Origin of the sequence: Metasolibacillus sp., assembly GCF_025291715.1 — a bacterium.
Classification (GTDB): domain Bacteria; phylum Bacillota; class Bacilli; order Bacillales_A; family Planococcaceae; genus Metasolibacillus; species Metasolibacillus louembei.
The window spans coordinates 1-57,671 of sequence record NZ_JAMBIZ010000007.1; the positions used below are offsets into that span (position 1 = coordinate 1).

Annotated in this window: 44 protein-coding genes (1 of these 44 running past the window's edge); 16 read left to right on the forward strand and 28 right to left on the reverse strand. The window is 37.5% G+C overall.

Annotated features, from left to right (window positions below):
* Positions 1-366, forward strand: a 366-nt coding sequence (locus tag M3Z76_RS06650) for a transposase (RefSeq protein WP_295655769.1), incomplete at its 5' end; no start/stop codon positions are given.
* Between the two features lie 245 nt (positions 367-611).
* Here the strand turns inward: M3Z76_RS06650 and M3Z76_RS06655 are convergent.
* Positions 612-4,616, reverse strand: a complete 4,005-nt coding sequence (locus M3Z76_RS06655) for a leucine-rich repeat protein (protein WP_293929613.1) — start codon at positions 4,614-4,616, stop codon at positions 612-614.
* A 174-nt stretch (positions 4,617-4,790) separates the two neighbouring features.
* On the opposite strand from M3Z76_RS06655, the gene M3Z76_RS06660 reads away from it, so the two are divergent.
* Both M3Z76_RS06660 and M3Z76_RS06665 read left to right on the forward strand, forming a co-directional pair.
* Positions 4,791-7,781 carry a sensor histidine kinase gene (locus tag M3Z76_RS06660; RefSeq protein ID WP_293929614.1) on the forward strand — a complete coding sequence of 997 codons (2,991 nt, stop codon included), beginning with the start codon at positions 4,791-4,793 and terminating at the stop codon, positions 7,779-7,781.
* 6 nt (positions 7,782-7,787) lie between these two features.
* A complete protein-coding gene (locus M3Z76_RS06665) occupies positions 7,788-8,495 on the forward strand; it encodes a LytR/AlgR family response regulator transcription factor (protein ID WP_293929615.1) in 708 nt (235 codons plus the stop codon).
* Between the two features lie 62 nt (positions 8,496-8,557).
* Here M3Z76_RS06665 and M3Z76_RS06670 read toward each other — a convergent pair whose 3' ends face one another.
* The 4 genes from M3Z76_RS06670 to motA form a co-directional block, all read right to left on the reverse strand.
* Complete coding sequence (locus M3Z76_RS06670; RefSeq protein WP_293929616.1) at positions 8,558-9,481, reverse strand: pseudouridine-5'-phosphate glycosidase; 924 nt, start codon at positions 9,479-9,481, stop codon at positions 8,558-8,560.
* Positions 9,481-10,566, reverse strand: coding sequence for a PfkB family carbohydrate kinase (locus M3Z76_RS06675; protein WP_293929617.1), 1,086 nt, complete (start codon positions 10,564-10,566; stop codon positions 9,481-9,483). Before M3Z76_RS06675 ends, M3Z76_RS06670 begins: the two co-directional genes overlap by 1 nt.
* A gap of 723 nt (positions 10,567-11,289) precedes the next feature.
* Complete coding sequence (locus tag M3Z76_RS06680) at positions 11,290-12,060, reverse strand: flagellar motor protein MotB (protein WP_293929618.1); 771 nt, start codon at positions 12,058-12,060, stop codon at positions 11,290-11,292.
* Positions 12,044-12,844: a flagellar motor stator protein MotA gene (gene motA / locus M3Z76_RS06685; protein WP_293929619.1), complete on the reverse strand. Its 801-nt coding sequence runs from the start codon at positions 12,842-12,844 to the stop codon at positions 12,044-12,046. Before motA ends, M3Z76_RS06680 begins: the two co-directional genes overlap by 17 nt.
* Before the next feature lie 174 nt (positions 12,845-13,018).
* Between motA and M3Z76_RS06690 the strand changes: the two genes are divergently transcribed.
* The 3 genes from M3Z76_RS06690 (at position 13,019) to M3Z76_RS06700 (ending at position 15,266) form a co-directional block, all read left to right on the forward strand.
* Complete coding sequence (locus M3Z76_RS06690; RefSeq protein WP_293929620.1) at positions 13,019-14,254, forward strand: aminopeptidase; 1,236 nt, start codon at positions 13,019-13,021, stop codon at positions 14,252-14,254.
* 129 nt (positions 14,255-14,383) lie between these two features.
* A complete protein-coding gene (locus M3Z76_RS06695) occupies positions 14,384-14,542 on the forward strand; it encodes a hypothetical protein (RefSeq protein ID WP_293929621.1) in 159 nt (52 codons plus the stop codon).
* 157 nt (positions 14,543-14,699) lie between these two features.
* Positions 14,700-15,266, forward strand: coding sequence for a beta-class carbonic anhydrase (locus tag M3Z76_RS06700; RefSeq protein ID WP_293929622.1), 567 nt, complete (start codon positions 14,700-14,702; stop codon positions 15,264-15,266).
* Positions 15,267-15,332: 66 nt separating this feature from the next.
* Here the strand turns inward: M3Z76_RS06700 and M3Z76_RS06705 are convergent, their stop codons facing one another.
* From M3Z76_RS06705 to map, 3 genes are all read right to left on the reverse strand, one after another.
* Positions 15,333-15,920, reverse strand: a complete 588-nt coding sequence (locus M3Z76_RS06705; protein WP_293929627.1) for a GNAT family N-acetyltransferase — start codon at positions 15,918-15,920, stop codon at positions 15,333-15,335.
* A gap of 50 nt (positions 15,921-15,970) precedes the next feature.
* Positions 15,971-16,813 (reverse strand): polyphosphate kinase 2 family protein, encoded by an 843-nt coding sequence (locus tag M3Z76_RS06710; protein WP_293929623.1) that lies wholly within the window; start codon positions 16,811-16,813, stop codon positions 15,971-15,973.
* 147 nt (positions 16,814-16,960) lie between these two features.
* Entirely contained in the window at positions 16,961-17,713 is a 753-nt protein-coding gene (gene map / locus M3Z76_RS06715; RefSeq protein ID WP_293929624.1) for a type I methionyl aminopeptidase, read from the reverse strand.
* Between the two features lie 162 nt (positions 17,714-17,875).
* On the opposite strand from map, the gene M3Z76_RS06720 reads away from it, so the two are divergent.
* Together M3Z76_RS06720 and M3Z76_RS06725 are read left to right on the forward strand one after the other, a co-directional pair.
* Positions 17,876-19,429, forward strand: a complete 1,554-nt coding sequence (locus M3Z76_RS06720) for a GGDEF domain-containing protein (RefSeq protein ID WP_293929625.1) — start codon at positions 17,876-17,878, stop codon at positions 19,427-19,429.
* 23 nt (positions 19,430-19,452) lie between these two features.
* Positions 19,453-21,018: a sensor domain-containing diguanylate cyclase gene (locus M3Z76_RS06725; RefSeq protein ID WP_293929626.1), complete on the forward strand. Its 1,566-nt coding sequence runs from the start codon at positions 19,453-19,455 to the stop codon at positions 21,016-21,018.
* 476 nt (positions 21,019-21,494) lie between these two features.
* On the opposite strand, the gene M3Z76_RS06730 is transcribed toward M3Z76_RS06725, so the two are convergent.
* The 3 genes from M3Z76_RS06730 to M3Z76_RS06740 are packed head-to-tail and all read right to left on the reverse strand — an operon-like array spanning position 21,495 to position 25,040.
* A complete protein-coding gene (locus M3Z76_RS06730; RefSeq protein ID WP_293923724.1) occupies positions 21,495-23,366 on the reverse strand; it encodes a PTS fructose transporter subunit IIABC in 1,872 nt (623 codons plus the stop codon).
* A gap of 13 nt (positions 23,367-23,379) precedes the next feature.
* Positions 23,380-24,291, reverse strand: a complete 912-nt coding sequence (gene pfkB / locus M3Z76_RS06735; RefSeq protein WP_293923725.1) for a 1-phosphofructokinase — start codon at positions 24,289-24,291, stop codon at positions 23,380-23,382.
* Positions 24,288-25,040, reverse strand: coding sequence for a DeoR/GlpR family DNA-binding transcription regulator (locus M3Z76_RS06740; RefSeq protein WP_293923727.1), 753 nt, complete (start codon positions 25,038-25,040; stop codon positions 24,288-24,290). The genes pfkB and M3Z76_RS06740 overlap by 4 nt, the downstream gene beginning before the upstream one ends.
* Positions 25,041-25,234: 194 nt before the next feature.
* On the opposite strand from M3Z76_RS06740, the gene M3Z76_RS06745 reads away from it, so the two are divergent.
* A complete protein-coding gene (locus tag M3Z76_RS06745; protein ID WP_293923729.1) occupies positions 25,235-25,561 on the forward strand; it encodes a magnetosome magnetite crystal formation protein family in 327 nt (108 codons plus the stop codon).
* A gap of 281 nt (positions 25,562-25,842) precedes the next feature.
* Here M3Z76_RS06745 and M3Z76_RS06755 read toward each other — a convergent pair whose 3' ends face one another.
* A complete protein-coding gene (locus M3Z76_RS06755; protein ID WP_293923733.1) occupies positions 25,843-28,935 on the reverse strand; it encodes an AAA family ATPase in 3,093 nt (1,030 codons plus the stop codon).
* Positions 28,932-30,092, reverse strand: a complete 1,161-nt coding sequence (locus tag M3Z76_RS06760) for an exonuclease SbcCD subunit D (RefSeq protein ID WP_293923736.1) — start codon at positions 30,090-30,092, stop codon at positions 28,932-28,934. The genes M3Z76_RS06755 and M3Z76_RS06760 overlap by 4 nt, the downstream gene beginning before the upstream one ends.
* Before the next feature lie 509 nt (positions 30,093-30,601).
* Between M3Z76_RS06760 and M3Z76_RS06765 the strand changes: the two genes are divergently transcribed.
* The gene (locus M3Z76_RS06765) at positions 30,602-30,739 is read left to right on the forward strand and encodes a hypothetical protein (protein ID WP_293923738.1); all 138 of its coding nucleotides are present in this window, start codon (positions 30,602-30,604) and stop codon (positions 30,737-30,739) included.
* Positions 30,740-30,887: 148 nt separating this feature from the next.
* Here M3Z76_RS06765 and M3Z76_RS06770 read toward each other — a convergent pair whose 3' ends face one another.
* From M3Z76_RS06770 to nikC, 4 genes are read right to left on the reverse strand one after another with little or no spacing between them, the layout of a single operon-like run.
* On the reverse strand, positions 30,888-31,901 hold the full coding sequence (locus M3Z76_RS06770) for an ABC transporter ATP-binding protein (RefSeq protein ID WP_293923739.1): 1,014 nt from the start codon (positions 31,899-31,901) through the stop codon (positions 30,888-30,890).
* Entirely contained in the window at positions 31,873-32,907 is a 1,035-nt protein-coding gene (locus tag M3Z76_RS06775) for an ABC transporter ATP-binding protein (protein ID WP_293923742.1), read from the reverse strand. Before M3Z76_RS06775 ends, M3Z76_RS06770 begins: the two co-directional genes overlap by 29 nt.
* A gap of 26 nt (positions 32,908-32,933) precedes the next feature.
* On the reverse strand, positions 32,934-33,899 hold the full coding sequence (locus M3Z76_RS06780) for an ABC transporter permease (RefSeq protein ID WP_293923745.1): 966 nt from the start codon (positions 33,897-33,899) through the stop codon (positions 32,934-32,936).
* A gap of 13 nt (positions 33,900-33,912) precedes the next feature.
* Positions 33,913-34,803 carry a nickel transporter permease gene (nikC, locus tag M3Z76_RS06785; protein WP_293923748.1) on the reverse strand — a complete coding sequence of 297 codons (891 nt, stop codon included), beginning with the start codon at positions 34,801-34,803 and terminating at the stop codon, positions 33,913-33,915.
* Between the two features lie 606 nt (positions 34,804-35,409).
* Here nikC and M3Z76_RS06790 point away from each other — a divergent pair.
* The gene (locus M3Z76_RS06790; protein WP_293923750.1) at positions 35,410-37,038 is read left to right on the forward strand and encodes a glutathione ABC transporter substrate-binding protein; all 1,629 of its coding nucleotides are present in this window, start codon (positions 35,410-35,412) and stop codon (positions 37,036-37,038) included.
* Between the two features lie 122 nt (positions 37,039-37,160).
* On the opposite strand, the gene M3Z76_RS06795 is transcribed toward M3Z76_RS06790, so the two are convergent.
* The 5 genes from M3Z76_RS06795 to M3Z76_RS06815 form a co-directional block, all read right to left on the reverse strand.
* Positions 37,161-37,964 carry an SGNH/GDSL hydrolase family protein gene (locus M3Z76_RS06795; RefSeq protein ID WP_293923753.1) on the reverse strand — a complete coding sequence of 268 codons (804 nt, stop codon included), beginning with the start codon at positions 37,962-37,964 and terminating at the stop codon, positions 37,161-37,163.
* A gap of 2 nt (positions 37,965-37,966) precedes the next feature.
* Positions 37,967-39,196, reverse strand: coding sequence for an aminopeptidase (locus M3Z76_RS06800; RefSeq protein ID WP_293923938.1), 1,230 nt, complete (start codon positions 39,194-39,196; stop codon positions 37,967-37,969).
* A gap of 14 nt (positions 39,197-39,210) precedes the next feature.
* Positions 39,211-40,386 carry a DEAD/DEAH box helicase gene (locus tag M3Z76_RS06805; RefSeq protein WP_293923754.1) on the reverse strand — a complete coding sequence of 392 codons (1,176 nt, stop codon included), beginning with the start codon at positions 40,384-40,386 and terminating at the stop codon, positions 39,211-39,213.
* Between the two features lie 138 nt (positions 40,387-40,524).
* The gene (gene cuyB, locus M3Z76_RS06810; RefSeq protein ID WP_293923757.1) at positions 40,525-41,223 is read right to left on the reverse strand and encodes a cysteate racemase; all 699 of its coding nucleotides are present in this window, start codon (positions 41,221-41,223) and stop codon (positions 40,525-40,527) included.
* A complete protein-coding gene (locus M3Z76_RS06815) occupies positions 41,224-42,444 on the reverse strand; it encodes a carboxylate--amine ligase (RefSeq protein ID WP_293923760.1) in 1,221 nt (406 codons plus the stop codon).
* Between the two features lie 137 nt (positions 42,445-42,581).
* Between M3Z76_RS06815 and M3Z76_RS06820 the strand changes: the two genes are divergently transcribed.
* Positions 42,582-42,926, forward strand: a complete 345-nt coding sequence (locus M3Z76_RS06820) for a hypothetical protein (RefSeq protein ID WP_293923763.1) — start codon at positions 42,582-42,584, stop codon at positions 42,924-42,926.
* A 44-nt stretch (positions 42,927-42,970) separates the two neighbouring features.
* Here M3Z76_RS06820 and M3Z76_RS06825 read toward each other — a convergent pair whose 3' ends face one another.
* Complete coding sequence (locus M3Z76_RS06825) at positions 42,971-44,119, reverse strand: response regulator (RefSeq protein WP_293923765.1); 1,149 nt, start codon at positions 44,117-44,119, stop codon at positions 42,971-42,973.
* Between the two features lie 258 nt (positions 44,120-44,377).
* Here M3Z76_RS06825 and M3Z76_RS06830 point away from each other — a divergent pair, with 258 nt between their 5' ends.
* Positions 44,378-47,434, forward strand: a complete 3,057-nt coding sequence (locus tag M3Z76_RS06830) for a sensor histidine kinase (protein WP_293923767.1) — start codon at positions 44,378-44,380, stop codon at positions 47,432-47,434.
* Positions 47,435-47,491: 57 nt separating this feature from the next.
* On the opposite strand, the gene M3Z76_RS06835 is transcribed toward M3Z76_RS06830, so the two are convergent.
* Positions 47,492-48,634 (reverse strand): response regulator, encoded by a 1,143-nt coding sequence (locus tag M3Z76_RS06835; RefSeq protein ID WP_293923770.1) that lies wholly within the window; start codon positions 48,632-48,634, stop codon positions 47,492-47,494.
* 212 nt (positions 48,635-48,846) lie between these two features.
* Here M3Z76_RS06835 and M3Z76_RS06840 point away from each other — a divergent pair, with 212 nt between their 5' ends.
* Both M3Z76_RS06840 and M3Z76_RS06845 read left to right on the forward strand, forming a co-directional pair.
* Positions 48,847-51,912 (forward strand): hybrid sensor histidine kinase/response regulator, encoded by a 3,066-nt coding sequence (locus M3Z76_RS06840; RefSeq protein WP_293923772.1) that lies wholly within the window; start codon positions 48,847-48,849, stop codon positions 51,910-51,912.
* 20 nt (positions 51,913-51,932) lie between these two features.
* Positions 51,933-52,541, forward strand: coding sequence for a metallophosphoesterase family protein (locus M3Z76_RS06845; RefSeq protein WP_293923773.1), 609 nt, complete (start codon positions 51,933-51,935; stop codon positions 52,539-52,541).
* A 273-nt stretch (positions 52,542-52,814) separates the two neighbouring features.
* Here the strand turns inward: M3Z76_RS06845 and M3Z76_RS06850 are convergent, their stop codons facing one another.
* Positions 52,815-53,687: a radical SAM/SPASM domain-containing protein gene (locus tag M3Z76_RS06850; protein WP_293923775.1), complete on the reverse strand. Its 873-nt coding sequence runs from the start codon at positions 53,685-53,687 to the stop codon at positions 52,815-52,817.
* A gap of 130 nt (positions 53,688-53,817) precedes the next feature.
* Here M3Z76_RS06850 and M3Z76_RS06855 point away from each other — a divergent pair, with 130 nt between their 5' ends.
* Positions 53,818-55,473, forward strand: a complete 1,656-nt coding sequence (locus tag M3Z76_RS06855; protein WP_293923777.1) for a ribonuclease J — start codon at positions 53,818-53,820, stop codon at positions 55,471-55,473.
* A gap of 150 nt (positions 55,474-55,623) precedes the next feature.
* On the opposite strand, the gene M3Z76_RS06860 is transcribed toward M3Z76_RS06855, so the two are convergent.
* The 3 genes from M3Z76_RS06860 to yhbH all read right to left on the reverse strand — a co-directional run.
* A complete protein-coding gene (locus M3Z76_RS06860) occupies positions 55,624-55,926 on the reverse strand; it encodes a YunC family protein (protein ID WP_293923941.1) in 303 nt (100 codons plus the stop codon).
* A gap of 90 nt (positions 55,927-56,016) precedes the next feature.
* Entirely contained in the window at positions 56,017-57,369 is a 1,353-nt protein-coding gene (locus tag M3Z76_RS06865) for a SpoVR family protein (RefSeq protein ID WP_293923779.1), read from the reverse strand.
* Positions 57,369-57,671, reverse strand: partial view of a sporulation protein YhbH gene (gene yhbH, locus M3Z76_RS06870; RefSeq protein WP_483310148.1) — the 3' portion only. The gene runs 861 nt beyond the window's last position; only the last 303 of its 1,164 coding nucleotides appear in the window; the start codon falls outside the window, past its right edge; it ends in the stop codon at positions 57,369-57,371. The genes M3Z76_RS06865 and yhbH overlap by 1 nt, the downstream gene beginning before the upstream one ends.

Sequence of the window (57,671 nt, forward strand, 5' to 3'; positions counted from 1 at the left end):
TACGACAGCTTTGACGGAAAATATCAGACGCTTAAGTTTACGCGTCCAACAGAATGTGCAACCTGTCCACTACGTGATGATTCGCTCTGTCAAAAGGTATTTAAAATTAAATGTGAAACAGATCTCCGCAAATACACGTATCCAGCACGTGGCTCCGTATTATGGAAAGCAATTTATAAAGAACGCACAGCTGTCGAACGAGTAAATGCCTATTTAAAGCAATATTTTCAGTTAAACAACGTCCGTCACAGAACCGGTAGAAAAGCCAAACTACACTTCAATCTCGTGACGTTTATTTATAATGCCTGCAAATTAGCAGTCGATCGTATGAATGTATTTTTACAGCTTCAAAACAACGCAGCGTAATTTTAAAAAATTAAAAATCAGGCACAGGAGCAGTCTAAGCTCTTAAAAAAATCGAATTATGAAATTGATTCAATTACAGATAATTCTTTTTATATTATATGTACACTTACAGCTTTGAATTGAATATATTTTCTTACATAAATAAAACTATAGTTCGTTACTCATCAAGAAATTTTTAAAATAGGCTTCATAGAATATGAAAAGAGAGGCTATTTGCAAAATAAATAGCCTCTCCTTTCAATTTTCTATTGTGCTGCCGCTTGAATATCATCAAACGCCCAATGTGCTGATGTGACATCTTTAAATAATGGCGCTCGCTCACTTGCTTGTACTTCAAGCTCAAACAATTGATTTAATACTTTTACTGCCTGTGCCCTTGTTAATGCACCTTCTGGGTTGAAGGTTGTTTGACTTGTACCTGTCATAATGCCAAGTGCATGCACCTTAGCGATAGCTTCAGCTGCCCAGTGATTTGCTTTAACATCTGTAAATGTTGATTTTGTATCAAATGTTAATTCTGCACCCTGCTGTTCCATCCACCGTACGACCACCGCTGCCATTTGTGCACGTGTAATTGTGCCATTTGGTTGGAATGTTGTTGCTGTTGTGCCTTGGAACAAGCCCTGTGCTTTGACATATTCAATTGCGTCCTTTGCTCCATGCTTTGCTGTGTCTTTGAAGCTAGGTGGCGCTGTTGGAATTTCGTTGTTTGTTAAGTGTCTTGCTAACATACTTGCCATCTGGGCTCTTGTCACAGAGGCATTGGGACGGAATGTACCGTCTGCATAGCCTTGGATGTATGGAATCGAAACAGGGTTCTCCACAACTGTTTCCTCTTTTTCTACTGGTGTATATAAAATTGTAAATGTTGAGAACTTTGTTACACTAAATTGAATACCCTTTGTTGCTTCTTTAAAGTCTACAATTTGACCATGTATTACCTCTTTTGTGCCATCGCTATGCTCGATATATACCGCTAAATTATCTAACTGCTCCTGCGTCACATTATTTGGTAATGGCAATGTTAATGTTACAGGGCGGTTTTGCATATTTGTTTCGATTGTCATCGGTTGTCCAAGCACCGTTACTGTTGTACTTGTTAGTTGTTTGACTATCTCTTCTGTTTTTGCACGTTGTTCTAGCTGTTGTTTTGTCGCTTGTGCTTTGACTGGTACTACTCGGAAATAAATATCGCTGTTGATATTTGCGAAAGAAGTTGCTGGAATATCAAACTTCACTGTCTCCATATCAATGCCTAAGCCTGTTCCAGCTGTTGTTAGTAATTCAGCCGCTTCTCTGCCAATACTAATATTTGTTTCACTTACCTGTTGTTGCTCGTCTGGAATAACCATACGTGATTGCTTGTTTTGTTGATTTGCTAGTTTTTCAATTGCTTCTCTTGCGTTTGCAGAAGTAAAGTTAACTGTATCTTTGACGATACCATTGTTCGTTTCACGTGTAATGACTGTTTGGACAAGCACTGCATCGGGATTGCTTGCATCTACGACATCCACTCTAATTTCAGTTGTTGTAGATGGTGTTGAATTTGACCCGGATGGCGATGTGACCACTGGTGGATTTGTCGTTGGCACCGCAGTCCATTTCGCATAAAGTGTTGTATTTCTCGTTACTTTATCTGTTGCAAAATTCCAAACTGTTTGTAATGTGCTATCCTTATACCAGCCTGCAAATGTGTAGCCTGATCTTGTTGGAGCTGATGGAGCTGTAATGCTCTCTCCTTGTGTTACAAATTTCGGTGCTATATCACTGCCACCATTTGTATTGAATGTCACCATATATCCCAAAATGCCTGTTGAATAAATTGTCATCGCTTGTGGGATAGTTCCATTCCATAGTGTAGATGGCTGCATCGAGCGATCTGTGTACCAGCCTGTAAATTCTGGTGTGACATCTTGCGAGACAAAGGCTGAACCATCTATCGTGCTGACAGCTCCTTTAAATTCCACTGTCTCTAGCTTATTACCTTTAAAGGCCGTGCTCCCAATCTCCTCCATTGTAGAAGGAATTACTACATTCGTTAACAAGTTCCCTGAAAAAGCGGATGTGTCAATTTTTTTAATCCCTTCTGGAATGACAACGCTCGTTATATTTTTGAACATAAAGGCCGTACTCCCGATGATTGAAACGGGCTTGCCATTAATTTCAGCAGGTATGACTAATTGTGCTGGTACAGTACCGTTGTAGCCTGTGATTTTTACTGTATCATCGCCATTGCTAGTAGTAATAAATCCATCTGCACCTGGTGTCACCGCATTAGATTCTAATGACTCTGCACTATCTCCTATACTGTTCGTTGCTACTACTTTAAAGGTATAAGTTGTGTTATTTGTTAAACCCGTCACTGTGATTGGGCTCATCACACCTGTTGCTTGTAATGTTGGCTTCTCTACTCCGTCCACATAAACCTTCACTTTATAACCTGTAACCGGACTTCCTCCATTGTACATAGGTGCCATAAAATTTACAGTTGCTTGTTCATCCCCTGCTAATGCTGTTACACCTGTTGGTGCAAATGGCACTGTCGTTATTGGGGGCGGGATTATTGGCATTGTTGGTATAATAGGAGGATTAGACATCGCTGACTCCTCACTATCTCCTATACCATTTATTGCTACCACTTTAAATGTATAAGGTAGACCATTTGTCAAGTTGGGTACTGTTACGATCAAAATATTCCCTATATTTGGCGTAGTCTCTGTTGATATTTTTTCTAGAGACGGCTTCTCTATGCCATTTTCATACACCTTCACTTTGTATCCTGTGATGGCACTTCCTCCGTCACTTGCTGGTAGAGAGAAGGTTACTGTTGCCGCCCCGAATAATGCTGTTGCACTAAGCATTGTTGGTGCTCCTGGCTTTGTTGCTGGAGCTATTAATGTGACTGAGTTAGATTCATCTGAATCCTCACTCTCTACTATCCCCTGCATTGCAACTACCCTAAAAGTATACGTTGTGCCATTTGTTAAACCTGTCACTGTAATTGGACTTTGTGTACCTGTTGCTTGTAAGCCTACTTGTTCATGTCCTCCTACATAAACTTTTACTTTATGCATAATCACACCTGCACTATCACCTGTAACCACACTTGCACTGTCTCCAGTTGTGAAGCTCACTGTTGCCTCGCCATTCCCTGCTACTGCCGTGATATTTGTTGGCTTTGGTGGTAGTGCTTGCGGTTCAGAATAAGCTTTAAAGGCTGTTGTAACCGTTGCTTGATCCCATGGTGTCGATTCATTACCGTTCAGATACCAAGGTGTTTCTTGGACATTATTTTGGAATTTAAATGCATTTGCACCGACTGTTATCGGTGGATTTGCTGGCTCTTTAAACTCGATTTTCTCCAAATTGTTTTTTTCAAATGCAGAGGATTCTATCGTTTTTATACTAGATGGAAATATAATACTTTCTAACTGATTCGATGCAAAAGCATTATTTCCTATACTTTCTAGATGACTTCCTTGTTCGAATATAACTGTTTTTAGTTTATTCCCGAAAAAAGCAAAGCTTCCTATATTCATGACACTGGCTGGAATTGTAATAACTTCTATATGATTATCATTCTCATCCTGTCCAAAAGATACAAAAGCATTAGGCCCTATTTCTTCTAATTTAGATTCATCTTCAAAAGTTACAGATGCTAATCGGTTACTTATAAAAGCTTCTTGGCCTATCTTTTGGACAGAAGCAGGAATCTTAATAATAGGTAACATATTTCTTTTGAATGCAGACATCTCTATTTTTTCCAATTTAGATTCAGACTCAAAAGTTACAGATGTTAATTGATTGTTTTCAAAAGCATTTGTACCTATCTTTTGAACAGAAGCAGGAATCTTAATAGTAGTTAGCATATTAGTGTGAAATGCCGATGAGGCTATTTCTTTTAACTCTGATTCATCTTCAAAAGTTACTGTTGTTAATTGATTTTCCGCAAAAGCTAGTAGCCCTATCTGCTTAACTGTGTGAGGGATGGTTACATTCGTTATTCCTTTATTCCAAAATGCCCAATCTTTGATTACAGTTACCTTTTTATCAACGCCCCCATACGGTAGCGTACTCGGAATATCTAAATCTCCTATTGGCAACCCTCCACTCCATCCTGTAATTGTTAATGTATCATCTGCATTCAATATTGTTGTGAATCCATCACTAGCCGCTTTAGTAGATATCAATCCCAATTGCGACCAAATTAACATTGCAATGATGAACATGCTACCCCATTTCTTTATCATCTAACATTCGCCTCTTTTCGACATATTTTCTATAGTATAAAAGAATCATGCTATATCATGGTGTTAAGATTTCTTAACGTTTAAACTCCATCTATTCATCTAGTAAAATATCTTGTATAATCCAACTAAAATAGGGTGAAGTGAAGGTGACTCAAAATCAAAAAATTATTACTATTGCTCACTATTTTAATTAGTACATTACTAATAGCAGGTGCTACTTATTTCTTAACACAGCCTCGCTCATCTGCGCTTCAAGCAGTTAATGGGGTGATGGATTTACGGCACTATACATTTTCGAATAATGCTCCTGTGCAATTAGACGGAGAATGGGCATTCATCCCAAATCAATTAGTTGATAGTTCGTCATTTGATACATATCAAAGCTATATAGTGGACGTTCCTTCTCCTTGGGTGAAATATACTGTAGATGAAAAGCCGTTACCTGCCTTTGCAAGTGGTACATATCGATTGAAAATTTTAATAGATGACTATGAAGAAATTTTAGGCATTAAAACGAATACAATTCGCATGTCAAACGCCTTGTATATCAATGGTAAACGTATTGGCAATAGCGGTGAGCCCGTGGATGGGCGTAGCTATGTACCGCATAATACGCCCTACGTTGCTTATTTTTCTCCTGATACACAGGAGCTTGATTTAATTGTTCATGTGGCGAATTTTGATTATGCTCCAGGTGGCGGTATTATTAGTTCGATTTTCCTTGGAGATCAGTCTAGTATTACTAAGCTGCGTGAGGGAGCACTTTTTTATGATTTAATTACACTGGCAGCATTTTTAACGATGTTTATCTACTTTTTTGGCTCTTATCTTTATTCAAAATTAGGGATTGAGCAGCTTTACTTTGCACTATTTTGTTTTTCTAGTGCACTTTATACGCTTACACATGGTGAGAAGCTTTTACTGACCTTTATTGATATGCCCTATGCGCCATTTCAGAAAATACAGATGATTTCAAGCGTCTCTGTAGGTCTCTTTATATTGTTATATTTCTATCGTGCGTTACTGCCATATATGAATCGCCAAATTGTGAAGGGCTTATGCATCATAGGTATTCTTTTCATTTTTATAGGGATGTTACCTACAGCTATTAATTCACAATTGCAAAATATCAATTCCATTTATGTATTTGCCAATATCGTTTATATTTTCTATGTACAAATTATCGCAATATATCGTCGGGCTACAGGCATTATGTACTTATTATTAAGCTCGCTAGCCATTTTACTTTACTTTATCGTGGCTACTTTAAACACAAACATTAATCTTGAGCTGAGTGCCTTACCACCATTGCTACCATTTATTTGTTTAACAATGCTTTCCTTATATATTTCACATCGCTTTGCGGATTCTTATTTAGAAAAAGGCAAGCTGACTGAGGCACTGCTTCAGGTTGATCAATTGAAGGATGAATTTTTAGCAAAAACATCGCATGAGTTTCGAACACCTTTGCATGGTATTATGGGGATTTCACAATCAATGCTTGATAAACAAAGCACATCTGAGCAAGAAGAAAAAATAACGCTTATTTTTAATATTGCGAATCGCCTGTCCTATTTAGTCAACGATATCCTTGATTTTTCAAAGCTTAAGGACAATGAATTAGCTTTACGCATCACCTCTGTTGATTTATTTGCGGTGACGCATATGACAGTTGAAGTACTCTCTTATACGGTCACGAAAAATATTAAAATCAACAATCATATTACAAGGGGCACCTTTGTTCAAGCAGACGAGGATAGACTTCGCCAAATTTTATATAACTTAATTCATAATGCAATAAAGTATACGGATGAAGGGCAAATCGAGATTACTTGCTATGAGGATGATGCCTTTTTAGTAATAGGCATTCAAGATACAGGCTGTGGTATGCCACAGGAGGAGTTAAAAAACGTTTTCAATGCCTTTCAGCAGTCCGAGCATTCAATTGGTGGGACAGGCTTAGGTTTATATATTACAAAGGAGCTTGTGGAGCGACAAGGAGGGCAAATTGCTGTTACTTCTGTTCTTAAGCAAGGAACGACTTTCTCTGTAAAACTTTTAAAGGCACAGGCAATTAATGAAGTACCATCAATCATGTTGAAATCGACTCACCAAAAACCTTTTTTATCTTTCCCATATATCGTAGAAAAGGCTAATGCTAAAAAAATTATGATTGTAGATGATGATGCAGTGAATTTGAAGGTGTTAATTGATATTTTAGAACCGGAAAACTATTCTATTATCGCAATTAATAGTGGTCTACAAGTTTTCGAGCAATTAGAGCAGCATCCTAATATTGATTTATTAATTTTAGATATTATGATGCCAAATATTTCAGGCTATGAGATTTGCCAGCAAGTACGTCAAAGTTACACTGCTGCAGAATTACCTATTTTAATGTTAACAACTGCTATTCGTCCAGAGGATATGGTGGCAGCCTTCCAGTCAGGAGCAAACGATTTCTTGCATAAGCCACTTGATATCATCGAGCTCAAAACACGTGTACGCAATTTAATTTTATTAAAGGATTCTGCGGAAGCAGCAATTACAATGGAAACAGCATTTTTACAAGCACAAATTAAACCGCATTTTGTTTATAATGTGCTCAATTCGATTTTATCGCTGAGCTATTTAGATTTGGAGCAGGCACGAGCGATGATTACAAATTTTGCAATATTTTTACGCAGTAGCTTTTCTTTTGAAAATACAAATAGTCTTGTGCCACTCACTAAAGAATTAGACCTTGTTCAAGCATATGTAAATATTCATCAAACAAGGTTCCCATCACAGCTGCAATTTGATATACAAGTGAATGAAACAGCAGCAAATTGTGTGACTCCTCCGCTTTTGCTACAGCCTTTAGTTGAAAATGCATTAATTCATGGGCTTAAAACAAAGAAGGAAGGTGCTAAGCTCTCTATCGTAATTGAAAAACAACAGCAACTAATTATTTTTAAAATTAGTGATAATGGCATTGGTATTGAGCAAAAGCAATTACAGCAAATTCTTGCAGACGGTATGAAGCATAGCCAAAGTGTGGGTCTCCGCAATATTGCTAAGCGTTTAAAGAAGTATGAGCGTGCCTCTATGACAATTAATAGCATAGTAAATCAAGGCACCACTGTCGAAATTCAATTTCCATTTCACTTTAACCGAAAGGAGTGATATCCCTTGTTAAATGCTTTTATAGTAGATGACGAAATATTAGCGATAAATTTATTGGAGGCATTATTACGGGAAAGTAAGCTAGTTCATATTACCGGGAAATTTCTAAACCCTTTAGAAGCATTAGAAAATATCCCCATTCTACAGCCTGATATTCTATTTTTAGATATTGATATGGCAGAAATGACTGGAATTGAGCTTGCTCGTACACTTGAACAAACGGTACACCCAGTTGATATTGTTTTCGTAACAGCCTATGAGCATTATGCGCTTGAGGCATTTAACGTGCAGGCAACAGATTATATTTTAAAACCAATTGATAAAAGTAGGTTATTAAAAACGATTGATAGAATTCAGCAACGCAGAAAAGGAAATAATGCCATAGTAGAGCATTCTATGGAGCCTACAATCATTCAATCTCTTCAATTTCATATACATTCAGGCAAAGTGTCGATTAACAATATCACATTATCGCTCTCAACAAAGGAGTTTCAAATTTTATTCTTTTTAGCGCAGCATGCTGGACAAACCTTTCCAGCCTCTGAGCTTTATCAGCTTATTTGGGAGGAGGATAGCATCGGACAAACACAATCTTTAAGGGTACACATTAGCAATTTAAGAAAGAAGCTTGAAGCCATTCCTAATTATAGTACTAAAATTGTCATGGTGCGAGGACAAGGTTACCGCTTAATTTTTGAAAATACAGTCGTCTAATCAATTAAGGGCCATCCGGAATCGGATAGCCCTATCAAAAAATCACTATTTACAGTTGAACTTTAAGCACTGTGTTCATTTGCTTTTAAAGATACGGCAATACCCGCACCAATTTTCGCATTATGTTTAACTAATGCAATGTTGGCATCAAGTGATTTACCTTCTGTTAATTCCTTCACTTTACCTAATAAAAATGGCGTTACATCTTTCCCTGCAATACCTTGTTGTACAGCTTCCTCTAAAGCCGATGCAATAATTCCATCAATAAAGCTTGCTTCCATTGAATGCTCGACAGGAATTGGGTTTGCAATGATTGCACCACCACGTAAACCTAAATCCCACTTCGCACGCATCATTGCGGCTACTTCTTCAGCTGAGTCCGCACGGAAGTTTACAGCAAATTCGCTTTCTCTCGTAAAGAATGCTGGTAATACATCTGTTTCATAACCGATAACAGGTACACCTTTTGTTTCTAAGTATTCCAATGTTAAACCGATATCTAAAATGGATTTTGCACCTGCACAGACAACTGCTACGTTTGTCATTGATAGCTCTTCTAAGTCTGCTGAAATATCCATTGTTGTCTCTGCACCACGGTGTACGCCACCGATACCGCCTGTTACAAATAGTTCGATGCCTGCAAGCTCTGCACAAATCATTGTTGCTGCAACCGTTGTCGCACCTACTTTTTTCGTTGCTAGTAAATAGCCTAAATCACGACGTGAAGCTTTTGCTACACCTTGCGCATTCCCGAACATTTCTAGCTCATCGTCTGATAAGCCGATTTTAATTTGACCGTCAATTAATGCGATTGTTGCAGGTACTGCGCCGTTATCACGAATAATTTGCTCTACCTCACGCGCTGTTTGCACATTTTGTGGATACGGCATACCATGTGAAATGATTGTTGATTCTAATGCAACGATTGGTAATCCTTTTTCCTTTGCTTCTAAAACCTCTTGTGAGTAAGATAAATATTGTTTCATTATAAATTCCTCCAATTATTATATTCGTTTTGTGTTACTGGTCGTACTGTCGTGTTTGCCTGCAATGTTTTTGCCGCATGATATAGTGCAAATTGCACTGCCTCATGTAAAGTATCGCCTTGCATCACACCATGTAAAGTCGCACTAACAAAGGCGTCTCCTGCCCCCGTTACATCCTTCACATCTTCTATGGCGTAGGCAGCGTAATTTTGTAATCCTTCGTTATCTCCAACTATTACGCCTTGCTCACCTAAAGTTAACACTACATGTGCCGCTCCTTTTTGTAGCAACGCCTTTACAGCTTCTTTATAGCTTGCCTCACCGTCTAAAGTCATATTCAAGTATGTTTCCGCCTCATCTCGATTGCAGATAAAATAGCTAACCCCCTGCAAATCATCGGGCATTCGGTTCATTTTAGGTGAAGAAACTGGGACGATTACTAACGGAATATTGCGCTCCTTTGCAACCTGCTGTACATACACAACAGTCTCCTTTGGACAATTTAAATCAATGACAATAGCTGCAGCATTTACTAATGTTGCTGTATGCTTCTCCAATAATTTTGGTGTTAAAGCATCGTAAATAGCCATATTAGCTAATGCAATAACGAGCTCACCATCCTTGTCTAATACTGCTGTATAAGAGCCCGTTTGCTCTGCTTCTAATTTTTCTATTACATCTAGCTCAATAAAAGCACGGCTAGCTTGCTCAATCATTTGTGCATCAGCATCTTGCCCAAGTGTTGTCAACAGCTTCACTTGATTCCCTAAACGTCCGAGATTTTCTGCAATATTGCGTGCAACGCCACCGACACTTTCACTTGCCGTTACAGGATTGGATGTTGCTAGCTGAACTTTATTTGTAATATGAAGCTTTCTATCAACATTAGCCCCACCAATCGTAAGAATAGCCTGCTTCTCTGGTAGAACATATGCCCGCCCAATAATTTCGCCTTTTTTAATTAAGCCTGAAATAATATTAGCGAGTGCGGGTCGTGACATATTTAATTTTTCCGCCATGTCTTGCTGTGATAAATATGGGTTTTCTCGAATCGATTGTAGGACAAGTTGCTCCTTGTCGTTCATCGCAATCCCCCTATCTGAACTTTTGTTTAAATTATAAACTTTTGTTCAAAAGAAGTCAAATTGAAAAATCCTTATATTTAAAGAAGGTTACATCGCAAGATAAAAATAGAGCCTTCGTTTTCTTGGTGGGTTACTTGTTTTATTTGTGAATTGCTCAGTTTATTTGTGACTTCTCGGATATATTTTCGAGTTGCTCGTTTTATTTGCGACTTCTCCGATATATTTGCGAGTTGCTCAGTTTATTTGCGACTTCTCTGATATATTTGCGAATTTCCCGTTTTATTTGCGACTTCTCGGATATATTTGCGAGTTGCTCGTTTTATTTGCGACTTCTCCGATATATTTGCGAGTTGCTCAGTTTATTTGCGACTTCTCGGATATATTTGCGGGTTGCTCAGTTTATTTGCGACTTCTCGGATATATTTGCGGGTTTCCCATTTTATTTGCGACTTCTCCGATATATTTGCGAATTTCCCGTTTTATTTGCAGCTTCTCGGATATATTTGCGAGTTGCTCGTTTTATTTGCGACTTCTCAAATATATTTGCGGGTTTCCCGTTTTATTTGCGACTTCTCCGATATATTTGCGGGTTGCTCAGTTTATTTGCGACTTCTCTGATATATTTGCGACTTTCCCGTTTTATTTGCGACTTCCCAAATATATTTGCGATTCTCTCTTTACAGCAAAAACCGCTTAAAGTGTACCCTTTAAGCGGTTTTTATTTTATGGTTCTTCAATTTCGCTGCCGTCTTCGGCTACTAATGGCTGAATTAATACTTCAACACGGCGGTTTTGGGCGCGTCCTTCTGCTGTTCCATTATCAGCAATTGGCTTGTACTCACCTTCACCTATTGCGCTGAAATAGCCGGGGTCTAAACTAGGATTATTTTCAAGAATGCTATCTAAAAATCTAGATGCTCGCATTGCCGATAAATCCCAGTTTGAATGGAATTGTGCATTGTTCATTGGCACATTATCTGTATGTCCTCGAATCAGTATTCTACGAGGTATATCAGATTGCAATATATTTGATAATTCCAGTGCAATTGTTTCGTACTCTGGCTTAATATCTGCGCGCCCTGGATCAAATAAAATACTATCGCGAATAATGATTAAGACGCCGCCATCATCTATTTTAACAACTTCAAACTGCTCCTCTAGCTCATTAACTGCGATAAATTCCTCAATTCGTTTTACTGTTTCTTGTAGCTCTTCTTGGTCTCGTATATACTTCATAGTTTGGTCTGTAATGTCATCACTTGTTGCATTTGGATCCGGTACTGCTGATGGATTTTCCATAACCCCAACGCCGCCATCAAAAATTTGACTAAATACATCAGACATTTTGTTTAACTTCTCTTGATCTACTGAACTAGAAGCAAACAGTACGATAAACAAAGCTAATAACAATGTCAATATGTCCGCATATGGAACTAACCATGATTCATCAACATGCTCTTCATGCTTTTTATGTTTTTTATGCTTCTTTGCCAAGGCCACCCGCCCCGCTTTCCATGATTTGCTTACGTTCTTCTAAAGATAAGTAAGAAGCAAGTTTTTGCTCAATGACACGTGGTGCTTCCCCTTCCAGAACAGATAAAATCCCTTCAATCATCATGCGCTTTTGCTTAGCTTCTACTGCTGATTTTCGCTTCAGCTTATTAGCAAATGGATGCCATAATACATACCCTGTGAAAATACCTAGTAGTGTTGCAACGAAGGCAGCAGAAATGGCATGTCCTAATTTATCAATATCACTTAAATCAGTTAAAGCGGCAATTAAACCAATAACGGCCCCTAATACTCCTAGCGTAGGTGCATATGTACCAGCTTGTGTAAAAATTAAAGCTCCGCTCGTATGGCGATCTTCCATTGCTTCAACCTCTTCAGATAATACGTCGCGAATATAATCTGCATTTTGACCATCTATTGCAAGTGTTAAGCCGTTTTTTAAAAATGGGTCTTCAATTTCTGCGGCCTTGCTTTCAAGTGCTAGCAAGCCTTCACGACGTGCTAAATCTGCCCATTGTGAAAACATTTTAATAATATCAATATCGTTAGCTAGCTTTGTTTCTTTAAACAATACTTTAAATAATTTTGGCACTCGCTTTAATTCCTTCATAGGGAAGGCGATTACTACTGCAGAAATAGTACCAAAAATAATGATTAAAATGGCAGCTGGATTCGCCAATGCGCCTATTCCTACCCCTTTTAGTATCATACCTGTCAATAATGAAACGAATGCTAGAACTATACCTACCACCGAGGAAAGATCCATTATGTATACCTCCATTAACCTAATTCTTTTTATTTATATTCTACCATTTAGTATAATCTTATTTTCATTTTTTTTCGATGTATTAATGCATTTTTCTATAAATTTCGGTATATTTGATTAGATGGTATCATTACAATCGATTTTTATCATATAAATATTGGAGGATATAAGAAAATGAGCACAGTTTTTGAGGGGAATTTATTAAAATATGCTGAACTTGCTGTAAAAATAGGAGTAAATATCCAAAAGGATCAGTACCTTTTCATTCAAGCTTCGACAGAAGTCGCACCATTCGTTCGTTTAGTTACAAAGGTCGCTTATGAAAGCGGTGCACGCCAAGTATTTGTTGATTTTTCAGATGATGAGATTGGGCGTCTACGCTACGAGCTAGCTCCTGAAGATTCTTTTGAATTCTACCCTGAATGGAAAAAGCTTGAGCGTGAATGGTTAGCTGAGCAAGGCGCAGCATTTATGTCCATCGTTTCTCAAAGCCCAGATTTATTAAAAGGTGTTGATACGAAACGTATTGCCACAGCTCAAAAAGCAGCAGGTACAGCTTTAAATAAATACCGCCAATATGTACAATCAGATAAAATTAGCTGGACGGTAATTGCTGCCGCTTCTAAAGACTGGGCTGCTAAAGTATTCCCTGAACTTGCAGCAGACGAGCAGGTGAATGCATTATGGGATGCTATTTTTAAAGCAACACGTGCTGATTTAGAAAATCCTGTAGAAGCATGGAAGAATCATGATGATACACTTCATGCAAAAGTGGATTACTTAAACGATAAAAAATATGCACAGCTTCACTATACAGCACCTGGTACAGACTTAACAATCGATTTACCAAAAGGACATTTATGGTGTGGTGCTGGCAGCATCAATGAGCGTGGTTATGAATTTATGGCAAATATGCCGACAGAGGAAGTATTTACAGTTCCTCACAAAACAGGTGTCAATGGCTATGTTTCTAGCACGAAGCCATTAAGCTATGGCGGTAACATTATCGATAACTTTAAATTAACTTTCGAAAATGGTCGTATCGTCAAAGTGGAGGCAGAGCAAGGCGAAGAAATTTTAAAACAATTAGTGGAGACAGATGAGGGCGCACATTATTTAGGAGAAGTAGCACTTGTACCACACGAATCACCAATTTCGGCATCTGGTCTACTATTCTTCAATACATTATTTGATGAAAATGCATCAAATCACTTTGCTATCGGTAGTGCCTATGCATTTTGCTTAGAAGGTGGCAAAACAATGTCACAGGAAGATTTATTAGCAAATGGCTTAAACCAAAGTATTACACACGTTGATTTCATGGTTGGTTCAGGTGAAATGAATATCGATGGCATTACAGCAGATGGACAAACAGAGCCTATCTTCCGCAATGGCAATTGGGCTTTTTAGTCGAAATTCCCTTCAAAATGTTGACATAAGTTCAACTATTAAATTTAAATAATATGAAATAGCTCTACTTTATGAGCTATTTTTCATGTATAATGTGTAGTAATGATTGTATGAAGGGAGATAACAGTAATGTTTAATTTTAACCACCATCACCCAGTAGCACCTGAGTTCTATACAACAGTATTAGGCTTTACAGTAGTTATTATACTTTCTGTATGGTTCTTTATTCATTACTTACGTGTAGGTTTAAATTCATCAGACGCTACTCGTATCGATGCTAAAAAATAATACAATGCCTGAAAGACTATGTCGTAAGCACATGCTTACTGCATAGTCTTTTTTATATAATATTGCTATTTTTCAAGGAAAAGCTGACAATTTACTATTTGGCATTCTTTCTATTTTGCTTTACAATTTAGATGTAAAGGAAAGGGGCAACAACTATATGACTTCATTACAAGAGATTTTAAATTTTAATGAATTTTTCGTCGCACATAAGCAATACGAACCTTACATTACGACAAAATACCCCGATAAAAGGATCGTTATCCTGACTTGTATGGATACGCGTTTAGTCGAGCTATTACCGAAAGCAATGAACTTTCGCAACGGAGATGTCAAAATCGTAAAAAGTGCTGGCGCTATCGTCAACCATCCTTTTGGCGGGATTATGCGTAGCTTATTAGTAGGCGTTCATGCATTACAAGCCGATGAAGTTTATGTAATTGGTCACTACGATTGTGGAATGAGCGCCGTTGACCCTGATCAAATACTTACTAGTATGAAGGAGCGCGGTATTTCTCAGGAAACACTCGATATTATTAACTATTCAGGTGTTGATTTACGAGAATGGTTACGCGGCTTTGGCGATGTAACAACAAGCGTTTTAAAAAGTGTGGACTTGATTCGTCAACACCCACTTATGCCAAAAGGTATACCTGTTCACGGTCTTGTTATCGATCCGAATACAGGCCGTCTTGATTTAATACAGGATGGTAGCGAGTTTTTGTAAATAATTGAAGGGATGTAAGGTAGAGTGGTATATAATCCTCTTTCCTTACATCCCTTTTTTACATGATCAATCCTCTGCAAGCAATGCAAACATATAATGGTCAACCCATTGCCCATTAATAAATAATAGCTTACGTAGGAGCCCTTCTTTTTGAAAGCCTACCTTCTCTAATACACGTATTGACGCAGTATTTGCTGGTGCGACATATGCTTCAACACGATGAACCCCTACTTGTTCAAAGGCAAATTTCACTACCGCCCTCGCTGCCTCCGTCGCCATCCCTTTTCCTACAAAATGCTGGTCCATAGAGTAGCCAATAAAGGCACTAGAGTATGGTAGTCTTTTCACTGCATAAAGGGAAATATGTCCTATTAAGCGATTTGTTCCTTTAGCAAATATGCCGAAGGAAAACTCCCGCTTTTCTTGCAATAAATATAAGCTTTCCATAATTTTTTTACGCTGTGTTTCTACTGTATAAAAATTAGGATGGTGTAATGGCTCATATGTTGACCAAAAATATTTATTTTCAGCTAACAACACAGCCAAGCTAGGTGCATCCGCTTCTACTAAAGTTCGCAAATCACATCGATTACATGCGATCGTAATCACCGCATCACCCTTCTTTTGAAATAAGCTTAAAAAATCTCTCAGCATTTTTTTCACAACGCCAAAGCGTCTTCTCCTTAAAGTTTATCCTGTGCTAGTTATTTGCGCTTTTTCTTTTTACTTTTCACTACATTTTTCGGCTTCATATCCACTGATGGCACTTGTTCAACTTCTTCTTCAGTTTCATCCTGCGGAGCAACAAACTGATTTGTTAAATGAAGCCCTCTTCTTTCTGCTTCTTTTTCTATATGGGCTAACGTTTCCTTTAAAACTTGCACGCGTGCATATAATTTGTCGTTGCCAGGTACTAAAATCCATGGCGCATGCTCACTATCGGTTTTGGCAAATGCTTCATTAGCCGCTGTCGTATAATCTTTAAATTTCTCTCTATTGCGCCAATCCTCATCTGTAAGCTTCCAAGCTTTATAAGGATCTGCAGCGCGATCATTAAAGCGCTTTAACTGCTCTTCTTCATCAATATGTAGCCAAAACTTAATGACAATGTAATCGCCATCTGTTAGCAGCTTTTCAAAATTATTTATTTCTTCATATGCGCGGCTCCACTCATCCTTTGTTGCAAAACCCTCTAAACGCTCTACTAACACTCGTCCATACCAAGAGCGGTCAAATATAGCAATTTGTCCATGCTGAGGTAATTTACGCCAAAAGCGATGTAAATAATTGTAGCGAAGCTCATGTGGCTGTGGGGCAGAAATTGGATGTACAACTAGGCCACGCGGGTCTATACGCTCTGTCAATCGCTTAATTGCGCCACCTTTACCAGCTGCGTCCATTCCTTCAAATACAAAAATTAAGCCGATTTTGTTATTAAATAAAAACTGCTGTGCATTGAGCATTTCATACTGTAGCATTTTTAATTTCTTTTTATACATTTTTTTATCCATGCTTAATGTTAAATCTAAGTCGCTTAATTTTTTCATTTTCCCACTCCTTAATTAGTAAATTATTATTATTTTATCTTATTTAGAACGACAATCATATATGGATATGGAAATCATTTATATTTAAAGCCTGAGAAATTTTACAGCTCATAAAATTTCTCAGGCTTTTTAGTTTTTCAAATGGGGTTAATTTTCTAGCTCTGTTAAAATAATTGGTTTATCTTTTGTAACGATAACGGAATGCTCAATTTGCGCAACAAGTGATTTATCTGGTGTAATAAATGTCCAGCCATCTCCAGCTTCCACGATATGCTCCGCCTTCGCAGAAATAAAAGGCTCTACTGCTAGCACCATGCCCTCTTTCATAATTGTCGAATCCCATGCATCATAATAATTTAAAATATGATCAGGTGCCTCATGTAATGAGCGCCCTAAGCCATGCCCTGTTAAATTCATAATAACCGTCAAGCCATTTGCGTTTGCTTCACGTTCTACCGCTTTTCCGATTTGATTTAATTTTGAGCCAGCTTTCACTTTTGTCATAGCACGGTCAAAGGCAGATTTGGCAACAGCACATAGCTTTTCCTTATCCTCATAGCCATCACCTACAACAAAGGAAATACCCGTATCTGCAAAATAGCCATTGTATGAACCAGACACATCGATATTAACTAAATCGCCTTCTTTAATTACTTTATCACCTGGAATACCGTGTGCCACCTCATGATTCACGCTAATACAAGTATAGCCTGGAAAATCATATTCGCCCTTTGGTCCAGATAAAGCACCCGCTTCTGCAAACATACGACCAGCGATTTCATCTAATTCCTTTGTTGTAACTCCAGGCTTTGTAGCTGCTTTCATCGCCTCGCGAATTTCTGCAACGATACGCCCAATTTTTTTAAATGCATCTAATTCTTCTTGAGTAGTTACAATCATTTTTTAACGTCCTTCCTTTTAAAGAAATCTTTAATAACTATACCACAAATGTATAAATAAATTGTATAATGGACTTCCAATAACAAAATTATAACTTTTCTTAAAATTTTAACAATCCATTACATCAAAGCATCATTTATATACATATACAGAGGTGATGAAATGACTAACCCAGCTATTTATTTATTATTTATCATCCCTATTTTTATTTTAACATTTATCATTGTTAAATTATTACTTAATAATTCTAAAATGGTAGAAACAAGATTGCTAAGCATCGCATTAATTAGCTTTTGCCTTGTGCTGTTAGAAGGGCTTTTACGACATACATTGCTCTCTAAATATATCCCTTTCTCTTTTTCAATCTTAATGGGGTTATGTCTATTAATCTCACTATCTACACTTTTACATTTAATGTATGTATTATTAGTAAAGTATTGTCATTTACAATCACATTCGTTTATCGTTACGCTTTTTTATATTCCTATATTGTGCCAAGTGCTCGCACTTTTTTTAGGCTTTAGTCCATCTATAGAAGATTTTAGCGTCCAAAATATTTGGATTATTCCAAATACTCTTTTTCATACGGTATGGGTTTTTGGTATTGTTAGTGTACATATTATGGTTGCTATTATTTTATCAGCCTTTGGTATTTTTCACGCTCAATCGATACACGGAAAAAATGCCTTTCGATTTTTCCTTATCGCCTATAGCTTATTTTTCACAGCATTTATCTTTACACTTTTTTTAAAAGATTATTTCCCAGCACTTTCTATCCTTTTATTTATGGTTATGACTAGCATTATTTTTATTGTAGGTATTGCGAAATTCGAGCTTATCCCAAGCTTGACATCTCGCTATCAAACAATGTTTGAAGTGTCACCAACTGCTATTATTTTGCTTTCAAACGAGTATGAAGTGCTTGAATATAACCATCATGCACGCAACACGTTTCATGCCACATCAAGTCGAAGCTTACTTGATTTATTGCATACAATACATAATCAAAAACAAGGTATATTGCTAATGAAAGCTTTGAAGGACTCAAAAGGGCTTAGTAATTTTATATTAGATTTTGAAAATCCTTCAACATTGCAAACAATGATTTTAGTATTTGAAGCAACAATTATTTCTGTAGGCTCTAATGAATACTACTATATTATGTGGCGCGATATAACGAATGATACTGAAAAGGAATTACTTGCACAGTATTTAGCTTATCATGATGCCTTAACAGGTTTGCATAATCGTGCCTATTTTGTACAGCACGTAGAAGCATTTATTAATCAATCGACATCTACAGATCTTCATGCATTAATTTTAATAGATTTAAATTCCTTTAAACAAATTAATGATAACTATGGTCATTCCGTTGGTGATTTAGTGCTGCAGCATATGGCTTCTATTTTACAATTTCTTTTTAAGGATCCACACATTGTTGCTAGGCTTGGCGGAGATGAATACGTACTCTTTTTGCAAAATTTGCAGAGCATAGAAGAGCTGGAACTAGCTATAGCAGCGATTCAGCAACGTTGTGAAGCAGATATTTTCCATTTCGAAGACATCCAAATAACTATTTCTCCTAGTATTGGTCATAGCATATATGCAGTAGATGGCGATACACTAGAGCAATTATTACATGTGAGCGATGTCAATATGTATATTAATAAAGCAGCCATTAAGCAACAACAGGCTCTATTAACAGAAAAAAATTAAATACTGTAATAGGAGTGTTTTTAATGCAGCCAATTCATATATATTTGCTTGTATACGGCATACCTATATTTATTTTATTTATTATCCTTGTTATTTTATTTACGAAAAATATGACATTGCTTGAAAATCGATTACTATGTGTTATAACAGGTGCACTAATTTTCGCTTTTTCAGGAGAGTTTACCCGTCAGCTTATCACACTAAAATATAACCCTTTGATTTCCAAAGCAATTGTTGGTCCTTTTATCGTGCTAGCAATGGTTGGAACGTTACATTTAATTTATACTCTTGTTGCTAAAAATGCCAAAATTCATTTTCGTAAAGCGTTATATTATACGCTCTATACACCATTACTCGTTCAACTATTTATCAGCCTTTCACCAATAGCACCTGTGCAGCAAAGCTATGAACGCATTGGTATTTGGACGTATCGAATCGCACACAGCTATAATATTTGGGCGCATAGCTTAACTACATTTACTATTTGCATCACGTTATTTATGTTTATTTATGGTTTTTTTAAAACAACCATTTCAATTAGCAAACAGCTATTGCTTTTTTTAGCGACTAGTTATACATGCATTGTCTTAGGCTATATTGCTGTTTTAAGCTTAGGCATGAATAAATTGATTCCACTTCCTATGTTATTGTTAAACTTTTTCACTGTTGTCCTGTTAACAATTGGTATTCGAAAATTCGATTTAATGCCCTCGATAGGTCAACGTTATCGTCTTGTTTTTGAGCTAATGCCAGTTGCTATTACAGTTGTTGATTGTAAGCTAAATATTATCGAAATTAATGATCGTGCTCGTCGTTTTTTAGCCTCTCAAGAAGCTTGTGAGGAAAATTTACTCGTTGCCGCTCGTAGCGAATTTAACCAGCAGCAAATCCATATGCTCATTACCACCATTCGAGAAAAGCAGCTCATCCATAATTATATTATTGATTTAAAAAGTCGTGACGGAAGTATATTGAAAGTATCCATTGACGCTACTTTTATAACGCTCGGTATTGAAAAATATTATTATATTATATGGAGAGAAATTACGGCGGAGTTTGAACGGGAAAATTTAATTAAGCATTTAGCCTACCATGACTCATTAACAGGCATATATAACCGTGCTTATTTTGTTGAATATGTTACACAGCATTTAATGCTTAACCCAACGCAACAAAATGCGCTTATTTTGCTAGATTTAAACTATTTTAAGCAAATCAATGATACATATGGACATCAAATTGGTGACTTCGTTTTACAACATGTAGCCAACATTTTAACATTATGTATCCCTGCGCCACATAAAGTTGCTCGCCTTGGCGGTGATGAATTTACAGTATTTCTACAAACTTTAGATCATGAGGAAGAGCTATTACATTATGTAAATACGATACGACAAGCTTTTAAAGCACAGCCCTTTACACATGAAGAAAATATATCATTTGAAGTTTCTCCAAGCATTGGCTACAGTCTAGCACCGTATGAGGGGAAATCATTTGAGGAGCTATTCCATGTTGCCGATTTCAGTATGTATGCGGATAAAAAAAGAATAAAAGCGATGATGAAAGAGAAGCAATCTAAAAATATTTGATTGTAAAAAGCATTGAAAAGGGAGCCGCCTAATTTTTCACAATTTGGCTCCTTAATTTATTTGCGGGTTGCTTGTTTTATTTGTGACTTCTCTGATTTATTTGCGGGTTGCTCATTTTATTTGCGACTTCTCTGATATATTTGCGGGTTGCTCATTTTATTTGCGACTTCTCTGACTTTATTTGCGGGTTGCCCATTTTATTTGCGACTTCTCTGACTTTATTTGCGGGTTGCTCATTTTATTTGCGACTTCTCTGACTTTATTTGCGGGTTGCTCATTTTATTTGCGACTTCTCTGATTTATTTGCGCTTTCCGGATTTTATTTGCGACTTCTCTGATTTATTTGCGAGTTGCTCATTCTATTCACGACTTTCTTGATTTATTCGCGACTTGCTCATATTTCAATTGTCTAAAAAAACAGGCTGCCTCATTCAAAATAAATGAAGCAACCTGTTTTTATAACTAAACATTGAAAGCTATTCTGTTACAGGCTTTTTAATAAAGCCTAAAATAATTGCTGTGACAGCTGCACCGATTAATACAGCTAATAAGTACAAGAATGGATTACCTTCCACAACAGGGAATACGAATAATCCACCATGTGGTGCTGGAAGACCGATACCGAATACCATCGTTAATGCCCCTGCAATAGCTGAGCCGATAACAGATGCTGTAATCACACGTACAGGGTCTGCTGCTGCAAATGGAATTACCCCTTCTGTAATGAACGAGGCGCCCATAATATAACAAGTTTTCCCTGCATCTTTTTCACTCTTCGTAAATTTATTTTTGAAGAACGTTGTAGCAAATGCAACGCCTAGTGGTGGAACCATACCACCAGCCATAACGGCTGCATGCGGTCCGAAATTTCCTGCATCAATCATGGCGATACCGAATGTAAATGCCGCTTTATTAATCGGACCACCCATATCAATCGCCATCATACCGCCAAGTAATAAACCAAGTAATATTAAGTTACCTGTTCCCATACCAGATAAAAATGTTGTAATTGCTTCATTAATGCCTTTAACTGGCTCAATCACAATATACGTCATAATAAGCCCTGTAAATAAAATACCGAATAACGGATATAGCAATACTGGTTTAACACCTTCTAATGATGCTGGTAATTTATCAAATACTTTTTTCAAGCCAAGCACTAAATAACCTGCTAAGAAACCTGCAATCAATCCACCTAAGAAACCTGCTCCACCAGTTGCAGCCATTAAACCACCAACCATACCTGGCGCAAAGCCTGGTCGATCTGCAATACTCATGGCGATAAATGCTGCTAATACTGGGATCATTAAGCCAAATGCATTACCGCCACCGATTGTATTTAATGCTGCTGCAATCGGGCTATAGGAAGGGTCATTTGGGTCAGATGCATGAATCCCAAACATAAACGAAATGGCGATTAAAATACCGCCACCAACAACGAATGGTAACATATTCGATACACCATTCATTAAATGCTTATAAAAGCCTGTACGTTGTTGCTTCTCTTCGCCTTCTTGCTTGCCTGATGATTGATAAACTGGCGCGTCTTGTTTAACGGCGCGTTCAATCAATTGCTGTGTTTTACGAATACCGTCTGCTACAGGTACTTGAATTACATGCTTGCCTGCAAAACGAGCCATTTCTACTTGCTTATCTGCCGCAACAATAATTGCTGTTGCATTGGCAATTTCATCTGCTGTTAAGGCGTTTTTCACACCTGTTGAGCCATTCGTTTCAACTTTAATGTCAACGCCCATTTCAGCCGCTTTATTTTTTAATGCATCCGCTGCCATATACGTATGTGCGATACCTGTTGGACAAGCTGTTACCGCTAAAATCAGCCCTTTTGATGAAGTTGCTGTCTGCGTTGGTGCGACCTCTTCTTCCTCATCCTCTTTGTCTTGACTATCAATCAATGCTAAAATCTCATCTTCCGATTGTGCCTGCATTAACTGCTCGCGGAAGGCAGGGTCCATTAATAACATCGATAAACGTGATAACGTTTCTAGATGCGTGTTATTTGCACCTTCTGACGCTGCAATCATGAAAAATAAATGACTAGGCTGACCATCTAGTGCATCATAATCAACGCCTGCCTGTGAGCGCCCAAAAGCAAGTGCCGGTGTGCGTACAGCATTTGTTTTTGCATGCGGAATCGCTACACCTTCGCCAATACCTGTCGTGCTTTGTGCCTCACGTGCTAAAATTGCCTCTTTATAAGCTTTAGCATCTGCTAATCTACCCGCTCTATCCAATTTCGCTACTAGCTCATCAATCACCGCTTCCTTAGAAGTGGATGATAAGTTTAAAATCATTGTCTCTTTTTTCAACAGCTCTGTAATTCTCATTGTTCTCTCCTCCTTACATTGTTGTTAGTTTAATTTGAGGAAGTAGCTCCTCAACTTCTTGCTGTGTACATAATTCTGGGGAAAATGCGGTCGCACTTCCTGATGCTACGCCGTACTTAAAAGCTTGCTGCACATCACCAGTTCGGAAATAATTGCTTAAAAAACCTGCTACGACAGAGTCACCTGCACCTACTGAATTTTTCAGCACACCTTTTGGCACGTTTGCATAGAGCGCAACATCTTCGCTAAATAACAATGCCCCTGCACCAGCCATCGACACGATAACGTGCTGTGCGCCCATTTCAACAAGGCGCTTACCGTAAGGAACAGCCTCCTCCACCGTTTCAATTTTTACATCAAACAACTCACCAAGCTCATGATGGTTTGGTTTAATTAAAAAAGGTTTATTTGGTAAAACATTTAGCAGCACTTCTCCTGTTGTATCTGCGACAACCTTTGCCCCCTTTTTGGTTGCAATAGACGCCAATGTTTCATAAATTGTTACGGGCAAAGACTGTGGGATGCTCCCGGCTAATACGAGCACATCATTAGCAGTTAATGCATCAATCTTATTTAATAATGCGGTTAATTCAGGCTCCTGAATTGTTGGACCTTGTCCGTTAATTTCTGTTTCTTGTCCCGTCTTTAGCTTAATATTAATACGCGTATCCTCTTGTACCTCAACAAAGTCTGTGACAATGCCTCTTTGTTTTAAGGAATCTACAATATAATCACCTGTAAAGCCACCAACAAAGCCTAATGCCTTATTATCCGTCCCTAGTCGCTTCAATACTTGTGAAACGTTAATACCTTTACCGCCAGGGAACTTCGCTTCCTTTTGGATTTTATTCAATATACCGATTTCAAAATCAGCTACCTCCACGATAAAATCAATAGATGGATTTAATGTCATCGTATAAATCATGCTTTAACCACCTTTACATTTGTTTTTGCCTGTAACGCTTTATGCAGACTTTCTTTAATGTTATTCGTAATAATCGTAGCTTCCCGCAAATCAGCTATTTTAGCAAAGAATACTTCGTTGAATTTTGAATCATCCACTAAGACATATGCTTCCTGTGCTAAGCGAATTGCTGTCATTTTAATCATCGCTTCCTCTGGGTCTGGTGTTGTGTAGCCATATTCTAGATGGACACCATTTGCCCCAATAAAGCATTTATCAAAGCGATATTGCTCTAGGCTAATAACGGCTCCTTGCCCAACCATTGCCTTCGTTTGATGCTTAATTGCCCCACCAATTAAATAGGTTTTAATATTGTTCTCTATTAACAAATCAAGGTGGTAAGCACTGTTTGTTACGACAACTACTTGCTTCGCTTGTAAATATGGAATCATTTCATAAACCGTTGTGCCTGCATCTAAATAAATGCAATCTCCATCTTCTATTAAGTTTGCAGCAAATGATGCAAGCGCTTTCTTTGAGCTGAGGTTTTTGGAGGATTTTTCAGAAACGCTCGGCTCAACTAGCTTACCTTGCAGCCTTGCTGCACCGCCATGAATACGCTTTAATACTTTTGCCTTCTCTAGCTGAATTAAATCTCGCCTAATCGTCGATTCAGAGGCATTTGTTATCTCGATTAGCTCTTGCATCGTAACAATATCTTGTTGTTTTAGTAGCTCTCGAATTAAGCGTTGTCGTTCAACTGTTAACATCTCTCCACCTCCGCTATGTTGTTATCTCTATATTAGTTCGAATTTTAAAATAAATCAACAACTTTCTTTCAAAAACCTTCAAAAAAATTCATTTTTGTTCATCAAGCAATTTTTTAGAGATGGAAGCGATAATTGTTGAAACTTCCGCATATGCTCATGCGTATAAATAGTAAAACTTTTAAGGGGATGATTTGATGGAAGATCGTAGAATTTTAAGTGCATTAAGCTATTTAAGCATTTTCTTCGCACCGTTTATAGCACCAATTATTATTTGGCTAGTTTCTCAAGATAGCGATGTTCGCCGTCATGCAAAGCGCGCTCTTATTTCACATATTATTCCAATTGGATTAGGCTTATTAGCAGGGGTTTTCTTCCTCTTTACAACAATTTTTGGCGGGGCTCAGGAAGACGCAACACTATTTTTCGCAGGCTTCGGCGGTATGCTACTTTACGGTCTAGTATATTTAGGCTTTGTCATTTGGAATATCGTGCAAGCTGTACTCGTATTCCGCAATGTTTAGTAAAAGCGAGTAGTTGGGTATACTAATAGTACTAGTACAAGCTGAAGTCAAAGGAGCGAATCAATTATGAAACTCGGTAAAATCGTGAAAACAGCTATTAAATGGGCACCTGTTGCATATCCAATTATAAAAAAAATATTAGATGATAAAAAACAGCAACCAACAGCAACTCGTCGTAAAAGTTAGTGTAAAATTAATGAAAAAGCCAAATGACTACAGAGCGCAACTTCTGTCATCATTTGGCTTTTCATTTTGTATTAACAGGTCATGGTAGTTTCACTTTATACAGGATGTAACCCTTGCGCTTTAATCGTTGTACGGCTAAAGCCTTCTTTTAATTTTTCAACTTGTAAAACTGCTGGTATCGCTGCCTTTAGCTCTGCTACATGTGAAATGACTCCAACCATCCGTCCTGATTTTTGCAAATCAATTAACGTATCAATGGCGCGCATTAAAGCTTCCTCATCAAGTGAACCAAAGCCTTCATCAATAAACATTGTATCGATTTGCACATTGCCTTGGAAGCTTTGGATAACATCTGCCATCCCTAATGCTAGACATAGAGAAGCATTGAACTTTTCCCCTCCTGATAATGATTTTACATCACGTGTTTGCCCTGTATAGCTATCATACACATCTAAGCTTAATCCACTTTGTCGGCCATGCGATTCTTGACGATTTGAACATACTAGCTGATATTGTCCATTCGATAAATGCTTCAAACGATGATTTGCTGCCTCCGTAATTTGCTCTAAATAACCAATTTGTACATAGCGCTCGAAGGAGATTTTTTTTGCATTTTGCCCACGCAATACATTGTATAACATGATAACCTCATTCGTTGTTTGTGTTAATGCATAAATTTCATCAGCTACTTGCAATAGCTTGTCTTTATAATCTAAACAAAGCTTTTGATAATGTTTCGAAGCATTCGCTGTTTTTAAAGCTTCTTCATACGCCTCTTTATATGTGAGTAATTGCTCTGTAGCTAATGTAATATCCGCCTTTTTGGCATCTGCTAATTGTGCTGTCTCTTGCTCGATAAAAACAGTTAAAGCATGTAACTCCTTCGCATAAGTCATATATTCCTGCTGTAATAATTGAATTTGCTGTTGTGTTCGACAACACTGAATAAATTCTTCCTCTGTCGCAAAGCCCAACGCCTCTCTTTTTTCATTAAACTGCGTCGTCACCGCTGCTAGCTTTTGCTGTAATTCTTCATAGTGTGCTGATGATAACGTATGTTTCTCCGCTATTTTTATATGCTCAGCCTGTAGCTCATCATAATTTTGCTGTGCTTTATTCAATGCTCGCTTGAGCGTCTGCAATGCTTGCTGCTTGTGCTCTATTATTTCCTCTAACTGTGCCAAGTTCTTCATTGCTGACGGTACATGCAAGTGCTTTTGCTGTAATACTGTTTGCTGTTGAATGAAGTCATTTTTCAGCGTCTGATATTGCTGCTCGCTGTCTTTTTGAGTTTGTTCAAGCATACTAATCGTCAGCTGCCATTCCTTCAACTGTTGACGGTTAGCCGTTAATTTTTGCGTTACTTGCTGGAATTGAGCTACTTCTGTCTTGTTTTGCTCATAGCACTCCTTATAAAAAAGCTCCTCGCTCTTTTCTACATCTAGCTGCTGAAGCTGTTCATATAGCTGTTCTTGCCCTTGAACAGTGAGGTTATACGCTGATGTTAATTGCATAAATTGCTGGTGAAGCTTATTCGCCTGCTCCTTTAATTGCTGAAGCTGTGGCTGCTCTATGAGCTCACTAGCATTGTCATTAATCGCTGGATGCTCTACACTGCCACAAACTGGGCAAGGCTCTCCAGCAACTAATTGCAATGCGAGTATATGCGCTTGGTTTGCAAGCCAGCGCTCCATTTTTTCATCATAGAGCATTTGTGCGTCATTATATTTTTGCCCTATATAAGAAAGCTGCTCTGTAAGCTGCTGCTCTGTTCTATTCATATCTGTAAGCTTTTCGAATAAAGCTACAACTTCCTTAAAACGTTGCTGTTGCTCTAATAATTTGGGTAGAGCAGCGACCTGCTCTTCTTGCTGTTCAATCACATATTGTTGCTCATTCAGTTGCAGCTTTAGCTTCTCCACTTGCCTATTATTTTTTTCTATCGTTTGCTGCTGACGCTCAAGCTCTTGTTGCTTTTTTTCCACCTCAGCTGTTAACAGCATGATTTCCTCATATAATGGTTTAATTTTCTCTAGCTGTAGCAGCTCTTGTTGATAAGCAATTCGTTCCTCTTCACGCTCTTTTTCTGCTTGCAATAGCTCATATGCTTGCTGCTGTGCTAGTTGCAATTGCTGCTGCTTCTCTAATAATACAGTTAACTGTGTTGATTTCCTTGTTACTTCATCCTTCAGCTGTGTACACTGCTCAGCAATCGGTAATAGCTGCTGTGCTTTCATTGCAGCTTCATATTCTTTTTTCTTGCTTTCAAATATAGCCTCATCTGCTTTTTTATTTATAAGCTCTTGCTGCTTTTTTTCAAAAAACTCAATTCTTTCATTTAGACGCTGCCATTCTAGCACAGCTTTTTGCTGCTCCTCATGCTTGGCAAATGCTTGCTGATAGAGCTGCTCATCAGCAGCTGCCTTCATTTCATAATATTGCAGCTCAGACGCTAATGCTTCATCTATTTGATATAAATTGGCCTCCCCATTCAAGCGTTCAAAAAGCTGCGAATCGCGCTCTGGCAGTGCTCCTGCAAGCTGCTCAACATAGCTTTCACTGCGAGCAACAGCCATTTTTTGCAGACGTTCTGCCTCCTGTTTTTTTGTTTCAAGCTTTTTTGCAATTTCCCCATAGCGCTCCGTCTTAAAAATTTTGCGCAAAATGGCCTCTTTATTATCCGATTGTGATGTTAATAGCTTACGAAACTCACCTTGTGGCAGCATAATAATTTGGCTAAATTGATCGTAGGATAAACCGATGAGCTCCTCAATTTTTTTATTAATTTCCGTCACCTTTTGTCGCTCGACAGCAGGCTTTTCTGTACCATTCTCCTGTATGTGCATAAATTCATAGGCTTCTCCACTCGCTGTTTTACGCCCTTTTTTAATATGTGCAAGCTGACGCTTTATTCGATATAGGTTACCACGTACTTCAAACACTAGCTCTACCGCTGTATGCACATCGTCCTCAGCAAAGTCGCTACGTATCGATTTATTTTCTTTACGATCTTGTCCACTAGCAACACCGTATAATGCAAAGGTAATACCATCAAAAATTGTCGTCTTCCCTGCACCTGTTTGCCCAGAAATGACGAATAAGCGATGCTTTTGTAGCTCTGTAAAATCGATGACCTCTTTTTTCTTAAAAGGACCAAATGCTTGCAATGTTAAACGAATTGGTTTCATTCCACCGTTTCCTCCTCGCGCTCTTCCTGTAACAGCTCCTGCAATGCCTCATCAAACAATTGAAGCGCATATTGCGAAGGTTCGTCTCCTGTCATTTCCTTCATAAAGCCTTGAAATAATGTGCGTTCATCCAATTGATCACGCATGATCACCTGTTCTTTCTCTCGTTCAACAACTATTGCCTTTCTCTCTACGTGCAATGCATTTTTATAAACGGTACGAATTTGCTCCATAGCCCCTATAACAGGAGTTATGTCTGTCAAACGAATGAAAACATAGTCCTCACTTTTTTTATGCTGCAAAATCTCCTGTAATGTGCCTTCTACAATACGTAAATTACGACGTGGAATAAGCGGTTGTTTTGTCACCGTTACTATGCCATCAGCAGCTAAATCAATTATCAAAAAGCCTTTTTCATGTGCTGCTTCAGATATAGAATATTTAAGTGGTGAGCCCGCATAACGAATCGTCTCATTCAACACATAGTGCGCCTGATGCAAATGCCCTAATGCTGTGTAGTGAAATGGAGCAAAATAATGTGCATCAACACATTCCGAGCCACCAATTGCAAGCGGGCGCTCCGAGTCGCTCGTATTCTCTTGCTTTTCTCCATTCGGTGTCACAAAGGCATGAGCAATCGCCACATGACGTGCATTAGCATCTAAAGTTGGTGTAATTTGTTCAATTGTTTTTTTCATTGCATCATCGTATGTAAGTATTGTGCTCTCTTGTAACACGGCCTTTACTGTTGCAGGCTCAGCAAACGGAATGAGATGAAAATGAACTTCACCATGCTCATCATTTAACACGACAGGTCTCCGGTGCTCACTAAAATCGCCAGCAATATGTAATCCAGCTTGCTCCATTAATTGCTGCCCAAATCTTAGACGCGTTGGACTATCATGATTTCCTGCGATAGCTAGCACAGGGATTTTTCGTTGCAACGTAATTTTATTCAATATATCATCTAATAAATCGACCGCCTCTACTGGTGGAATTGCTCGATCATACAAATCACCTGCAATAATCACGACATCTGGCTGTTCTTCGTCAATTGCTGCAATAAACTGCTCCAATATAAAGCGCTGATCCTCTGTCATATGAACGCCTTGAACAAGCTTTCCTAAATGCCAATCGGCTGTATGGAAAATTTTCACTATTACCACCTTCTTTATAGTTAATTTCTGCTTTAAATATTAGCTGTCTCAAAGTAATAGTACCATCAAATTATACCTTAGTATAATGACATCCATTAAAGAATATTTACATGTTTCTAGCTGATTAACATTAAGCTTTTTAAATTTAGTAATGTTAAAATAATCTAATTCAGCTATAGTTATATGTAATAGATTCTATATTTTGTTATTTAAGAGGGTGTGTTTAAATTATTACTTTTTGGCTATTAACACTATTCACTGTGATTTTCTTACACTACCAGTTTAACTTCGGAAAAGAAGGTAAAACTAAACAAGCATTCGCACTGGCTATTATTTATACTATGATTTCATTTTGTTTTGCTGATAATAAACTTCTTTTTATAGCTTTAATGTATGTAATTATAGCTATGTGGATTATTACTTTTGTATCCATCTTCAAAAAATAATAAGTTGAAATCTTAAGGATTTTATGGTAAAATATTGTTATTATGTTATTTGAAGGTGAAATTATGAAGAAAATTATTGCTTCAGTTTTTTGTGCCGCTGTATTACTTATAGGATCAACTGGTGCTTTTGCTGGGGAAGTTAATCCTTATTACGGAGCAATACATTGTGGCAAGAGTGCTGGTCCTTGTCCATTTGCATAATTTTAAAAGATAAAAGTTTATAGTAAGTGTATTAAAAAGCCACGAATCCTGATTTAACAGTGTTTGTGGCTTTTTCTATGGAGATTATTTATACAGTTTGCATAAAAAGAAAAACTGCAAGGAATCGAGCTCCCTACAGCTTGTCTTTTTAGTAATTCGGTTGCATTTTACCGTTCGTGATATCTTCCATGTAATGACACGCAGCTTGATGTCCTTCTTTCATCAAATTAGATGTGCGCAATAGCGGCTCCTCAGTACGACATTTATCTGTCGCAAATGGGCAACGTGTATGGAAGCGACAACCATTTGGTGGATCGATTGGTGAAGGGACATCACCTTTTAAAATAATACGCTCTTTTTTCGCATCTGGATCTGGCACAGGAATCGCCGATAATAATGCTTTCGTATATGGGTGCTGTGGATTTTCAAATAAGCTAACCTTATCCGCAATCTCCACAATTTTCCCTAAGTACATTACGATAATGCGATCTGAAATATGACGTACTACACCTAAATCATGAGAAATAAATAAATATGTTAAACCATATTCATTTTGTAATTCCTCTAATAAATTTAATACTTGTGCTTGAATTGATACGTCGAGTGCAGATACAGCTTCATCACAAATAATCAGCTTTGGATTTACAGAAAGAGCACGTGCAATACCGATACGTTGACGTTGACCTCCTGAAAACTCATGTGGATAACGGTCTGCCTGATATGGACGTAAGCCTACTGTTTCCAATAACTCCTCGATACGTGCACGACGCTGATTCGGCGGTAAAACATTTTGAATTTGCATCGCCTCATTCAATACAGCTGCTACTGTTTGGCGCGGATTGATTGAAGCGTAAGGGTCCTGGAAAATGATTTGTAAATCTTTACGGAACTTACGCATTTCTTTTTTCGAAATTTTAGTCAAATCAGTACCTTGGAACTCTACAACGCCCTCCGTTGGCTCCTCTAATCGTAAAATAGCACGTCCAGTTGTTGATTTCCCACAGCCTGATTCTCCTACGATACTTACAGTTTCACCTTCGTAAATCGTGAATGTCACGCCATCTAACGCTTTTACATGATTTACTGTACGTCCAAGAAATCCACCTTTAATCGGAAAATACTGCTTTAACCCCTCAACCTTTAACAGTTCTTTTTTCGCCATATAGCGTCACCTCCGAATCGCCGTCCCACTCATCTGAATACATCCAGCAACGAATTTGCTCATTTGCTCCGATAGTTTCAAGAGTTGGTGGCTTACTATGACAGCCTTGCGTAGCTACTGGGCAACGCGGTGCAAAACGACAACCTACAGGCATTTCATGTGGGCTAGGAACCATCCCTTTAATCGGAATTAGCTGTTCTTGGTCCACATCATGACGAGGCAATGAATTTAATAGTCCTAATGTATATGGATGCTTTGGATTTTTAAAGAGTGAACGTACATCTGAATACTCTACTACTTGACCTGCATACATAACCGCAACATAATCACATGTTTCTGCAACAACGCCTAAATCATGTGTAATCATAATAACAGACATACCTAAACGATCTTGCAAATCACGAATCAGCTCTAAAATTTGCGCTTGAATTGTTACGTCAAGTGCTGTTGTTGGCTCGTCCGCGATTAAAATTTCTGGATCACACGCAAGTGCCATTGCGATCATTACACGTTGACGCATCCCTCCTGAAAGCTCATGCGGGTACTGTTTGACACGCTTTTCCGGAGAAGGGATACCTACTAGCTTTAACATTTCTACAGATTGCTTTAGCGCCTCTTGCTTTGAAATCTTTTTATGAATAATCAGCGTTTCACTAATTTGCTGACCTACCGTATAAACAGGATTTAACGATGTCATCGGCTCCTGGAAAATCATTGAAATTTGATTCCCACGAATATCGCGCATCTGTTTATCTGTTAATTTTAGTAAATCCTTTCCTTTGAAAAGAATTTCACCTTCTCGTACCTTCCCGTTTTTGGCAAGAAGACGAAGGATAGATAAGGAAGTAATACTTTTACCTGACCCTGACTCCCCTACAATACCAATCGTTTTTCCTTTTGGTACAACAAAGCTTACACCATCAACTGCACGTACCTCTCCACCATCGGTACTAAAGACTGTTTGCAAGTTATTCACTTCTAAAATATTGTCTAATTGTTGTGTCACAATGATTCACCTCATTTCACTTTCAACTAATTCAAGTCAATTCGTTTATTTAATAATTTGTATGAAACATCTACGAGTAAGTTTACAAGTACGAAAATTACTGATATGACGAGTACCGTTCCTTGTACAATTGGGAAGTCCCGTTGCCTAATCGCATCAATTGTTAAACGCCCCATACCGTTAATTGCAAAAATCGTTTCTGTTAATACTGCTCCACCTAAGAAACCACCAAATTCAAGACCAATTACTGTTACAACAGGAATTAAAGCGTTTTTAAGTGCGTGACGGTAAATAACGATACGTTCTGAAACCCCTTTTGCACGAGCTGTACGAATATAATCCTGCCCAATAACTTCAAGCATCGAGGAACGTGTCATACGTGCGATAATCGCTGCCCCACCTGTACCTAATGTAATAACTGGTAGCACCATCTGTCGCCATGATTCTCCCCAACCAGATGGCCGCATTTGCACAATGTTAAATAGCCATTCAGGCATGTCCGTACCAAAAGGTAAGTTTCCTAGTGCGAACCATTGAATTAATACTAAGCCGAGCCAAAAGTTTGGCATCGATAAGCCAAATAACGCGATAATCATTATGAAAATATCCGTTAAAGTGTAATGACGTACAGCGGAAATAATACCTGCGATTAAGCCGATAAATACCGCTACAATTGTTGAGTATATTGCTAATTCAACCGTAATCCAAAAACGTGCCGAAATTTCATCCATTACAGGTCGCCCTGTGCGCACAGAATTTCCTAAGTCACCCTTTACTGCACTTGTAATAAAGCGTCCATACTGTACATATGCAGGGTCGTTTAACCCTAATTTTTCACGTAAGTTTTCAATTGTTTGCTCTGAAGCACCTTCACCAGCCATTACGCGTGCAGGATCTCCAGGAATAAGGAACATCAATGAAAATACTAAAATCGATACCCCAATTAATACTGGAATCGTTTGTAACAAACGACGAATAATATATTTTGTCATAGCTGCCCCTCCTTTATTGCTTCATTTTTGGATCTAGTGCATCACGTAGACCATCTCCGAATATATTAAATGCTAATACAACAATAATAATCATCATTCCTGGGAACATTACCATATGGCTTGCATTATGCATATAAGTACGTCCATCGTTTAACATTGCACCCCATTCTGGAGCTGGCGGTTGTGCACCTAGACCTAAGAAAGCTAAGCCAGAGGCAGTTAAAATAGCTGTTGCAATACGCATCGTTGCTTGAACGATAATCGGTGACATAATATTCGGTAAAATATGTAGGAAAATAATACGTCCATCACTCGCACCGAGCGCCTTCACAGCATCAATATATTCCAATTTTTTCACCTGTAGCGTAGACCCTCGAACAATTCGAGCAAATGCTGGTACAGAGAAAATACCTACCGCAATAATTACATTTGTTAAACTACCACCCAATACAGATACGATAGCTAATGCTAATAAAATACCTGGGAAAGCTAATAAAACATCCATAATACGCATTGTGATCGTATCAACCATGCCACCGTAGTAGCCTGCTACAATTCCTAATACGACACCCGCAACGCCTCCAATAAATACGGATAAAAATCCAACTTTCAATGTTAGCTGTGTACCGAAAATGATACGAGTAAAAATATCTCGTCCGAAGTTATCTGTTCCAAACCAGTGCTCTTTTGAAGGTGGTTGGAGTTTATTTATTAAATCTTGTGCATTCGGATCTGTTTTCATAAATAGCGGACCGATTATGCCAACTATTATGATGAACAAAATAATTAAGCCTCCGACTACTGCGGCTTTATTTTTCAGCAATCTTTTTGAGAAGGTTTTAAAAGCTTCTACTCGTGGATTACTTCTTGCTTGCGTTTGTACCTTTTCAGTTTGCACGCTCATTGTGACCATCCTTTCATTAATCGAATTTTTCAGATAATTTTTTACCCTTGTGCCTTTGTTAACCTTTTTGCAAATTACCCCTCAAATTTATTTATGCAAACCTGTAACATCGGCAAAATCTTTTCTTCATCCTGCTACCTCTATTGCCGATGATTTAAAATATTTGCTGTCGATGATGCCCTACTTTCGTACTAAAAAAATAGTTAATACAAAAAATGTAGGCAATCACACTATTTTCGTACAAGAAGGAATATTGCTGAATCAAGATAAAGATTACATTAGTATGAATAACAGTATAGCTATGAATATAGCGTTTTTTCAATAGTTTTTTGATTGTTCTAAAATATAATATTACTTTTTGGCGAATAATTTCTTTTCTAAAGTCTATTGTGTTTTGTTGTCGAAACCTGTAAAAATGTATGTTTTGAAAAGGTTTACTCTTTCATCTATTTTATAGTATTAACTTTTTATAAACAACGTAATTAAAAGAAAAATCTCTATTTTTAAACAATTTATTGCCTGCTTAGAGGGAGGTATGGTATATTCTAACCAGATGTTACAACCTTGTAATATTCTAGAATAATTTTTCCAAGGGGGATTTTCCGTATGACATTTTCAAAAAAGTCATTATGGCTACTCTTCTTAACTTTAACGTTAACACTTGTTTTAGCAGCATGTGGTAGCGGTGATAAAGAAGAGGCAGAGAAAGAAGGCACTTCAAATGAAGGCACAAAAACAGAAGGCACTGATACATCTGGGGAAAGTGGTGGCGATTTAATTATTGCTGAGTTATCGGATGCTTCATCATTAGACCCACACGGTTCAAATGATGTTCCATCTTCAAATGTTCAAGGTCAAATTTATGAAACTTTAGTTGTTCGTGATGCAAACGGCGACCTAGCTCCTGGCTTAGCAGAGTCATGGTCACAAGTTGATGAATTAACTTGGGAATTTAAACTACGCACTGGCGTAACTTTCCATGACGGTGAAGCTTTCAATGCGGAAGCAGTAAAGAAAAACTTTGATCGTCTTTTAGACCCTGTTGTCGCTTCTCCACGTGCATTTTTATATGAAATGGTAACAGAAGTAAACGTTATTGATGAAACAACTGTACAATTTGTAACAGAATATCCATTCTCACCGTTACTTGCCCACTTAACACATAACGGTGGTGGCATCATTTCTCCAAAATCGATTGATGAGGATTATGCAGCAATTTCAGGCGATACGCTTGCAGGTTCTGTTATCGCTACAGCACCAGTTGGTACTGGTCCATTCAAATTCGTATCTTGGGCGCCAGGTAACGAAATTAAACTTGAAAAAAATCCAAGCTACTGGGGTACACCAGCACATATTGATAGTGTAACAATTAAAGTTATTCCAGAAATGGCTACACGTGTTGCTGAGCTACAATCAGGTAATGCACATATTATTGGTACTGTTGAACCAGCTCAAGTAGCAAATGTTAATGGTTCAGGTGTTGCAACAGTTGATGAAACAGCATCAAGTTCTTTAACATATGTTGGTTTTAATACAACTAAAGCACCATTCGATAATCCACTTGTACGTCAAGCAATTTCAAAAGCAATTGATCGTCAAACAATCATTGATGGTCTTTACGAAGGTTTCGGTATTCCTGCAATTAGCCCACTTTCACCAGGAATCTTTGGCTATACAGAAGATGTGACACCAACAGATTTCAACATTGAAGAAGCGAAAGCTTTACTTGCTGAAGCTGGCTATGCTGATGGCTTTAAAACAACACTTTGGACAAATGATAATCCAGTTCGTCAAAATGTTGCAGTTGTTTTACAGGATGCTTTAAAGCAGTTAAATATTGATGTAAGCATTGAAGTAATGGAATTTGGTGCATATTTAGAGAAAACGGCTGCTGGTGAGCATGAAATGTTCATCTTAGGATGGTCAAACAGCACAGGTGATGCTGACTACGGTCTATATGCATTATTCCACTCATCACAACACGGTGACCCAGGTAACCGTTCATTCTACACAAACTCAGAGGTAGATGCTTTATTGGATGCTGGTCGTCGTGAAGCAGATCAAGATGCACGTCTAGGTATTTACAAAGATGCAATCCAAATGATCTCAGAAGATGCACCTATGGCATTCGTTTTACACCCATCAGTTTTAACTGGTGTATCTGATAAAGTGACAGGCTTCCGCGTAACTGCTGATAGCATGTACCACTTAAAAGACGTTAAAATTAACAACTAATTAAAAAAATAAGGGTGTCTGAAAAGTAGGCTAATATAATACGCCGCTTTTTCAGACACCCTTTTACTTTTTAATTAAAATCCCATCTCAATATAGCTTTTCAAAGCGGGCTATTGATCCCCTCAGTAAGGGCTCATTCGTAAATCTTTTTCTTGTTTTGTTTTACTTTGCTCCGCTTGTATAAGCTGTTCAAAGCTTATTGGATTCGGCTTTGGCAACATCGTTTTTTCTAAAAATGTACCATTATATTGCTGCAAAAATGCATTGGCCATTGTTAAATAGCCATCCATTGTTGGATGAACATCTGCCGCATTTGGTAAATACTTATTGAAATTAGAGTCAACTTCAATAAAAGAGGCACCATGCTCCTCCGCTTGTTGCTGTAATATGGTATTTAATAATTGTAATTGTTGTGCTGTCCCTTCCCTTTGCGTAGGGTGCACATGACTGTACGGAAAATAATAGCCCATGACATAAATTTCAGCATTTGGTGCAGCTTCAGTTAATTGTTGTAACAGCTTGCCCATATTTTGTCGCACTTGATTCAATGAAAAATCAGCAGCTAGTTGCGAGAACGTTAATGTTCCCTCCTGTGGTCGATGCTGAACGATTTGTAATAAATCGTTTGCTCCTGCTGAAATCGTAATTAATGTCGCTTTTGATAATAAGCTTTTCGCATCAGGCTGTTCGATACGCTGTAAAACATTTGCCACTGTATAGCCTGGAAATGTTAGCTCCTTCGAATACAACTGAATATCATTGTCACAGCTTAATCGGAGTGCAATTAAATCGGTATAACCTGTATCAATTTGTCGATAAGGTGTTTGCCCCGCTGCTAGTGAATCCCCTAACGGTATATATATTTCCTGTGCCTCTACCTTTGTCGCACTTACTATTAGCAAAAGTAACACAAGCCATTTTTTCATCGCTAAAACGCCCAGCTTCCTTGACGGAAAATCGGCTCAACAGTGCCATCTGCTAGCTCACCATCAATATCCATCTCACCACTGCCAATCATAAAATCCTCATGCGTAATCGATGTATTAATGCCTAACGCTTCAAGCTGACCTTCCTCAAGCTCACGCCCACCTTCATAGCACGTTGGATACGCTTCACCAATTGCTAAATGGTTCGATGCATTTTCATCAAACAATGTGTTGTAATATAAAATATTAGATGCTGAAATAGGTGATTCATGTGGCACTAAAGCAACCTCACCTAAATAAGCTGATCCTTCATCTGCACTAATTAGCTCCTGTAACAGATCATTGCCTACTTCTGCCTGTGCCTTGATGATTTTTCCCGCTTCAAATGTCAGCATAAATTGATCAATAATATTGCCTTTATAAACAAGCGGCTTCGTGTTTGATACAGTACCGTTTACACCATATTTCGCTGGCAAAGTGTATACTTCTTCTGTTGGCATATTTGCAATAAAAATTGTGCCCTGTGGCGTTTTGCTGCTACCACATTGCCAAATATGCTTATCTGGCAGCTCAATTGTTAAATCTGTACCTGGCGCTTTATAGTGGAGCTTTTTATATTTTTTATTATTTAACTGTGCCGCTCTTGCTTCCAAGCTTGCTACATGGTTTTGCCATTTATCTACAGCATTCCCTTTTCCAATATGCACTGTGGCAAAAATCGCTTCCCATAATGCATTTACCTGCTCATTTGCTGGTAAGTTTGGGAATACTTTTGCCGCCCATTTCACAGATGGCACCGCAATAATTGACCATGCGATATCATCGTTCATTACTGCTTTACGATAATTCACGAGCGCTGTGCCCGATGCTTTTTGCTGTGCAGCTAGCTTTGTCACATCAATACCTGCTAATAAATCTGGGTCCTCTGCATCAATCCACAATAATGCACCTTGGCGTGCAATCAATTCTTCACGCTGCGCCACAATCCATTTTGGAAACTTCTCAATCTCCTCAGTTGTTGCATGCTCAAAAAATGCGCGCTCAAATGTTGCATCTGTTAAATTCACATGCACACGCCCTGCACCAGCCTCATATGCTTTTTGTACAACTAAGCGAGTAAAATCAAGCGTATCTGTTGATGTATTAATTAATAAATATTGTCCTTGCTGAATGTTGACACCCACACGCACAGCAAGCTCTGCGAATTCCGCTAATTTCTCCTCAAATGTCATCATATATACCCCTTTTATTTATTAGATTTTTTTCCTTTTTTAATGCTTGGAGTAGGTGTAGCGATTGTTTTCGCATTCCCTTCAATAAGCTCTGCTTTATGCCATATTTTTTGTACGGCCTTCAAGTCTAATTCACGTAGCCATTTTTTATACGTTTTTTCATCTCGGTAGGATAAAAGTGTTAGCACTTCTCCATCTGCCCCAGCACGTCCTGTACGCCCTGAGCGATGCGTATATTGCTCTATTGTCCGCGGCACATCTACATGGATAACATGTGTTAAACCTGTAATATCCAATCCTCGTGCTGCGATATCTGTTGCAATTAAAATGCGTGCATCACCTTTACGGAATGCCTCAAGCGTTTTTTGGCGCTCTTCCTTCTTCATATCGGAATGCAGTGCAACAATTGGTGCATCTTTATAGGCTAATTTATTTTGCTTCATCAACACTTGGTCAATATTATTAACAAACGCTAATGCTCGTACACCTGAAATATTCGCTAAGCGACGCAATAAATCCGTTTTATCACGCTCATCAACCTTGACATAAGAATGAACAATTTTACCTACCTTTACCATATCCTCAGGCTTAATTTTAATATGTATCGGCTCAAACATTAATCGCTCCGCTACAATTTCAATTTCCTCTGTAATCGTCGCTGATACGACAACGACTTGACGTCCATATGCTGCACCATCGATAAACGATTTAACAACAACGCGGTATTCACGGCTTAATAGCTGGTCACATTCATCAAGTACGACTGTTTCTATTTCCTTTAATTTTAGCTTTCCTGAACGTGCTAGCTCATTTAAACGACCTGGTGTACCAACAACAATTGTTGGCTTCTTTTTCAGCTTTTCGATTTGACGAGCTGAATTAGCTCCACCAATTAATTGCTGTACTGTAATATCTGTTCCTACGATCCATTCACGAATTACATTAACGATTTGCATTGCCAACTCCTGTGACGGTGCAACAATCAATGCTTGTGTTTGCTTTTTACTACCACTCACTTTGTTTAAGATTGGTAGCACATAGGCTAATGTTTTCCCAGAGCCAGTAGGTGATTCTGCTACAATATCTTTACCATCTAACATTGCAGGAATCATTTCCTGTTGAATTTTCATTTCATGTGAAAATGTCCATTTTTTTTGTAACGCCTCATTCAATAATTGAATTGCCGACATGATTATACCCACCTTTATCCTACTTACTGTATTAGTTAGTGTATCATATTTCTTTGTGAAAAAGGGTTTAGTGAAAAGCCCCTTTTATATTGAAGTAAGGCTGTTTGAAAAGATAGTTCCTTTCAAACAGCCCCTTCTTTAAAGCACTACTTCATAGCCACATGCAATAATTGCTGCATCTGCCAACACGAGTAATGAGTCGATGTAACGTTGTCCTAAATGTAGCTCTTTATTAATGATAGATAGCTCCGTACAGCCTAAAACAATGAGATCACACTGCTGTCGCAACATCTCCTCTTCAATGGGCTGCCATAGCTCCTTACTTACAGGTTGTCCTGCTTTTACGTAATCATAAATAGCAGACATCACTTGCTGTTGAACTTCCTTGCTTGGCAAAATTGGTTGAATATCCACCTCAAGCAATGCTTGCTGATATACTTCAGCCGCAAGTGTACCATCTGTTGCTAAAATACCCACACGCTTTGCCCCTAGCTCCTGTGCATGTTTTGCTGTTTCTCGAATCATATGCAAGATTGGGACTGGGCAAGCCTCCTGCATTTTGTCATAAAATGTATGTGCTGTATTGCAAGGAATACAAATAATATCTGCCCCATACGCAGCCAGCTTCTGTGCATCATGCTGTAACACTGGAATTGGGTTCGGCTTTGCTGGATCTAAAATATAGGCAGTACGATCAGGTATTGCCGTATCATTATCAATGATTATATGGACATGCTCCTGATCCTTGCTTGCCTTCGTACGGCGCACGATCATTTCACCAATAAACATCGTTGCAAGTGGACCAACACCACCAATAATTCCTAACGTCTTTTTCATTTACTCACTCAAACCTTTATTGTTAAAGTATTTCTTATATTTACGATAATAATTCAAGCTATTAAGTGTTAGCTTTATCCAACGCTTGGCATTCATATCTTTATCATAAAATAATGAATTTGTGAACTTCCCTTGGCGAATTAAGCTTTTGGCTTCCATTTTCATCTTTTCATTTGAAGCATATTTAAATAGGACACCTTTGGGAATAATCATCCATAAATGAGCGTTATCTGCATATGTTAGCTGTTGTTTAATATTTAGCATATGATCATCAGCAACATATTTCATTAAATTGTAGCCTGCTGCTGTTACGTAGTAGCTTGAGCGTCCGTTGCGTAAGTTGATTTCAAATAGCTTATATTGCCCATCACGTGTGTCATACTTCATATCGAAATTGGCAAAGCCTATGTAGCCAATGTCCTCTAAAAAGGCGCGTACTTGATCCATCAGCTCTTTATCAAAGGTCGTAATAATTGCCGCATAGCTGCCAATTCCTTCTGGTGAATGCTCTTCTAATATAGGATTTCCTAAGCACATTAGCTTTACTTTGCCGTCTTTTCCGACATATGCATTTAACACGCGCATATATGAATCATCGCCTGGAATAAACTCTTGAACAATTAACGTATCCTGATAGCTCGATTGGTAAATCGCCTTTAAAATAGCAGTTTTTTCTGCCTCATCATGCGCTACAAACACTTTCTTTTTCCCTGGGAATGAGCATGCCCAATATGCCACTGAGTTGGAAGCTTTAATGATAATTGGATAGCTGAATGGCGGTTCGAAGTGTTCATAGTTTTCTACTGTCACCGTTGTTGTCCCTGGGTATTTAAAGCCATATTTATCACACATTTTATAGAAGTTTTCCTTCAATAAAATTTGATCCATTAGCTCCTCATCAATGTATGGCACTGTGAAATATTGTTGTAAGGCTTGTTTATTTTTAATAATTAATTTTGCATAGTCGTCACCACATGCTAATAATAAAAGCCTTTTGCCTTCATATTGCTGTGCGACTTTTTCTAATGCTGGTAAAAAAATCTCATCTTCGTTTAAGCGGTCAATTGCTTGAAATGTTAAAATATTGCTATCTTGCGTAGCTGTTAAATGGGAACGTCCTAAAACAAGTGGACGAATACCGTAGGCCTCAAAAAAAGAACGGGCCATGCCGTAAGCGTTCATATCTGATCCTAATAATATTGGTAAAAATGGTTGTTCCATTGATTTTTTCAACTCACTTTAAATTTATAGTATGGACTTTAGTTTATCATATTTTAGCGATTCATTATGTAAAAAACTGCGCACAAATAGACAAAAACAAGCTATTATAGTTATATCAAAAAAAGCTAGGTGATACGATGGGACAATCTACCGAACTGTTACAAGCACTCGAATTAGAAATTAAGCAAACATTAAACTTACTTATTCAACTAGCTATTGAGGAAAAGCATGCTGAGATGAATACCGCTTTCGCAAAATTGCTTGCCAAAGTACAGGCAGGAGGTTTAATTGATTATCAGCTCAACGTACTTGTAGAGCCACAAACTTGCAATATAGAAACATCTCTTTTGCTACAAAGCTTGCAGGAGGCAAAATCAAAGCCGCGTAAAAAGCATAAACTACTCACACATCGCATGATTTTGAAAATATGGCTACGAAAAAATCCACTTTTTAGAAAAGAATTTCTACCACAAATGTTTTAACGTGCGTGTTAAAAATGAGAGCATCTAATTCAGACGCTCTCATTTTATTTTTTAGGCTCATATTGTTTCACTTCCCATTGTTTGTACCAGTTTGTTATTTCTTTATCTGGCTCTGCTGCGAGCTGCTCCTCTAGCATTTGCTTTAGCAGCATGTACTGACGCTCAACAGATTTTGGAGCATCAATTGCATCATATAGCTTCATTAACATAAAATAATATGATTCGTCATCGGGATTCAAATTTTGTAGTTTTTTAACAACAGTAATTGCTGACTCATACTTCCCCTCATCTGTATAAAACCTACTTAACTGTAATGTGTGCTCGATCCACAGTTGCTTTAAATGCTCCCGTTCACTTTCTATCCAAATATAATCACAATCATTTAATAAATGCTCTTTATATCCATTTACTACTTGTTCATGCTGATTACATGTGTCAATTGAAAGAATAGGCAGTGCTTTAAGCTGTTTCAACCATTCATTGACATCAATGAATACATTGCCGAGCTGCAATTGATAACCTGCATCAAATGTTGGGCTGGAAATATAAATATCGAGCAAATTATATTTTTTTAATGTTTGACGAATTGTAGATATAGTTGTATACAGCTGACTAACTGCTTTATTCATATCAATCCCTTCCCAGAACATTTCAAGCAATGTGTCTCTCAAAATTGTTTTTTGCTGGTTTAATAGCATATAAATAAAAACTTCCTTTGCTTTCGCTGTACGCCATTTCATAGGCTGCACTTGCCCGTTTGCCAATACTACCTTCAAGCCTCCAAAAAGCTGTAGCAATGTGCTATTGTTTTTAGAAACCCTTCTATTACTATAGATTAATTGCAATCTAGCCATTGTTTTATGTAATCGCTCTTTACGTACAGGCTTTAGCATATAGTCAATCGCATGTACATTAAAGGCATCAATTGCATAACGATCGTATGCGGTAAGAAAAACAATCTCAACCTCTGGCTTGATAGCCTGTATTTTTTCTGCAAGCTCTAAACCATTCAAAGCAGGCATTTTAATATCTAAAAATACAATATCTGGCTGTAACTCTGCTATATTGCTTAGCGCTTCTAACGGATTCGTAAATTCACCAACAATGTATAATGGCTGTATTTCACACTTTACTAATAAACTTTTTAAACGCTTAATAGATAAAGCTTCATCATCTACAAGTATTACTCTCAAGAAACACCCTCCCACTCCAATAAAATATAACTAATATATTGGTTATATAACAAATTATTACACAATCAACTCTCATCCAAAAAAAGAGCATGAATCTAATCAAACACTAAAAGGAATAATTAGGTATTTTCATTGAAATATTATTCACTTGGTTAACTTTAATTTTTAATGTAACATATTATATATATCGAACGTATAGCTATTATTTTATTAGTAAATTGAAGTATTTCAAGAAAGAAAAAATGGAGTTAATTTTTTATGATAACTAACAAACAAAAAATTCACCAATTTATTCAATTCATAATAATATTTTCAATATTTTTTTCATTACTATTTTTCTTACGCTTCAACTCACTACATAACTTCTCTGTTTCCACAGAAGCAAGCATTAAAAAAGGGGTACTTGATTTTGAACAAATTCATAGAGTACAAAGCTTTCAAATGCATTTAGATGGGGAATGGCTTTTGTATCCTAACACTTTGCTTATTGCAAGGGACATAAGGGAGCACAGTACACCTGTTTATACCAATATCCCTGAAACGTGGGACCCATATATAAAGCCTGAACAAGATTATGCCCCCCACGGCTCATACTATTTGAAAATCATTAATGTACCTGACGTAAAGGTTGTTTATAGCTTAACAATTCCTGCTAGTCTTTCGCCATATATGCTTTATGTTAATAATAAATATACTAACCATTATGGTAAACCGACGTTAAATCCTAGAACGCCTTCTGATGACCCTAGGCCTATTACTTATCATTTTTCATTACAGCCTGGAGACAATGAAATTATTATTGCTGGCTTTCACATGAACCAATACATGCCGGGCGGTTTAACAACATCGCTTACTTTTGGTGATTCACATTCATTAGAAATAGCAAAGTGGCATGCTATTATCGCACAAATAATTATTTGTGCATTTATTATCTTTTATTTTTCATGTGCGATTTTACTATTTATTATTGGAATTAAAAGAAGTACAGTAGCCTATTTTTTACTAGCAGTCATATCTATATTTATTACAATTGTTCTTTCAAATGATAGGCTATTACTTTGGTATGTCAAAATAGATTGGCTGTCAGCGGCGAAAATATTGCACTTCTCTTATGTCATGGCGCTATTTTGGTTTATTTTATTTTTCAATGAGTTAATGAAGAAATACATTCATTCGAAAATATCAAACGTGATTGCTATTATTTGTTTAGCTTATTTATTATTATGTGCAATGCTACCTGTTAGCTTTATTTATTATACGAAAGTTATGTTCTCTGCATTTTTTATTGTTGTTTTAATGATAATGGCTATTATGATTTATAAAATCGCTTTCCGTAAATATAAAGGATATATGATGCTACTTTTAGCTGTTGCAGCTCTAATGAATCATTGTGTATTTTTCATTAGTCATTATTTCACGAAGAAGCTTGATTTTTTCTATCCGTTCGATTTATTCATTGCAATGACAGCATTATTAGCCTTTTTATTTATAGATTATTTTTATAAATCATCGAAATCAAAGCAATTGGCTATGCAGCTTCAACAAGAACTGTATCGTAAGGATGACTTTCTTGCGAGCACATCACATGAGTTGCGCGCACCTTTACAGCATATGCTAAGTATTACACAGTCTTTATTAGCAAAAAAAGAACAGCAGGACTTGAGATTATTAGTAACAATCGGACAGCATATGTCGCTAATGCTCGATAATTTACTAGATTTGATTTATTTAAAAGAGCAATCAATTAAGCTGCAATTTAAGCCTGTCAATGTAAATTATATCGCTACAAGTGTCTGTGATATGTTAAACCATACCATTAACAATAAACCCATTGACTTCATGATTGATTTACCAGAAAATTTACCACCTGTGCTTGTTGATGAGAATCGGCTTATACAAGTTTTTATTAACTTAATTCATAATGCCATTAAATTTACAGAGGAAGGCTCTATTACACTGCAAGCAAAAGTAATAGGCAATCAGTTATATATATCGATCACAGATACAGGTATTGGAATTGAGAAAAATAAACAAGCTCTCATTTTTGATCCGTATGAGCAACTTAATAATGAAGCACAGCTTGGTCTTGGACTTGGCTTAAGTATTAGTAAAGAAATTATTGAATTACATGGTGGTGCTATTCAAGTTACATCAAATATTGGTGAAGGCTCTACATTTACATTTTCTTTGCCGATTGCTAAAGGACTAACAGCTTCACAAAATAGGCCAATAATAGAGCAGAGTCAGGCACTCTCGAAATATATCTTTTTACAAAATGATTTGTCTGAAATAGAGAAGGAGCTCGCCGTTTCCACTAGTGAGCAGCTATCGATTGTTCATCAAGCACAAATTTTGCTTGTCGATGCAGATCCTTTAAGCTTACAAGTATTATTAAAGGCATTAACAACCGATTTTTATAAAATTGAAACAGCTACAAATGGCGTAGATGCACTTGCTAAAATTCAAAGGAAAAACTTTGATTTAGTTATATCAGATACGGCCTTGCCACAAATGTCAGGCTATGAATTAGCAAAGCAAATTCGTCAACGCTTTTCAATTTCTGAGCTACCTATTTTGTTTTTAACGATGCGTCAACAAAGTGAGGATATTCGATTAGCATTTTTAAATGGTGCTAATGACTATGTGAGAAAGCCAATTGAATATATTGAATTGAAGTCTCGTGTTGATGCATTAATTCAAGTAAAGCAATCAAGCGAAGAGCGCTTGCGATTTGAGGCTGCATGGCTGCAAGCTCAAATTCAGCCACACTTTTTCTTTAACACATTAAACGCCATTATTTCATTGTATGGTGTGGATAACGAAAAAATGGAAGAACTATTATTCGCTTTCAATGACTATTTACAAATGAGCTTTAATTTTGAAAATGTGGACTTGCTTGTGCCTCTTGATTATGAGCTACAGCTTGTGCGTTCTTATATGGCTATTGAACAAATTCGCTTTGAGGAGCGCATTCAAATAATATGGGACATTCCGAATGATATTGCCTTTTCTGTCCCTCCACTTGCATTGCAAACACTTGTTGAAAATGCAGTGCGTCACGGTATACTAAATCGCCCTGAAGGTGGAACAGTGACATTACGAATTACAGAGCGAGAGGCTTGTTATGTAGTAGAAATTATTGATGATGGCATTGGCTTTAATCCGGAGCTGCTTGATAGAAAAGAAAGCGTCGGGCTTTTTAATACGGAGCAGCGTTTAAAGCAATTATTCGGCACAACGCTAACAATTGATAGCATTATCGGTAAAGGAACTACCGTTTCCTTTTCAATACCGAAAAAATCGAATTTCTACTGAATTAATAAAAAAAACGCAAGAAACCCATTTATGAGCTTCTTGCGTTTTTTAATTAAACTATTTTCTTTTTTGTTTGCTTTGCCATTGCCTATACCAGCTCGTTACTTCCTCGCTAAGGTCTGCTGCTAATTGCTCCTCTAATACTTGCTTTAACAAGGTATATTGCTCTTCAACTGCTTCAGGATTATCTAATATATCGTATAGTTTCATTAGTGTAAAATATTGCAACTCTTCATCTGCATCTAAAGCTTGTAATTTTTTTTCTACTTGTATCGCTTTCTCATACATTTGTTCATTTATATAAAATTTACTAAGCTGTAATGCATGCTGTCGCCACATTCGCTTCAAGCGCTCTCGCTCACTTTCAGCCCAAATATAATCACAATCCTTTAGAAAATGATTTTGATACGCATTAAATACTTGATCATGTTCTTCGTATGTATCAACTGTTAAATTAGGTAACGCGTCAAGCTGCTTTGTCCATTCATCTACATCAACGAGCACGTTGCCAAGTTGCAATTGATAGCCTGAATCAAGCTGTAGACTAGCAATTTGCACGTCATGTAAATTATATTGCTTTAACGTTTTTCTAATTGTATAAATTGTTGTATATAGTTGCTTAACTGATTTTTCAATATCTACTTCAGACCAAAATAATTCTAGTAGCGCATCCTTCGATATGGACTTTTCATTTCGAGATAATAAGTATGAAAATATTTCCTTTGCTTTTGCCGTCCGCCATTTCATAGACTGTACTTGACCATCTGCTGTTACAACTCTAAGCTCACCAAAAAGCTTAAGACAAGTACTATTATCCTTTTGAGCTGGCTTATCATTGAGCAGTAATTGAAGCCTTGTAAGCGTTTTATGTAAGCGATCTTTTTGAACAGGCTTTAACATATAATCAATAGCATGAATATTAAATGCATCAATTGCATAACGGTCAAACCCTGTAATAAATACAACTTCAACAGAGGGTTGTATTTCTTGTACTTTCTCTGCAAGCTCCAAGCCATTCAATTCCGGCATTTCAATATCTGAAAATATGACATCAGGACGTAGGCTTTTTATATTTTCATATGCCTCTATTGGGTCATTATACTCTCCGACAATTTCTATTTTTTGTAATTCATTTTCTAATAACAAGGTTTTTAAGCGAGCCATCGGCAATACCTCATCATCTATAAGTACTACTCTCAAAAAGTGTCCTCCTCTCTAAAAATTTCACTATAGTTAGAGTGATGTAGAAATTACCATTTATGTTGAATTAATAAATTTAATTTTAAATTTCTACAAAGTTATTACTATTTAAACTATTGGTTAACTTACACATTTAGTGTAACATACTTATATATCGTACTTAATGGCGAAACATTTAATGAACGACTAAAGAAAATGGGGCTCAATTTATTATGATAAAAAAGCATAGTCATTACCATAAATTAAAAGTTATTGTAATTATTTTATTATTTTTTTTATTACTTTTTTTCATGCGTTATAATTGGGTCAACCATTTGTCCTTTTCAAACGAAGCCAAAATCCAGCATGGAATTATGGATTTTGCACAAATTGACAATAGCAACAGCTTTAAAACAATTCTCGACGGGGAGTGGGAATTTTTCCCCAATACTATACTTATTTCTAGAAATAATAAAAATACCACTACCCCCATCTACGCCAACTTACCTGAGACATGGGACACGTATATACAACGCAAACCTGGCTCAGTGCCCCATGGCTCATACTATTTAAAGATTATTAATGCGCCTGATTCTAATAGGCTTTACGGTTTGACGATACCTGCTAGCCTGTCACCTTATAGTCTCAAAGTAAATAATGAATACGTTGGTGAATATGGTAATAATACAACTGTCCCAAGAAAGCCTAGCGTAGATGCTAGACCTATTACATATTATTTTCCTCTGCAACCTGGGGACAATGAAATTATTATTTCTGGCTTTCATACGAATGAACATGTCGCTGGCGGTTTAACAAAGTCACTCATTTTTGGTGATTTACATTCGATGGAAGGCTTAAAATGGTTTTCTGCTGTTACCCAAATCATTGTATGTGCCATTTTTCTCTTTTATTTAATTTATACGATTTTACTTTTTATTGTTGGCATAAGAGAAAAGTCATTATTGTACTTTGCCATACTCATTTTTTCAACATTTATTACAGTTATTGTGTCGAGTAATAAAATTCTTTTATGGTATGTACCTATCAACTGGGTATGGTCAACAAAGCTATTTTTCTTTTCATATATTATGACAATGCTATGGTTTATTTTATTTTTAAATGAATTAATAAAAAATTATGTGAATACAAAATTGCTTAACATTCTTATAGCCTTTTGTTGTACGTATTTATTATTTATTGTTATCGCACCAATTGATTACGTGTATTCTACACAAATCGTTTTCTATATATTATTTTTTGTTTCACCTATTATTCTAGCCATTGTTATTTATAAAGTAGCAATCTCTAGACAGAGAGGTGCTGTTATCCTGCTTTTAATGGCTACTGCCATTAGTAATAATTCATTATTTATAATGATTAATCGCTCTTTAACAACACCTTATAGTCACTATCCTTTTGACTTACTTATAGCCATTATTGCTTTATCTGGCTTTTGGTTTATGCGTTATTTTCATATATCCGTCAAGTCAAAGCAGCTTTCCATTAAGCTACAACAGGAACTGTATAGAAAGGATGAATTTCTTTCCAACACATCTTATGAGTTACGTACACCACTCCAGCATATGCTAAGCATTGCACAATCGCTATTAGCGAAAAAAGAACAGCATGATTTAAGACTGTTAGTGACAATCGGCCATCATATGTCCTTTATGCTTGATGGCTTGTTAGATTTAATTCATCTAAAAGAAAGAACGATAAACTTGCAAATCAAGCCGATTAATGTACAGCATATTGCCACAAGTGTTGGCGATATGTTTCAGCTCACAATTAAAGGCAAACCAATAAATTTAATTATTGATATACCAGCAGATTTGCCACCTGTGCTTGTTGATGAAAATCGACTTATTCAAGTTTTCATTAATCTAATTCATAATGCCATTAAGTTTACAGATAGAGGCTCTATCATAGTTCATGCTAAAGTAAAAAACAATCAGCTTTATATTTCAATTACAGATACAGGAATGGGCATTGACAAGAGTAAGCAAGAGATTATTTTCGAGCCGTATGAACAAGTGGATGCTCATATTAAGTCCTCTCGCCATATCGGCTTAGGGCTTGGGCTTAGCATTTGTAAGGAAATTATTGAGATGCATGACGGCTCAATTACTGTAGACTCAACGATTGGTCAAGGAACTACCTTTACATTTTCACTACCAATTGCAAAAGGCTTAATTGTTGAACAAAGTGAGCCACCTACGAGCAGCATGTTATCAAAGTATATCCTTTTACAGGATAATCTATCGGCTATAGAGCAAGAGCTAGCTATATCTGTAAATCAGCATACAGACTCAGCTAACGTAGCACGTATTTTAATCGTTGATTCAGATCCTTTAAGCTTACAAGTGCTATTAAAGGTACTATCAACAGAAGCTTATAAAATCGACACAGCTTTAAATGGGATAGAGGCTTTTGAGAAAATTTATAAGCACAGCTATGATTTAGTTATCTCTGATATTATGCTACCAAATATGTCAGGCTATGAATTAGCGAAGCAAATTCGAGAGCAATATTCTATTTCAGAGCTTCCAATTTTATTTTTAACAGCACGTCAACAAAGTGAGGATATTCGCCTTGCCTTCTTAAACGGGGCTAATGATTATGTAAGAAAACCGATTGAATATGTGGAGCTGAAATCACGTGTCGATGCATTGATTCAAGTGAAGCAATCCAGTGAGGAGCGCTTGCGCTTTGAGGCTGCATGGCTGCAAGCACAGATCCAGCCACACTTCTTCTTTAACACACTAAATGCGATTATTTCCTTGCACGGTGTCGATGATGAGAAAATGAAAGATTTGCTACTCGCCTTTGGCAACTATTTACAAATGAGCTTTGACTTCCAAAATGTAGATTTAGTCGTACCGCTCGATTATGAGCTAAAGCTCGTACGCTCTTATTTGGATATCGAGCAGATTCGTTTCGGCGATAAAATTCAAATTATTTGGGATATACCTGAAGGCTTATTATTAAATGTACCACCCTTATCTATTCAAACATTAGTAGAAAACGCCATACGCCACGGTATTTTACCACAGCGTGGAGGTGGCACAATTACGATTCGTATCACAGAATCAAACGAGGAATATAAGATACTTATTATCGATAATGGCATCGGTTTTGATACGACACGTCCCCGCAAACAAACAAGCGTTGGACTCATCAATACCGAGCAACGCCTCAAGCAGCTTTTTGGCACAGAGCTTGCTGTAGAAAGTGCCATTGGAGAAGGGACGACAATTGCTTTTACAATTCCGAAATCCCATATTTCCAAACTCAGTTGATGAAATATTGAGGTGATTTTATGCAATACGCAATTTTTGGAGATTTACATTCACATAAAAAGCATACTAAACGGGTGCTCTCGCATATACAGGAGGTTGCGCCCAATGCCTCCTTATTTGCTTTAGGTGATTTATATGAGTGTAAAATTGGCAAGCGCAAAGCGATGACTGCACGCAATATTCCGTTAGAGCAAGCAGTAAAGACGAAGGAAAAATTTGAGGAACTGTTAACCTTCCCTTCTGTTATCGGCAATCAGGAGGAGCGCATTGCACTTGTCACAGGGGACGAGCGCTTTTTACAATATGAGGAGAAGCTTTATATTGACAATGCGCTGCTTATCCATGGACATCAATTTGAGTGGAATGAGCAGTTTGAGCCAGCATTCCCTGATTTTCATACACCATTAGTCTTTTTTGGTCATAGCCACCGCGCAGCGATTTATGTGAATGGGGTACGCACAGCAATTTCCTATAGTGAGCCGCTATTTGTTGGAGATAGACCATATGTCATTAATGTGGGATCTGTAGTCGACACATTAGATTGGTGCTTGTATGATAGCGACGCTATGACAGTGATGTTTATGCGAGCTGAAAGTGAAGCTACTAATCAGATTTTTAAAGACCGTTAATATTAGAACTAAACTTAATGAAGTTAGAAAGAATTAATGAATATTTTAGAAATACTTTTTGAAAAGATAAGTAAAAACCCTAAAACATATAGAGTTCACGGGGATTTTATAGAAAATATTTTACCTATCTAGCTTGATAGTATTTCAAAGAAAATAATAATATTTCTGTACTAAAAAAGCCGATTTATACCAAATCCCTTGGTATAAATCGGCTTTTTTTCGCTTTATTTTATATACTTCTTCTTTTCATTATTAAAGAACTAAATAACACAATCAGCCAAATTTTTGACGATAGCCGCATTTTCTACATAATTCCTCGACTGCCTCGCGACGTGAAAAGCCTTCAACAAGGCGATTTGCTCGCTCCCCTTCTACAATATCGCTAAATGATGTTTCATGTACATTTCCTAAATTAATAACCCCTTCACCATCTAAGCAGCAAGGTACAACCGTCCCATCAACTAAAATAGCCGCATGGCTACGCAAGGCATGGCAAAAGCCTTTGCTGCTATCCTCTGGCTCTAAAAGGCTTGGCCATCTAAATTCATGGTCTTGATTTAAGTAAATGTTGCGACCAATTTTTATTCCTTTGCCAGGCTCTACACGTTCTTCAATTAAATAATCTAAATTGTATTCTTGCTCAAGCATTTCAAGCGTCTCACGATTTCTTCGAGCAACAACATCCGATACTTCATTTTTTTGTAAATTCCATAATCGATAGGAAATAAGTACATTATGCTGTTGTACTTCACGTACAAAGTGTAAAATATCTCCTAAGTATTTCTCACGGTTTTCAGAGCCCTCATGTCCATCAAAGCTATGTAGTGAAAAGTTTATTTGACGCAATGCAGGCTTCCCTAATAGCTTATGAAAATTTTTCTTAATGAGTGTGCCGTTCGTTGTAATATTTACTTTAAAGCCCTTTTCATGTGCAGCATCAAGCAATTGATCAATACGTGGGTGTAGCAACGGCTCTCCTTTGACATGCAAATAAATATATTTTGTATGTGGTCTAATTTCATCTAAAATTTTATTAAATTGCTCCACCTTGATTAAACCTTTTGCACGTGCTGTTGGCGGACAAAAGCTACACGCTAAATTACAAACGCTCGTTATTTCGATATATACCTTTTTAAATGTTTTCACAGTTCATTCACCATTCCATAATTTTTCATCACATTCTATCTTATCAAATTTTTATTTCTTTGCATGTAAAATACTTCACTATGTAGCATAATTCCTCCGAATGTTAGCCATATTTAAAAGTAAGAGGAGGATGATTATGACTGAAAATACGCTCGCTATCTACGCTTTAGGTGGTATGAATGAAATTGGGAAAAATATGTACGTTATTGAATGTGAGGAAGATATTTTTATTATTGATTGCGGTGCAAAATTCGCCAATAACAATTTATTAGGTGTTGATTTAATTGTACCTGATATTACTTATTTACAACAGCATCAAGATCGCATTCGTGCGCTGATTGTGACACATGGGCACGAGGATCATATTGGTGGTATTCCCTATGTTTTGCAACGGTTGAATATGCCGATTTATGCGAGTCATTTTACACTCGGATTAATTGAATTGAAGCTGAAGGAGCATAAGCTATTGCGCGATACGCAGCTCATTGAAATTGATGAAAATTCTAGCCTACAATTTGCAACAACGTCCATCAGCTTTTTCAAAATCAATCATAGTATACCTGATTGCTTAGGCATCGTTTTTCATACAGCTCAAGGCAATATCGTGCATACAGGCGATTTTAAATTTGATTTCACTCCTGTCAATGATAAGCCTTCTGATATTCATAAAATGGCAGCCCTTGGAGAGCAAGGTGTGCTTGCGCTTATTTCTGAAAGTACAAATGCCGAACGCCCTGGTATGACACCATCTGAACAGCTCGTTGGTGATAATTTAAAAAGTGCCTTTGCGAAAGCAACAAATAAAATATTCATTACAACATTTGCCTCCAATGTGAATCGGATTCAGCAAATTGTTGAAGCAACAATTGAAACAAATCGCAGGCTCGTTTTGCTTGGTCGCAGCATGGTTAATGTTGTATCTGTTGCGATTGAACGAGGTTATTTACGTGTTCCTCATCGCTTACTAATTGATGCGCGTGAAGCGCAGCAGCTTGCACCTGAGCAAGTGGTTGTTTTATGTACTGGTAGCCAAGGGGAGCCGCTTGCTGCACTTGCCCGTTTGGCGAGCGGTCGACAACGTGATTTGCAGGTTTATCCTGAAGATACAGTTATTTTTGCTACTTCCCCTATCCCAGGCAATGAAAAAAATGTTTCAAAAGTAATTGATGACTTATTTTATTTAGGGGCAAATGTTGTATATGGTTCAGCAGGTATGCACGTTTCTGGACATGGCTATCAGGAGGATTTAAAGCTAATGCTAACATTGATGAAGCCAAAGTATTTGATTCCAATACATGGGGAGTATCGCATGCTTTACAAGCACCGACAGCTTGCAAAATCTGTGGGTGTTGAAGGTAATAATATTTATATTTTAAAAAACGGTGAGGTTGTCGATTTTGTTCACTCTGTAGCACAGCAAACGCGCACTGTACAAGCTGGCGAAACCTATGTTGACAGAGTAGGAACTGGGGAAGTAGAAAACATCGTCCTGCGGGACCGCCAGCAACTAGCAGAGGATGGCATGCTTGTGATTGTGTTAACTATTAATCAAGAAAACGGACAACCTCTCGCTCCACCAGATACGATTTCTAGAGGCTTCGTCTATGCCAAAAATGCGGAAGGGTTATTGCTCGAAATTAACGACCTCGTTATCTCCTCTATCCAGCCTTTTCAAGATGCAAATATTCGCGCTATGCAGCATGCGATCAAAAAGGCTGTCGGGCAATATATTTTCACAGCCACACGTAAAAAGCCGATGATTTTGCCAATTATTATTGCAGTGTGATACTTTAATTAGCTGGGCGAACCTTGTCGTGACTTGGACGGCTCGCCCTGTAGTTTTATTGGCGCTTTTGGTGATTCTATTAGCGCTTTTTCGTGTTTTATTGGCGATTTTAGTAATTTTATTGGCGCTTGCTTATAGTTACATCACGATTTAAATCATTTTCAATAAAGCCTCTTCCCCCGTCATGCCAGGTAAAATCCCTTGTCTGCCTGCCTCATATGTGACGGATTCAAGCGGAGCCTTTAACAATTGATCAATCGTTTTGACACCGACTGCACGCCCAGCAATAATTTTGCGCTCAGCTAAACGATCATTTAATAAAGCAATGTCCAAAGCACCACACATAATATAACCGCGATCATTTGATATCGTTAACAAAGTTGTGTTTGGCAAATACACCGTGACTGCTGTAAACGAATGTCCTTTAATATGCAAAGCTTCTATTGCAACGATATGCATCTCTCCTCTCTTGTTGTATACATATGGCAACAAGAGAAAAGATGTGCCTTCGAAATTGTGTGAGAATTGTGTGTGTGCCTGGCACTATTTTCTACACGAAAATACAACAACCTCATTATCAACATGTGTCTCTAAATGGACAGGACGTCCCCATAGCTTATAAATATAGCCGAGCACCGCCTCCAAATATTGCTGATCTAGCTCCATTCCTTCATAACAATGCTTTAAATAGAGCTCGCCATTGCGTTTAAAATCACCATCAACGACAACAATATATGGGAAGCCTCCATTGACACGCATTGAAACTAATTGATCACGAATTGCTTCATGTTCCTTATCTGTAATGCGGTATTCATCACCTGTTTTGGCAAATACATATAAATCCTCTCGCTGGGCGAGCTCCTTTGTTAAATAATTACGAATAAAGGATGTATCTGATTCAATTTCACGCACTTCAAATATTTTTTCTCTTCCTGAGTTTGGTTTGATGCCACGCTTTTGCATGTCCTCTGTCGGCTCATTATAGCATCGCTCAATATCCTCGAAAATTTTCAAGCCAAGATAATATGGATTGATTGATGTTTTAGAAGGCTGAACAACGCCTGCATTTAATTTGGCATAATCAATCGTTTCAGCTGTCGTTAAATTAAGCTCACGCATAATACGTTGATGCCAATAGGATGCCCAGCCTTCATTCATAATTTTTGTTTCAAGCTGCGGCCAAAAATACAGCATTTCCTCACGCATCATCGTTAAAATATCACGCTGCCAATCCTCTAGCTCACGGCTATGCTGCTCAATAAAAATGAGCAAATCCTTTTCTGGCTCTGCTGGGAAGGTTTTCTTTTTCTCTATTAGCTTTTTACGTGGCTCATCGATATGCCATAAATCATCATATGGCGTTGTACGAGCTTCCAACGGCTCCTCTTCTTCCACTATTTGTGGACGAATGATAGCAGGGTCAATATGCTCTTGAATTGCTAGCACCGCATCTAAAAATTGCTCGACTGCATCCTTGCCATATAGTATCTCATATTTTGCGATACGTTCAGCAGTTGCTGTCATACTTTCCACCATATCACGCCTCGTATTGGAGAAGCGGATATTGTTTTTAAAGAAATCGCAATGCGCTAAGACATGCGCAATGATTAATTTATTTTGCGTTAACGTATTCGTATCAAGTAAAAATGCATAGCATGGGTTTGAATTGATAACAAGCTCATAAATTTGACTTAAGCCTAAATCGTACTGGAGCTTCATGCGATGAAATTGCTTGCCGAAGCTCCAATGCGCAAAGCGTGTAGGCATCCCATATGCGCCAAATGTATAAATAATTTCAGCAGGACAAATTTCATAGCGCATCGGGAAAAAATCTAAGCCAAAGCCTGTAGCAATTTCCGTAATTTCATCAATTGCTTTTTGCAGCGCTTTTTCCATTACTGCACTCCTTCTTTTTTAAAAATGCTTTTTAGCGCATCATAGACATCTACTTTGCGCTTAATAATGTAATGACGAAACTTCGGATTGTCAATTTTGCTATATGCCGACATAAGCGCAGACGTTCTACTATAAGCATTGACTTCGCCATAGCCGAACATGCTAGATACTTCCATCAATTGTTCAATTAATTGGAGGCAACGCTCATTATCTGATGACAAATTTTCTCCATCTGAGAAATGGACAGGATAAATATTGTAGCGGGCTGGGGAATATTTTTCGTTTATTAGTTGCAACGCCTT

What these genes read in the sequence shown, in the direction of transcription:
- M3Z76_RS06780 (WP_293923745.1), bottom strand. Translation starts at nt 33,899, where the DNA reads ATGACAAAATATATTATTCGTCGTTTGTTACAAACGATTCCAGTATTA.
- M3Z76_RS06800 (WP_293923938.1), bottom strand. Translation starts at nt 39,196, where the DNA reads ATGACATTTGAGGAGAAATTAGCGGAATTCGCAGAGCTTGCTGTGCGT.
- M3Z76_RS06845 (WP_293923773.1), top strand. Translation starts at nt 51,933, where the DNA reads ATGCAATACGCAATTTTTGGAGATTTACATTCACATAAAAAGCATACT.
- M3Z76_RS06840 (WP_293923772.1), top strand. Translation starts at nt 48,847, where the DNA reads ATGATAAAAAAGCATAGTCATTACCATAAATTAAAAGTTATTGTAATT.
- M3Z76_RS06670 (WP_293929616.1), bottom strand. Translation starts at nt 9,481, where the DNA reads ATGAAACAATATTTATCTTACTCACAAGAGGTTTTAGAAGCAAAGGAA.
- M3Z76_RS06765 (WP_293923738.1), top strand. Translation starts at nt 30,602, where the DNA reads ATGAAGAAAATTATTGCTTCAGTTTTTTGTGCCGCTGTATTACTTATA.
- M3Z76_RS06805 (WP_293923754.1), bottom strand. Translation starts at nt 40,386, where the DNA reads ATGTCGGCAATTCAATTATTGAATGAGGCGTTACAAAAAAAATGGACA.
- M3Z76_RS06700 (WP_293929622.1), top strand. Translation starts at nt 14,700, where the DNA reads ATGACTTCATTACAAGAGATTTTAAATTTTAATGAATTTTTCGTCGCA.
- M3Z76_RS06690 (WP_293929620.1), top strand. Translation starts at nt 13,019, where the DNA reads ATGAGCACAGTTTTTGAGGGGAATTTATTAAAATATGCTGAACTTGCT.
- M3Z76_RS06820 (WP_293923763.1), top strand. Translation starts at nt 42,582, where the DNA reads ATGGGACAATCTACCGAACTGTTACAAGCACTCGAATTAGAAATTAAG.
- M3Z76_RS06740 (WP_293923727.1), bottom strand. Translation starts at nt 25,040, where the DNA reads ATGTTAACAGTTGAACGACAACGCTTAATTCGAGAGCTACTAAAACAA.
- nikC (WP_293923748.1), bottom strand. Translation starts at nt 34,803, where the DNA reads ATGAGCGTGCAAACTGAAAAGGTACAAACGCAAGCAAGAAGTAATCCA.
- M3Z76_RS06865 (WP_293923779.1), bottom strand. Translation starts at nt 57,369, where the DNA reads ATGGAAAAAGCGCTGCAAAAAGCAATTGATGAAATTACGGAAATTGCT.
- M3Z76_RS06710 (WP_293929623.1), bottom strand. Translation starts at nt 16,813, where the DNA reads ATGAAAAAATTAAGCGACTTAGATTTAACATTAAGCATGGATAAAAAA.
- M3Z76_RS06770 (WP_293923739.1), bottom strand. Translation starts at nt 31,901, where the DNA reads ATGGCGAAAAAAGAACTGTTAAAGGTTGAGGGGTTAAAGCAGTATTTT.
- M3Z76_RS06730 (WP_293923724.1), bottom strand. Translation starts at nt 23,366, where the DNA reads ATGAGAATTACAGAGCTGTTGAAAAAAGAGACAATGATTTTAAACTTA.
- M3Z76_RS06695 (WP_293929621.1), top strand. Translation starts at nt 14,384, where the DNA reads ATGTTTAATTTTAACCACCATCACCCAGTAGCACCTGAGTTCTATACA.
- M3Z76_RS06705 (WP_293929627.1), bottom strand. Translation starts at nt 15,920, where the DNA reads ATGCTGAGAGATTTTTTAAGCTTATTTCAAAAGAAGGGTGATGCGGTG.
- M3Z76_RS06830 (WP_293923767.1), top strand. Translation starts at nt 44,378, where the DNA reads ATGATAACTAACAAACAAAAAATTCACCAATTTATTCAATTCATAATA.
- M3Z76_RS06790 (WP_293923750.1), top strand. Translation starts at nt 35,410, where the DNA reads ATGACATTTTCAAAAAAGTCATTATGGCTACTCTTCTTAACTTTAACG.
- M3Z76_RS06675 (WP_293929617.1), bottom strand. Translation starts at nt 10,566, where the DNA reads ATGAACGACAAGGAGCAACTTGTCCTACAATCGATTCGAGAAAACCCA.
- map (WP_293929624.1), bottom strand. Translation starts at nt 17,713, where the DNA reads ATGATTGTAACTACTCAAGAAGAATTAGATGCATTTAAAAAAATTGGG.
- M3Z76_RS06720 (WP_293929625.1), top strand. Translation starts at nt 17,876, where the DNA reads ATGACTAACCCAGCTATTTATTTATTATTTATCATCCCTATTTTTATT.
- M3Z76_RS06855 (WP_293923777.1), top strand. Translation starts at nt 53,818, where the DNA reads ATGATTATGACTGAAAATACGCTCGCTATCTACGCTTTAGGTGGTATG.
- pfkB (WP_293923725.1), bottom strand. Translation starts at nt 24,291, where the DNA reads ATGATTTATACGATGACATTAAATCCATCTATTGATTTTATCGTGGAG.
- M3Z76_RS06745 (WP_293923729.1), top strand. Translation starts at nt 25,235, where the DNA reads ATGGAAGATCGTAGAATTTTAAGTGCATTAAGCTATTTAAGCATTTTC.
- M3Z76_RS06755 (WP_293923733.1), bottom strand. Translation starts at nt 28,935, where the DNA reads ATGAAACCAATTCGTTTAACATTGCAAGCATTTGGTCCTTTTAAGAAA.
- M3Z76_RS06795 (WP_293923753.1), bottom strand. Translation starts at nt 37,964, where the DNA reads ATGAAAAAATGGCTTGTGTTACTTTTGCTAATAGTAAGTGCGACAAAG.
- M3Z76_RS06815 (WP_293923760.1), bottom strand. Translation starts at nt 42,444, where the DNA reads ATGGAACAACCATTTTTACCAATATTATTAGGATCAGATATGAACGCT.
- M3Z76_RS06655 (WP_293929613.1), bottom strand. Translation starts at nt 4,616, where the DNA reads ATGATAAAGAAATGGGGTAGCATGTTCATCATTGCAATGTTAATTTGG.
- motA (WP_293929619.1), bottom strand. Translation starts at nt 12,844, where the DNA reads ATGGATCTTTCCTCGGTGGTAGGTATAGTTCTAGCATTCGTTTCATTA.
- M3Z76_RS06725 (WP_293929626.1), top strand. Translation starts at nt 19,453, where the DNA reads ATGCAGCCAATTCATATATATTTGCTTGTATACGGCATACCTATATTT.
- cuyB (WP_293923757.1), bottom strand. Translation starts at nt 41,223, where the DNA reads ATGAAAAAGACGTTAGGAATTATTGGTGGTGTTGGTCCACTTGCAACG.